Origin of the sequence: Dyadobacter pollutisoli (assembly GCF_026625565.1) — a bacterium.
Lineage (GTDB): Bacteria > Bacteroidota > Bacteroidia > Cytophagales > Spirosomataceae > Dyadobacter > Dyadobacter pollutisoli.
The window spans coordinates 3347446-3405116 of record NZ_CP112998.1 but is presented as its reverse complement, the minus strand read 5'-3'; the positions used below and the strand labels follow the sequence as shown (position 1 = coordinate 3405116).

The following is a 57671-nucleotide window of genomic DNA, read 5'->3' as shown; positions in this document are numbered from 1 at the left end:
AAGTGGCCCGTCAACTGAAAATCCTTTATGATGGCTATCAGGTCGTCCAGAAATATTTCGTCAAAATGAACGATAGCGACACGGGTTTGCTCTGATGATACGGTGTGGATCGAATGAGGGAGCCCGCTGCCTACGAGGAATATATCCCCGGCCGTGCTTTGCTCGACATGCCCGCCAACCAGTATGGATGTTTGCCCCGCCAGGACGCATATCAGCTCGACCTGGGAATGCGAATGGCTGAAATGACCCGACGGATCATAGCCATCAAAAAAACGAATGGCGCCGGTTTTAAAGTTTCCGGAGTCAGATCCTGGATGGGCATGTAAGGTAATCATAGTAGTTTATTCCTATTATTTTCTACTATAATACACAATATTAGAGACATTATGAACGAAATATTGGAGGAAAACCCATAATTTGATAAGATTCCACAAGACCTTGATAAAAAGGGGAAGACCGGTGCAGTGAATAACCTCTACCTTGACATTGCAATAGTGCTGATGTTTTACACACCGCTTTCAAACATTTCAATGCTGGTACTGAATCCTAACGAAAAGAGTAATATTCCAACCGCCGCGAGTTGGCATGACGTGTTGATTTCCAAAAAGATAGCCCTGGGTTTTGATGGCTACATCGACTCTATTGTGAAGGTCGTCAAAAAACAGAATGAGGATGGGTCACAGCAGTTTTTTGAGGACATCACTGATTTTGGGAATTACATTGTGAAAAAAGCCAACCGGAATTTTTCACTGGAACTCAAACAGGAGCTGCTGAAAGTCGGGGGTAATATGCCTATCACGGCCAATGCATTTGCCAAACTGGGTTGCAAGGTGGACTGCGTCGGAGCGCTCGGCCTTCCGGATATCCACCACATTTTTCAGCAAATGTCGCCCAACTGCACTTTGTATAGTTATGCAGAGCCCGGTATGAGCACGGCGATCGAATTCGACAACAGTAAAATGATGATGGCCGAATCTACGCAAATCAACAGCGCCGATTGGTCTTACATCAGGGACACGATCGGGCTGGACCAGTTGAAATCTGTCTTCTGTGGAAAGGACCTGGTGGGATTGCTTAACTGGAGTGAAGTGGCGCATTCAACAGGGATATGGGCTGGCCTGCTCGAAGAGGTCCTGCCATTTACGCGGAACGGGGTCCAAAAACCAATCGGACTTTTCGATTTGTCGGATTGTTCCAAAAAGACGCGCAGCCAGTTGCTGGAAGCGTTGGAGCTGTTGAACGGATTTTCGCGCTACTGGAATGTGGTGTTGAGCCTGAACAGGAATGAATCGACCTTAGTATATGAAGCACTGATGGGGAATACGAAGGAATCGCCGGCAATCGGGGAGACCGCTGCCGCGATTCATAATGCGCTCGGCATCAGCAAGGTAGTGGTACATCACCCGGCAGAAGCGTGTTGTTACGACGCGGACGGGCTAACCTGGTGCAGCACACCGCAATTATCCAATCCCAAATTGCTAACTGGGGCAGGGGACAATTTCAACACTGGTTTTTGTGCCGCTATGCTCCTGGAAATGAACACGGCCGAGGCGTTGGCAATGGGGCACAGGCTCACCACGCATTATATCGCGCATGGTGAGAGCCCGCAATTTACAAATCTGTTTTAGCAGCAATATCAGTAACGGGTAAGCCTACTCCTTCTTTTAAGCGATTGATATACCAATCGACAAACTTGACCACATCCAATTCTGAGGGAGCGTAGGGGCCCGGCTGATAATGAGAGGACTGTATTCCACTGAAATTGTTTTCGCACAATTCCCAATCCTGTTCACCGGTGACCTTCCAGAACTCGGTCAGCCTGTCAAGGTCATAGTCATGGCCTTCAACGGCGTTTTCGTCCACCAGCCACGAAAGATCGACCGTACAGCTGGACGCGCTTAAAGGCGTAATGCGCATCGTCCACACATAGTCGCTGACGGCATCAATCCAGAAATTGGGGTAACATACCAATCCCAGCACGCCGGCGTCATAATCCTGGTGATCGCCCATCGGTAAGGATACCGGTTTGCCGTCCAGGCTGTAACTTTCCACTTGGTCGCGGAGGGGATACCTGACAGCAAAATGGAACGAGTTATCCTTAAATTCAATTCCTTTGGTTTCCAGGCCTTTTGCCGACCATTCGATCTGCTTTTCCTGCTGATAAACGTCAGCGGATTCTTTTAGGTTTGCACCGATGACTGCTTTACAGTATTCGGGGTGGGCAGCTCCGCAATGGTAGCATTCCCGGAAGTTCTCAGTGATCAACTTCCAGTTTGTCTTCAAAACATACCTTTTCTTGGCAGCTACTTTGGCCTTTTGGAGCTTGTAAGGCCGCAGGTAAGGGCCAAATTCCCGGACAACCTGGTCAAAATCGGGAGGGCTTTCAGCAAGTGAAATGAAGATCAGTCCTTCAACCGTCCTGATATGTACCGGATGCAGGCCAAATGTGGACTTGTCAAAATCTTCCGGCATGTGCCTGGCTTTAAACAAGGAGCCGTCTTTATTGTAGACCCATTGATGATAAGGACACATCAGCTTGGGCGCCGACCCGGATTCCTTCGTACAAATTAGTGATCCCCTGTGGCGGCAGGTATTATAATGGGCCACGATCCCGTGGTTATCGTCCCTGAGAATGATGATGGAATCGGGATGGACCTTATATGTGAAATAGTCGCCGGGTTTAGGAATGTCGGCCGCAACACCGGCAAAAAGCCAGTATTTACGCCATATATGCTTGATATCCATTTCGAAAACCTCTTCATCGGTATAAAATGCCTGCGCCAGGCTATATCCTGATTCATGGTTTTCAAGTAGCGAGCGGGTATCCATGGAGCTTTGATTTTGTTGAAAGAAACGGGTACAATGGTAGCCGGAACGAGCCGATCCGAACTGCCATGTAAACTTAGCAAGTCCTGCGAAGGGATCATCTCCACAAAGTTTCCCGATATCTACAGTATTTTCTTAGAATTTTGTCTTTTTTTTCAATGCGCTTGTTGGGGAAAGGTAAGAGTGCAATTTTTGGCTCAATCAATTATAATCATCCAAGACCCAAGGAAGTATTTAACATGGAAAATCAGAATGAGATCTCTCGTAAGGAGTTTATCCGTCAGGTAGGTATTATCGGCGCTATTTCTTCACTATGGCCTTCCGGGCTGATGGCAGAAGGATCAGCGGGAAAAAAGGTCCGTGTCGGTGTGATCGGCTGCGGCAGTGTTTCAACGCAGTATCTTCCTCATTTGAGCAAATCCCCTTTTGTAACCCTGGTTGCTACCTGCGATATCATTGAGGAAAGGGCCAAGGCAGCGGCTGAGAAATATTCGATTGCCAACTACTATACTTCCATCGAGAAGATGATTGCAGGGACAGAGTTCGACCTGATGGTGAACCTGACCAATATGCAGGAACACGGACGGCTCAATAAGATAGGATTGGAAAATGGCAGAAATGTTTGGAGCGAGAAGCCGATGGCCAATAGCTATGCGGAGGGAACGGCGCTGCTCGCCCTTGCCCAAAAGAAACAATTGAAGATCTGGGGCGCGCCAGCCGTTATACTGAGCCCGCAGTTCGCCTTTATGTCAAAAGCGATACAGGAGGGTAAACTCGGCAAGGTTTCGGCTGCACATGGACATTATGGTCATCAGGGACCACATTGGTCAGCTTTTTTTTACGAGAAACTGGGAGGGAGTATGCCCGACCTGGCGGTCTACAATATGGCTACGCTGACGGGGCTACTCGGGCCGGTTAAGTCCATTGTGGCTATGCTCAATATCATTACCCCGACAAGGAAAGTCGACAACCGTCCCAATCCGATTACGGTGGAGGCAGAGGATAACAGCATGGTACTGATGGAGCATGCCAGCGGCGCTCTTTCGCATGTCCAAAGTGGTTTCAACTATTTTGATCCTCATGGCCACGAAGGCAGCGGACAGGATAAACCTACCGTTTCAATTTGGGGTACCAAAGGGAATATGCAGCTGATCGGATACGACTGGGCGCCGGCGGGTGTGGATATGGCCACCGAAGGTCATGAAAAGACGGAACGTTTTGCGACTGAAACAGGCTCGTTCGTGTGGCAGCAGGGAGCAAGCTATATTTCCGAGACGATGTCTAATGGGGTAGATCCTGTTATCACAACGCTTCATTCTCTGCATGTGCTGGAAATTATTGAGGCAGCCAGAAAATCGCAGCAGACCGGCACAAGGGTTCAGTTAAAGTCGACCTTTAAATGGCCATTGCTTTAATGTTAATACATTGCCGAAGCCTGCTTTACCCCGAGAATAAATGAAAATAACTGTCTTTGATGACCACCAGGCACTGTCGTTTCAGGTCGCCCAGATGATGGTAGCGCAAATAAAAAACAAGCCGGATTCGGTTATATGCCTGGCGTCGGGGGAAACCCCGTTTCTGGCCTATCATTTACTGCCGACGCTGCTCTTGGACGAGGGCGTCGATCACCAGCAATTTACATTGATCGGCCTGGATGAGTGGGTAAACATTCCCTCTCAGAATACAGGAAGTTGCAGCTATTTTCTTCATACAACTCTCATTGGGCCGCTCAAACTTTCATTGAGTCAATTCAAATTGTTCGATGGAATGGCTCCGGACTTGCAGACAGAATGCGACTCGATGGACGAATTTATAAGTAAGCGCGGCGGGATCGATCTTATGGTGGTGGGCATCGGGATGAACGGGCACATTGGTTTCAACGAACCTGGTGTCTCTACCGAACTTTACGCACATGTTATCGACCTGGACGATACCACCCAGACTGTGGGGCAGAAGTATTTTGCGGATAAAACTACCCTCGGGCAAGGCATTACACTGGGTTTGAAACATCTGCAAGAGGCAAATGCAGCTATACTGATGGCTTCCGGGGATCGTAAGGCGCATATTATGAAAGCAACGCTGGAAGGACCGATAGATCCCTTGATACCATCGACGATTATAAGGAACCATCCGAACGGATTGGTGATGCTCGACCAGAAAGCGGCCTCACTCTTAACTCCGAACGAATGATGGCCTGGACAGGTCTTTCTGTGGCCAACCAGCTTCGGCTTTTGTATTTACTGGTTATATGCTGCACAGCCGCCTGGTTGCCCGTATTTGCCGATGACCTGAAATCCAGGGGCTTTTCGGGAATGGAAATCGCCATGATCATTAACATTACCCCGGTTACCATGTTTGCCATTCAGCCGATCTACGGGTTTATGGCCGACCGCATTGGTTTTCGGAAATGTATGCTGGTCTCCACCTTGCTGGCGGCGGTTTCCTTCCTGGCTTACCTCAAATGGGACTCCTTCACCGCAATGGTGTTGATTACCATTTGCATGTCAGTTTTTTACAACGGGATCCAGCCGACGCTGGATAGCCTCACACTGGAGCTGACGGAAACCTCTGCCTCTTTCAACTATGGCTCGATCCGTGCCGCGGGAGCAGTCGGTTGGGCGGCAACGGGTATTGTCACAGGATACTTTATTGATCAGGTTGATACGCGCGTAATCTATTTTTTTTCGGCAGGGAGTTTGGCGGTTGCATTCCTGGTCTCACTATGGCTACCCCATTCCATAAGCGGCGCTCCTGAGACCAATGCTTCGATCTTTAAAAGTATCCGGTATTTGTCGGACAAAAAATTGCTTTTCTTTTTACTGATCGTTGTTGCCGTATCGGCTTCTGTGACGACCATCTGGAATTTTTACTCTATTTACATGAAAGAGAACGGGGCGTCGGCTTCCCTGGTAGGAGTAGGCTTGTCGTTACAGGGGCTGTTTGAAATACCGTTTTTCTTTTACTCTGTCAGTATCCTCAAAAGGCTGGGCATAAAATGGACACTTTTGGTCTGCATTGGCGCCTCGGCTTTGCGGATGCTGTTGTACAGTATCGTGGACGTCCCGGAATGGGCCATTGGAATCGATGTCCTGCACGGCCTGTCCTGGTCGCTTTTCTGGGTGGTTTGTGTTGAATACACTAACCTGCTCGTGAAAGCTGAGCTACGGGCGACAGGCCAGTCGTTGCTGTATGCTGCTTACTTTGGTATCGGGGCGGTTTTAGGTAATTTCTGGACTGGTTATCTGTATGAGGCCCATTTGCGTGTTTCTTCCATCTTTTTCATCAATGCCATTGTAGTCGCCTTGGTTTGCGTGTTTGCTGCGATTTTTATCAAAGAGCCATCCCCCGATCTGGAACCGGCTTAATAAAGCCTAACCAGGTTCTGCTTTCTAAAATTTAGAGGGGTAGTCCCCACGATTTTTTGAAACTGCTGGTAGAAATTGGTGATGTTCTTAAAACCACATTCCAGACTAATTTTATCGACATTATACTGCGTTTCCAGGAGCATCTTCTGGGCCTGCTCGATACGGATCTCGTTCAGAAACTGAATGACCGTTTTGTGGGCCCGCTCTTTGAAATATCGGCAAAATGCCGTGAGGGACATATTGGCAATGTCTGCAACTTCTTCCAGCCGCACTTCATTTTTGTAATTCATGATCAGGTAGTCCAGAACGCTGTCCAGCTTAGCCATATCATGGTGGTCGACCTTCTGGCGGTAATGGGCAGAACACAAGTAACGGTAGTCGGAAGTTTCGGCAAGCTCTTTGAGGACATTCAAAAATGAAACGAGCTGGTCCGGGCCTGATTGCTGGTAAGCTTCCAGGATCATTTCCCCAACCCGCTTGGTAATCTCATAACCAAACTGGATCCCGCGCTGCGCGCGTAGAAACAGTTCCCGCACCGGCCTCATTTCTTCATACAATAATATGTGGTCCAATTCAGTCTCCTTGACAACAATATACATGGCGCCGGCAAGCTGCGTGTTCTTTTGACCAAAATGACCTTCCCCGCTCTTCCAGACATGGGCAAGGTTGGCGCCTACCATCACCAGTTCGTTCGCCTGAAATGCCTCAATGCTGTCGCCGACAAAGCGTGTCCCTGAGCCGCTCGTAAGTAGCATAATCTCGATTTCGGGATGGAAATGCCAGGGGACGATAAAGTAAGGGCGGGATACCTTGACAATATCAAAGGCCTTGCTTTGTGGAAAATGAATCTTGATAAACCAGGGATTCTTCATAGTTGAAAACGGGGCCGACAAGCAGCTTCTAAATACTTCGCCATATTAAAAACAAAATCTGTATAACGGATTTTTTATCCCTAATAAAGATAAAATAAAGAAATAACTGGATAATAATAATAAGACGATGCAGGAGGGTAATAGCGAATTTTAACCTCACAATTGAATGCTGTTTCAAAGCGCTTACAAACCATCCGAGTGAATATGATAAAAAGATACCGATTCAGGTTTTTGTTTCTTTTATTGCTGATGCCCGTCCTGACATTTGCACAACAGCGAATGGTGACCGGCACAGTACTGGACTCCCAGAATAACCAGCCCTTGCCGGGAGTTAATGTGATCAACAAGGGTACGACCAATGGCACTTCCACTGACAATGAGGGACGTTTTAGCATCCAGACTGACGCGAATACAATACTGGTGTTCTCTTATGTTGGTTACGCAAGCAAGGAGGTACTGCCGGGAAACCAGACCCAGCTGAAAGTTTCTCTTGACGCTGACGCCAAGGCACTGTCCGAAATGGTGGTGATCGGCTACGGTACGGTTCAAAAAAAGGACCTAACCGGTGCCGTGTCACAAGTTTCGTCAAAGGATTTTAATGCAGGTATTAATCCTAACCCGTTGCAGGCGATACAGGGGAAAGTGGCGGGTTTGAATATCACCCAGCCATCAGGCGACCCTAACCAATCGCCCACGGTTCGTTTGCGCGGGTACACCTCACTGGCGGGCGGCAGCGAACCATTGTATGTAGTCGACGGCGTGATTGGGATTCCTATTAATAGCATATCACCATCGGATATCGATCGTATCGATGTTTTAAAAGATGCCAGCGCATCTGCTATTTATGGTTCGCGTGCCGCCAATGGGGTGGTGATCATCACAACCAAAAGAGGGCAGACCGGCAAATCGACGCTGACCTTCAATAACTATGTCGGGATGGAAACGATCTCCAAAAGCCTGGACCTGATGAACGGCAATGAATACCGCGAACAGGTACAGCGGATCAAAGGTCCGGGATCGCTGGACGATAACCTCAAATTTCCCAAGGACCAGAGCGGAAACGGCTACAATACGGACTGGATGAAACAAATATCGCGCACGGGCTATACCAAAAGTAGCGAAGTGGCCCTTTCTGGCGGTAGCGACAATTTTTCTTACAGAGGTTCGCTCAACTATGTCGATCGGGAAGGGATTATCAAAAACACTGGTTTTAACCGCGTGACAGGCCGGATCAATGTAGATCAGAAGGCGTTGAACGAGAAGCTGAAAATCCAGTACAACCTGACACTCTCCAAGACGGAGTCCGATCTGGTCAACAATGGAGTGATAAACCGTGCTGTGCTTTTCTTGCCCACATTACCAGTGCGCAATCCCGACGGTACCTATTACGAGGTGGACGGTAGCTTTGATCTGTACAATCCTGTTGCGATGCAGAACAACTTTCAGGACCAAAGTAAAAATCATGTCCTGATCGGGTCAATGAACCTGAACTACGACCTCACCCCGCATTTTAGTTTGGGGGCCAATGGAGCTTATCGCTATGAAAATACTGTGGAGAGCCAGGCTTATAATATGGCCGTCAAGGCATTTAAAGGGCAACTTGGTGAAGCTTCCCGGTCTACGGACCAGCACAACGACAAGCTGCTGGAACTTACCGCGAAGTATAACCGCAACTTTGGCAGTAATAGCAGCTTCAACCTCCTTGGAGGTTATTCCTATCAGGAAGTAGCCAATGACGGTTTTGGGGCGAAAAACAATATAGGTGATCCTTCGCTGGAAGATATCGACCTGTACGGGCTTTACGGATATAATAACCTGGGCCGCTACCAGGGAACACTTATACGAGGCCAAAACAACTATGCAACTTCGTTTGCCAATTCGTATAAACTCATTTCGTTTTTCGGGCGGACTACCTTTAACCTGCTGGATAAGTTCAATGTCACAGCGACATTGCGCCGGGATGGTAGTTCCAAATTCGGGGCTAACAACAAATGGGGACTTTTCCCGTCGATAGCCGGTGGATGGACTGTATCCAACGAGGCGTTCATGGCGGGCAACAAAACATTGAACTACCTGAAACTGAGAGCAGGGTGGGGAAGGACCGGTAACTCAGAAGGTATTAATCCCTATAATTCACTGCTGCTTTACGGCCCGTCCACTAACAATTACTATGATCCCGTTCTCAAAAATTACCTGCCGGGCGTGGATGTAATACAGAACAGCAATCCAGATCTGAAATGGGAGGTGCTCTCGCAGGTAAATCTAGGACTTGATTTTGAGTTGTTTAATGGAAAACTGTCCGGTACGCTGGAAGTGTACGACAAGCGTACCAATGATATGCTCTACAACTATTCAGTTGCGCAGAACGGTGTTGATATTTTTGTTGGGAACATCCTTAAAAACGTAGGTCAGATGTCCAACAAAGGCGTCGAGCTTTCGCTGGGCGGGACGCTTGTTGAGCAGAACAATTTCAGGTGGAGGTCCAATGTGGTCGGCTCTGTTTTTAAAAATAAGATCGTTCGCCTGAGTGATCAGAATTTTGATTCGGGACAAATTTTGTATAACAATTTCGATGGTCGCGGGCTCGGACTTATCACAGCCTCCGAACTGCGGGAAGGCCGCCCGCTGGGTGAGTTTTATGTACCCAAATTTGCCGGATTTGATCAGGACGGAAATATCACTTTCGAGTCGGAAGATGGCGGGCAAACGGCTGATTACAGCAAGGCGAAAAAGTTTGAATCCGGTTTAGGTATCCCAAAAGCAACCGTTTCGTGGACAAACAACCTGGCCTACAAGAACTTTGACCTTTCTTTCCAGCTTCGTGGGGTATTTGGAAATAAGATCCTGAATAACCTGCGCTCAAACCTGACCTTGTCAGGCAGCGTTTTGGAGAACAATATGATCCGCGATATCAGCAGCTTTCCTGCCAATTACAGTACCCCCGCATTATCGGATTACTGGTTGGAAAGCGGAGCATTCGTAAGGCTGGACAACTGGCAGGTAGGCTACAACATTCCCGGTAAAGGATTACTACGGAATGCACGGGTTTATGTTGGCGGAAACAACCTGTTTGTACTCACCAAATATACCGGAGTAGACCCAGAGCTGGCTGTGAACGGGACCATAGCGGTCAATCAGCAGCAGCCTGCCAGCATTGGCGTAGATTCTGGTTACATCTATCCAAAAACCAGATCGTTCCAACTGGGGATAAACCTTTCATTCTGATCAAAATGGCATTTAAGCAAATCAATAATATGAGTAGCGTTAAAAAAATCGGCGCCAGATCAATAGCTGTCTGGACCGCATTGATTTTCATCATGAGTTGTACCAACCTGGATGAAGAAGTTAAGGATCAGGTCGAAAGAGATAAATTCGGTGTGTCACAGGGACAGCTGAACACATTGATAGGACCTCTGTACGGCGGATTGGGTGACTACTGGAACCGGTTCGAGCTCTTGAACTGTGTTACCGACGAGGAACTGGCGCCTACACGTGGGGGCGACTGGGGGGAACCGGAGTGGAGGTTTATGCAAGAACATACCTGGCCGACCAATTTTTATGCATTCGATAATCTTTGGAGCTGGATCTATTCCAACATAGCCAAGATCAACGAGAAGATCACCAACCCAGGGTTCGCATCTCCCGAAGTCCAGGCCGAATTGCGCACGCTTCGGGCATTCTATCACTATCTGGCCTTGGATAATTTTGGTAATGTGATCATCGCCACCACGATTGGGTCCGACAAGTCGGGACAGCGGACGAGGAAAGAGGTTTATGATTTTGTAGAAAAGGAATTGCTGGAATCTTTGCCTAACCTTTCGACAGATGTCCGGTCCAAATATGGTAGAATGTCGAAATATGTGGCACATATGATCCTGGCCAAACTGTACCTGAATGCGCAAGTGTATACCGGCCAGCCTCAATGGGAGAAGGCGATCGAACAATGCAATGCCATCATCGACTCGCAGAAGTTTACCATATCTTCGGATTTTTTGTCAACTTTCAGTGTGAACAATGAAGATGCTCCGGAAATCATTCTGTCTACTCCTTACGACAAGTCTAAACGCACGGGTTTCTATGCGCAGATCGCCGGACTGCATTATCTGCACCAGTTTACCTACGACCTCGGTTCAGCGCCCTGGAATGGCTATTGCACCACAGCGGAATTTTATGACAGCTTTGAAACGGGAGATCAAAGACGCGCCATGTGGCTGACCGGGCAGATTTACAGTTCGAGTGGGGAAGCATTAAAAGACGATGGTGTTCCCGCGATTTTGACAAAAGAAATACCAGCATTTAAAATGGACGCCGGGCCCAAAGCAAGGCTTGCCGGGTACCGGTCGGTTAAATACCAGGTAGAAAAAGGTGCGACCTTTGATATGAGCAACGATTTTGTGATTTACAGGATCTCAGATGTTTACCTGATGCGCGGAGAAGCGAATTTCAGGCTAGGCAAAACGCCAGCAGCCCTCGCCGATATCAATGCGGTCAGGACCAAGCGTGGTGTGGCGGCATTCACTACACTTACCGACGCTAACATCCTTGCCGAAAGAGGCCGGGAGATGGCCTGGGAGCTGCACCGGAGACAAGACCTGATCCGGTTTGACAAATTTACAGCCGCATGGACATTCAAACCGGTAAGCCAGAAGTACCGCGAACTCTACCCGATTCCGATGAACCAGATTGCTCTGAATCCGCTGTTGAAACAAAATTCAGGATATTAGTGATCGGCTGAATGTTTTGTTTCTATATCAGAACTTGCATAAATCCCTGTCTGGCTTATCCTGGCAGGGATTTTTGTGCTATGTAATCAATGATTTCGGTCGGGTATTGCCGAATAGTTCTGCCTTTGCGATATAATGCTGAGGCGCTGTGAAAGACCATAAAAAATTACCGCCAATTTTAATTTGAAGTATAAACATCGTATCGTTTCTTATTAATAATAGTCTTTATTTATAACGTATGCAGGTTTCACATAGCCGCTATTTGCCAATATGAATTTATCGAGAATAATAAAGAGAAAGAGCTCCATAGTATAATTTTTAGGAGAATTTGAATTTCCCATTGCGGCTCAAAGGGGCCTAAACCGATTTATGTATAGAGCCCGAAAAATAAATCATTGCCGATGAGTGAGACTAATCAAGGTCTCTCAAAGTTACTTCGACGTTACCAGCTGGGGAAGTGTACTGAAGAGGACGCACGTGTTGTAGACCAATGGTTTAATGCCATCCATTATGACATAGCTGACAGGCCGTTGGGAGACGATGCGAACCAGATCAAACAACGGATATGGGAAAACATTCAGCTAGCCGACGCTGGTAAAGCAGATACATTCAGTCTTGTGGGAAAATGGTGGACCAGCTGGCGGGTAGCCGGTATTGCGGCCTGCATATTGTTCGTGATTGGATTGGCCTTTTATGAATTTCAATACAAGTCTGTTTTTGATCGAACAGGGATGGTTGGAGAATTGGGAATGAAAGTAATTTCCAACCATGGTTCGCAACCTAAGCAATTTCAACTTGCAGACAAGAGTTTGTTAACGCTTGGCCCGGGAAGTTCGCTCCGCCTGGCAGACGATTTTGGTAAGGCAAAACGTGACGTATATCTTAAAGGGTCAGGTTTTTTCGAAGTCAGCCACAACAAGGATAAACCCTTTGTTGTATACGCCGGTAAAATCGCCTCCCGGGTTGTGGGAACGAGTTTCAGTGTTAGACTTAACGCTGGCAATGTCGAAGTGGAAGTGGTTACAGGCAAGGTCATCGTTGAAAAAACAGGGGCGTCCGGTTCGAATGGGAAAAGTGTGGTACTGGTCCCTAATCAGAAAGTTACCTTCGATCAGGACAAGGATTACTTTATAACGGGGCTTGTGAAAGAGCCCGTTTTAATAGAACGGGGCGAAGAACTTGCTCCTGCAGCCGTATTTAATTTTGATGATGTACCGTTAAGCGATGTTGTCAGCGTGCTGGAAGCTTCCTACGGAATAAAAATTCTCGTCAGAAACGAGCAGATTAAAAGCTGTCCGATCCGGGCAGATCTTGGGCAGCAACCATTATATACAAAGCTTGACATCATTTGTGCAGCCCTTCAAGCGCACTACGATGTAAAGGGCACTACTATTATCATCAGTGGCGGACAATGTAATTAACACATCCATTTCACATCATACATAATATAAGGCTATTCCTAAACCCCTAACAATTTCTAAATCCTTACTTATCCTAAACCTAAATCCATTCCTAAATCTTTGACTATTCCTAAACCAATGTTCCGGTGCTGACCCGGTTTTCAAATCAGTAACTAATTCAGCTTTTGCTGATCCCATGCGCGTCGTTGTTACGCAACGAACAAGAGATTTTTCGCCCATTTTTTAAAAAAAGCGCTAACAAAAGTATGATGAGATATCTAAAAACCATATTAGCTCTTTGGACCATAAAAAGAATGCTTGGTCAGTTCCTAATCGTTGGATTTCTCGTAGGCAATAGTTTTACCAACCGGACCCTCGCCCAGGATCTTTTGCAGCGAAAAGTAACGATCTCCGTTAAGCAGAAGGAAATTAAAGAGGTGCTTTCTGAGCTGGAAGGCAGTATTGGGGTTAAATTTGTATATGGTTCCCGGTCTCAAAGTCATCGGAAGGTTACCCTTGATATTGTCAATAGACCATTGCGGGAGGCTTTGGAGACGCTCTTCAAGCCAGCAAAGATTAGCAGCAAGGTAATTTCCGGCAGAGTTGTTATCAGTATCGAACCATTTGTCCTTGAACCCTCTTCTTTGATCAACCCCGAAAATCAAATTCAGGAGCGTATCGTATCCGGATTGGTCCGTGATGAACAAGGGGAGGCTCTTCCAGGAGTGAGTGTAGTGATCAGGAATACGCAGCGTGGAACGGTTACAGATGTCGAAGGGAAGTATAGCGTTACGGTTCCGGAAGGCTATACCTCCCTGATATTCTCGTTCGTAGGTTACATACTGCAAGAGTTAAGCATTGGCAATCGGTCGGTTGTGGACGTTTCGCTTGAAGCGGACACGAAAGCGCTGGACGAAGTGGTTGTGGTGGGTTATGGTACACAGAAAATTGCGAACGTAACAGGCGCAGTCGCCTCTATTAGCAGCAAGGACGTAAAGGGTATACCCACTTCGAACCTTGTTACGGGTCTTGCCGGAAAGTTACCGGGACTCCGTGTGACCCAGAATTCGAGCGAACCAGGATCTTATAACACGCGGTTTGACATCCGGGGCTTCGGAAGTCCTCTTATCGTAGTCGACGGTTTAGTGATGGATGCGATTAATTTTGCCAGGATCAACCCCAATGACATTGCCGAAATTACTGTACTTAAAGACGCCTCGGCGGCTATTTACGGGGTGAAAGCTGCCAACGGGGTGATTCTGGTGACCACCAAAAAAGGGGAAGTTGGCAAGCCACGGATCAGTTATCTGGGCTATTATCAGATTAATAAAGTTACAAATACGCCACGGCCTTATAATGCATACGAGTTTGCAGTCATCAGTACCGAAAATGAAATCAATACTGGGCGTCCTCCGGGATCGACAACCTTTTCCAGGGAGGATCTCGAAAAATACCGTAATGGCACCAACCCAGGAACAAATTGGTATGGATTGGTAATGCGTGACCGCACACCTATGAAAAATCATACGGTGAGCGTTTCAGGAGGGAGCGAACACATTAAGTATTTTACTTCGCTGGGGTTTTTGGATGAAATGGGGTTATGGAAAAGCGGGGACCTGAACTATAAAAAATATAACGTCAGGTCCAATGTTACCGGCCAGATCACAGATGATCTGGAAGTAGTGGTTAGCATTGACGCGCTTCTTGACAATAAAAACGAACCCGGAGCACCGGCGTATGTTGACGGGGGAATTGGGGGGACGTACTTTTCGCTCTTTATGCAGAACCCCACGGTACCGGTTTACGCCAACAATAACAAAGACTACCTCAGTGACACTTTTGATGGACAACATCCATTGGCAATCACAGACGCAAGCATAGGCGGCTACACCAAGACAAAGAATAAGACGTTCCAGGGAAGTTTTGCATTAAACTATAAACTGCCATGGATTAAAGGTTTGACTGGCAAAGTTTTGTTTGGGGTTTACAATCAGGACCGGCTTTTGAAATCCTGGAAGCCTAAGTTTTTGATGTATACCTACAATAAGGAAGCGGACTCTTATATCAATTCCAGTACAAAGAATAATCCTTCGAACATGTCCGAGGATTATTCCACTTTTCAGAGAATAACCACACAGGGGCAGCTAACTTATAATACGGTTCTGGCTAAAAATCATAGCATTAAAGCCGCGCTTGTGTTCGAAGAAAGACGCGAGCAATCGGATAATGTCTTTGCGAAAAAAGAATTTGATCTGAACGTTGACCAACTTTTTGCAGGTCTGTCCAAGAATGCTGTCGTCAATTCGAACAACATTTTTAAAAATGGTAACCAGAATGTCATCGGAAGGCTCAACTATGATTTCATGGCTAAGTACCTTGTGGAATTTGGCTTTAACTACGGTGGATCGTCGAAATTTCCAAAGGGCAAGCGCTGGGGCTTTTTTCCATACGCTTCTGCGGGCTGGCGGATATCGGATGAAAGCTTTTTTAAGGATCTTGTCCCCGTTGTTTCCAATCTTAAACTACGCGCTTCGTGGGGAGAAATGGGAGATGACGGAGCCTCTTCCTTTCAGTTCCTGACAGGCTATACCTACCCACGGGGTAATTACTTTTTCAATGATGGAATTGTTTCCGGACTTGGCTTTAGAGGTATACCCAACCCCAATATTACCTGGTACACGGTTACTTCCAAAAACATCGGGGTCGACCTGGACGTAAACAACGGGATATTCAATATGTCCCTTGACCTGTTTCAGCGTGACCGGTCCGGCCTGCTGGCGACGAGGGTGCTGACGATCCCGGGAACAGTTGGCGCGAACTTGCCGCAAGAGAATTTGAATAAAGATCTGAGGCGAGGTTTCGAACTGGTACTGGGCCATGCTAAAAGAAGTGGTGATTTCAAATATTCCGTGTCCGGTACGATAACGTATACACGTGGCCGTATGTCCTACATTGAGAGAGTGCCTGACGCGAACTCTTATGTGAATTGGAGAAATAATATGACCGACAGGTGGGATAATCAGACTTGGGGCTATAAATATATAGGCCAGTTCCAGACTCAGGAAGAAATTCTGGGCTCCCCTCTGCAAGATAATCAGGGAAATAAAACGATGAGACCCGGCGATCTTAAATACGAAGACGTAAACAAAGATGGCATCATAGACGATATGGACGTTGTGCCGATTGGCAGGGGGAACATTCCTGATATTAACTTTGGAATTAGCGGATCAGCAAGCTACAAGCAATTTGACGCGAACATTCTTTTTCAGGGTGCATCTAATTTTAACTACAATTTCCAGTCAGGAACGTGGTATATGGGAGGACCTTTACCATGGGCAGGCCGTAATGGGTTAAGTTACTTTACCGACAGATGGCACCATGAGGACGTGTATGACGTCAATAGCCCCTGGGTTGCGGGAAGGTTTCCGTCGACAGGTTATCCGGGATCAAACAGGTGGAACTCAGAATTTTGGCTACAAAGTGCCAAGTACATGCGCTTGAAGAGCCTCGAAATCGGGTACACGATCAAGCCATCTTTGCCGGGAAGAATCGGAGCCGAAAACGTAAGGATTTATATGAGCGCTTTTAACCTCTTCACCTGGACGAAGTTAAAGTATGTTGATCCGGAACGTGGAACTGAGCTCACTTACCCGATTACCAAAAACTACAATTTGGGTGTTAATATAACTTTTTAAGAATTGTATGAAGTCTAGATTTTTACAAACCCTTTTTGCCTTGTTTTTGGGAAGTTTGCTGAACTCCTGCAATGACCAAAGGCTGGACATTAAGCCACTGGATGTGTTGTCAAACGATCAGGTTTTTCAAAGCGAGGCTGCAATCAATGCTTATATGGCCAGCTTGTATGACGCTATGCCGATGGAGGATTTTAATTTCGGCGGCTTTGCTAACAATACAGATGAAGCAGGGATCAGTATGTCGCCTTCCAACAGTGTGAGGGGCGGAACCAATTCACAATGGTGGGGCTATAACAATGTCCGGAATGTGAACAATTTTTTGGCGAACCTGCCTGCTGCCAAAGTTACTGAATCACTGAAAAAGAGCCTTGCAGGAGAAGCCAGATTCATTCGTGCATACTATTATCTTGCAATGGTGAAACGGTACGGCGGCATCCCGGTCATCAAGGAGGTTCAGAATTATACCGGAGATAATGTAGCCGAACTTCAGGTAGCACGGAATACGGAAAAGGAAGTCTACGATTTTATTGCCAGCGACCTGGACGAGGCGGCATCATTGCTTCCTGAAACCAATGTAAAAGGAAGAGTGGGTAAATATGCGGCGCTGGCGCTAAAATCAAGAGCGATGCTCTATGCAGCATCGTCGGCGAAATACGGGAATGTATTGCTTGGCGGTATACTGGGAATTCCATCTGCCGAAGCGAGCAAATACTGGCAGGCTGCTATGGATGCTTCCAAGGCTGTGATTGCTTCAGGCCGGTTCGTGTTGTATGACAAAAATCCCAACAAGCAGGCAAATTTTGAGCAGTTGTTTTTGGACCGCGAGAACCCGGAAGCAATTTTGTCACGTTTCTTTTCCTATCCCGACAAAACCCACAATTACGACCGTAATGTAATCCCTTTTGGTATACGTGGGCCTGACGGATATAGCTCGGGCGTGGGCCCGACGCTGGAACTGGTGGAGCAATACGAATATACCGACGGCACGCCCGGTACACTGAAAACAGGCACGCCCGAAAATCCGGTGTACTATACCAACCCCACCGATTTGTTCAAGAATTTTGACCCCAGAATGCGTGCGACGGTCATTGTCCCTTTTGATGAATGGAAAGGCAATGTTATTGACATACAAGCCGGAATTTACGACCAGGGCAAAAAGTGGGAAAGCGGCGATTATTCGGCGCTGTATAACCTGAGTACGCACCAGCCGGACAATACCAACGGAACTTTACATATTGTAGGTTTGAGCGGTTTTGGGACTGTGGGGTCTGAAAAGTCAGCGTCAGGATTCTATGTGAAGAAATATATGGACCCAAGCCTGGAACGGTCGAGGGTAAGAACACAAGGGTCGTCTCAGCCATGGGTTGAACTGCGATACGCGGAAGTATTGCTCAATTATGCGGAGGCTGCAATTGAACTGGGGCTTACCGACCAGGCCGGAGAAAAAATCAACTTGGTCCGTGCAAGGGCTGGTATACTTCCTCTTAAAAACGAGTCTGTTACGATTGATAAGGTCCGTCATGAAAGGCTTGTTGAACTGGCTTTCGAAAATCACAGATGGTGGGATTACAGAAGATGGAGGTTGTCCGATAAGTTGTTCAACAATACCAAGCCTACTGCTCTAAAACCTTACTACGACGTGGAAAAGAAAGCGTACCGTTTTGAGCGCGCGGTTAGTATTTCCTATAAAACGTTTGGTGTGGAAGTGTATTATGAGCGCATCGATCCGGCGGAGCTTTCCAAAAACCCCAAACTGGTACAAAATCCCAACTACTGACAGTTATTGACCCAATATTATGAGATTCACCAAGATAATCTTCTCATTTCTAACAGTTGCTGTATGCGCTTCCTGTTCCAAAATTGATAACTATGTAGCTCCTGACGGAGGTATTCATGGTGTGCTAACAGACAATCTGACCGGTGAAAATTTTCAGACAGAACAGCCCAACGGCTTCACGGTAAAGCTTTTTGAGAAAGGAGGTAAGGGTAATTCCCCGATTGCCTTTCAAGGCAAGCCGGACGGTACTTTTAAGAATGCCTTTATTTTTAAAAATGACTATAAACTGTTGGTAACGGAAGGAGCCTTCTTTCCTCTCGATACAGTCAATGTGAGTGTCGATGCGAATTCTGAAAGCAACTTTAAGGTTACGCCCTTTTTAGCCATTGTGAATCCGTCCGTCAAGGCTGAGGTGGGCAAAGTCGTCGTAAAATATCAATTGAAAAGAGAGATAGCAGCCGATAAGATCATTGAGCGAAAGGTGTTGGTTTCACGGGTGCCGACTGTTAACAACTCAGTCTTTGATTTCAAATCGCAGGCTGACCTCACAGCGGTGACCGATGCGGTTATCCTGGCTTCGGATTATTCAGACACCGTGTCTGGGCTAGCCTCGGGACAAACCTATTACGTAAGAGTAGCTGCCAGGACAAACAATGCATTGAAAAAGTACAACTACAGCAAAGTCTTCGCGGTTAAAATCCCCTAACCGCCGGCCATGAAAAATAACTGAATAAATAGTCCAATCACTCATTGCGGTTGCCTGCTCAGGCGACCGCAATCAAATCGATGAAAAATGGTTACGTCATTACCCAGCAGGCTGGTCGTTATCTGTACAGGATTACTCATTGTTGCATTTGCGGCATGTAAGCCAGCACATAAAGCGAGGGATAAACAAGACAACAGGGCGAAATTCGGGGACAACGTCCGCACCACGGAATTCCGTACTCCCGCTGAGGAAAAGGCGGGATTTACTTTACCCGAAGGTTTTGAGATTACATTGTTTGCTTCCGAGCCCGATATCACAAAACCGATCAACATGGAATTTGATGACCGGGGAAGATTATGGGTGACCCAATCCTCGGAATATCCTTTGCCCGCTGCGCCAGGTAAGGGGTCGGACAAGATTACTATCCTGGAAGATACGGACAACGATGGTAAGGCGGACCGTTTCACTCCTTTTAACACTAAATTGAACATCCCGATTGGCGTTCTGCCTGTTAATGATGGGGCATTTGCTTACAGCATCCCAAACCTAACACATTACAAAGACACTGATGGCGATGGCCGGTCTGATGAGGAGAAATTTGTGCTCGGTCCGTTTGGTCACCGCGATACCCATGGAATGGTAAGCAACCTGATCCGTGGGTTTGACGGCTGGATTTACGCTTGTCATGGCTTTACCAACACATCCAATGTGGCTGGTTCTGACGGCGATACAATTAAAATGACATCAGGTAATACATTCCGGTTCCGTCCCGATGGAAGCCGTGTGGAACAAACAACCTTTGGCCGGGTAAACCCATTTGGGAATGCCTACGATGAGATGGGTAATCTGTATTCGGTAGACTGTCATTCCAAACCGATCTATCAGCTGATCACAGGAGCAGAATATCCTCATTTTGGTAAAAAGGTGCCTGCTATCGGATTTGCCCCTGAAATGATGAGTTACGAACTCGGTTCGACAGCGATATCGGGCCTGGTTTATTATACGGGCCTGCAATTTCCGGAAGAATACCGTCATAGTTTTTTCAATGGAGATGTGGTAACCTGCCAGATCAACCGCAACACGGTTTCCTATAAAGGGTCAACGCCTGTTTCAAAAAGAGAACCGGATTTTCTGAGCAGCGATGACCCGTGGTTCAGGCCGGTGGATATAAAGGTCGGTCCTGACGGCGCATTGTATATAGCTGATTTTTACAACCGTATCATTGGGCACTATGAAGTGGCGCTGAATCATCCCGGACGAGACAGGGTGAGTGGAAGGATATGGAAAATTACTTATAAAGGCAGCAAGCCGCATGAAAATATCCCGGTTAAGGACTGGTCCAAGGCGACAATTAAGGAGCTCCTTATCGGACTGGGGCATCCACAGCTCAATATGCGGATGAAAATTGCCGACCGGCTGACCGACGCATGGAAAGGCGAAGCCATTGAACCTGTAAAACAATTGATGGCGAGCACCAACCTGGATCCTAAAATATACATACAAGGTTTGTGGATCTTAAAACGCCTCAATGCTCTGACCGACAATACACTTACTATCGCTCTGACGAGCAAGGATCCCGCTATTCAGGTTCATGCGATGCGGATCCTGATGGAGGATCACGCGCTGTCACCGCAGTATCGCCAGATTGCAAAAGACGCCATTGCCAGCAGTGACCCTAACATCCGGCGAGTGGCGGCTACACTATTAGGCTCGTTTCCGGACGTGTCAGATCTGGAAAGTCTGATAACTTTATACGAGAAGACTGACGCGGAAGATTCCCATTTGCGATACACCGCCTTGTTGGCTATCAGAAATTCGCTGCGCGATAAAAATGTAATGAAGCAAGTGGCAGGGAGAAACTGGACCAATAGGCAGACAGCGATTTTGGCAAGAACAATGCTGGATGTGTCATCTCCCGAATCAGCAAATTTTATTTTAAGTCAATTGGAAAGCAACCGGTTAGGTGTGGAAGGGTTGCCGGAATATGTTGGATACGCAAGCAGGTTTGTATCGACCAGCAAGCTGGATGCCTTAATCCCCATTATTAAGGCTAAAATTGGAAAGGATAACGCGGTCCAGTTTGCGGCCTACGATGCGATCATCTCCGGAATCGCCCAAAGCGGAGGCAAAATGGGTCCGGTAATGAAGGAGTGGGGTGCGGATCTGGCAGAACGCAATCTAACGGGCATCAGTGAAAAAACGGAAGCATGGAAAATCACCGTGCTTGACAAAACTACCGATGCAGGTAGCTGGCAAATTGCCAATAAACTCGCTAAGCCTGGCCAAAACCCGGTTCCAATGCTCGTTGGATCACGCAGTGGGACATCACAGATTGCATCGGCGCCCTTTGAACTGCCGCTGTCGATTACGCTTAATGTGTTTGATAATGATGTGTTTAACAGTGATTCGAAAACCGGGACGTCCAGGAATAGTGTCCGTGTGAAATTGGCGTCCAATGATAAGGTCATTTCTGAATTCAGGTTCAGGGAGAAAAAAATAGCCGGAAATGAAGACATCATTAAGCAGGCAGTTTTCGATTTGAAAAAGTACAAAGGCCAGCAGGGCTACATTGAAATAACGGATAGCTCCAAGACAGCCTCAGTCGGTATTGGGCAGCCTGCTTTGATGAAAGTACAACTGTTGTTAGCCGACCCTGAGAAAATCACCGGCCAGCGTGTCCAGGCGGCGCAGATTGCCGGCAAACTTAAGTTGAAGAAACTGGAACCCGAACTCAGGAGTTTGCTGAGCGCCAAATGGGTCAACAGCAAGGTCAGGTCTGCGGCAGCTGAGGCATTGATGGAGATTGGTCCCGGAGACAATTCGTGGGCGCTCGTCAAAGTACTTGCCGACCGCAATGAGCCATCGGCTTTCCGTCAAAAAATCGTGGCGACTTTGGGTCAATCACCGTCGGAACCGGTTTACAGCCAGTTCGAAAAAGAACTATCAGGTGCCGCGAGGCCGTTGCAGGTGGCGCTTGCGTCAGCGCTTAGTAATGATGAAGGGGGGATCAGCCACTTGTTAAATGCATTGAAACAAGACCAGGTTGGAGCCGACATACTTGCTGAAACATCAGTGAGCGAGAAACTGACGGCAAAAGCCAGCGTGGCGCAACAAAAGCAACTGGCGGAAATCAGTTCGAACGGAGCCGCTGAACGTGCGGAACGACTTAGCCTGATACAAAACCGATTAAATGGCCTCGACCTGGCAAAAGCGTCCACGAATGCCGGAAAAGAGGTTTTTGTAAATAATTGTAGCATGTGTCATCAGATTCGCGGCAATGGTGGCCTGGTCGGTCCGCAATTGGACGGTATCGGTAATTGGGGACAAAAAGCATTGACCGAGAAAATATTGGATCCCAACCGAAGCATTTCCGAGGCGTTCAGATCGTATAACATTGTCCTGAAAAATGGACAGTCGCTCACGGGCTTGTTCAGGAGGACCGAAGGAGAGGTTATCGTGTTCGCAAATCCGGATGGGAAAGAATTCTCAGTGGCAAAGGCGGACATGAAAGAATATAAGGCATCCAAATACACACTTATGCCTGACCAGTTCAGATATACGATTCCGGAAAAGGAATTCTATTCCCTGGTAACCTATCTGCTGACTGTAAAATAAGAAAGACAATGAAATTCGGTATAAACACATTTCTATTCACCTCGCCGTTCAAAACCAAAGACATATCCCTTTTTTCGAAATTGAAAAAGTGGGGGTTTGACTCTGTGGAAATAGCTCCGGAGGATGTTTCCCACATTGACCCATTCGTGGTTAAGCAGGCTTTGGATGATAAAGATCTGACTTGTAACCCCATTTGCGCGGCGCTAGGCCTTGGTCGTGATCTTCGTGGCTCATTGCAGGATCAGGAATTTTCCATGAAATATTTGATGGATGTCATAACAGTTGACGGCTATATAGCCAATTTTATTTATTACTATGCTTGTATGGTGCTTAGTAGTTCCGTTTTCACTAAAGGACGGATCAGATGAATACTAACAGGATACTATTAAATATACTTGGGTGTCTGAGTTTGATGTGTTTTTATTTCTTCCTGGCCTCCGTATTTGAATTGTTATGGAGGAAGCGCCGCAAGCAATAAAATTCTATGCGAGATTTCTAAGCCTCCAAATAGGCCTTTCTGATAGGATCAAAGTATTGTAAACATTAAAGTTCTAACCTGCTCATGCTCCGCTTATTTCTCTTACTTTCAATTGCCTTTTTCACTATTTCGCCCACAATAGGTCAGATACCATCCTCGGAAAATCTAATCGTGATTGTTCTGGATGGCATGCGCTGGCAGGAAGTGTTTGCCGGGGCCGACTCCACCTTAATAGATAACCCCTCATTCACCAGAAATAAGAAGCGGGTACGAAGCCGGTTTTGGGACGAAGATCCTAAAATCAGAAGGGAAAAGTTATTTCCATTCTTTTGGAAGACCATTGCACATTCGGGCCAGTTGTACGGCAACCGGTGGCTGCAAAGCAATGTGAATGTACACAATCCTTATCAGCTCACCTACCCTGGTTTTAGTGAAATGCTGACGGGATATGTGAACCCGGAAATTACCTCCAACCAACTCGTTATCAATAAATCAAACAATGTCCTGGAGATGATCAACAGGGAAAAGGGCTTTGAGGGCAAAGTGGCGCTTTTTGCCACTTCCGACCTGTTCCCATTTTTGATGGATAAAAAAAATAGCAAGGTGTATGTGAATGCCGACAGCGATTCTTTACTCCCTGACTCACCGGAATCCAGACTTCTCAATGAAATGCAGCGCCTAACCGCTAAGCCCACCACTGAGCGGCCCGATCTGTTAACTTATTTTGCTGCCCGTGAATATGTGAAAAACTACAAACCGCGCGTGCTTTATCTTGCACTTGGAGAAACAGACGCCTTCGCGCATAACGGTAATTACGATCAATATCTGGAAACTGCATTAGCAGAGGACAATATGATCAAGAGCTTCTGGACAATGGTTCAATCTATACCTCAATACAAAGACAAAACGACACTCCTGATTACCTGTGATCACGGTCGCGGCGATATGGTCAAGCAGCAATGGACTTCACACGGGCCCGATATCACAGGCTCCGGAGAAATCTGGATCGCCGCGATGGGCCCGTTGACGAAGGGCTATGGCGAAATGAAAGGGCATCCAGGAATTCATCAGGAACAGCTGGCAGCAACAATGGCAGCCGTATTAGGCCTTAGTTACAAACCTGTCACACATGTAGCCGCTTCACCGATCAAGCTCATTTACAGTTCCAAATAGCAGGCATATTACTTTACTTTTAGCACGATGTGGGATAAGTTTTAGCCTAAACCTATACCTCAGGATTTCATTTTTACTTTAACTTCTGTTTTTTAAATATTATCGGCAATGGGGTATTTTGTGATCAAATCTTTTTCGAATGGTGACAAATTCCGTTTCAAATTCGTCTCCGAAATAGATAGCCATGTACTTTTAAGCGCTCCATTTTCAAGTAAAGGTTGCTGTTTGAAGGGTATTGAATCGCTCAAAGAGGTCGCTTCATTTTTTCACTATTATGTGCATAAAGACTTGTCATATGGATATAGCTTTGATATTAAGACGGCAACAGGGCAAGTAATTGCCGTGAACAAGAAAGGATATTTCTCAATGCCTGCACGAGACAGAGCCATCAGGGAACTGCGATCCGAAATAACTGATGCCTGTGTCTATGATCGCAGTTAGATGTAACGCAGCTTGTGGACAGTATTCAACAGCTTGTTATTTTTTAAGCGCCGTAATAATAATTGCCATCGTGGTAGTATGAATGTTTTGTTGAACGGAAAATGCGGATTGACCTGCTGCTTTAATTGTTGAAGTTCTGATGCCAGATAAGCCGCCTTTAACTGCTCATTTTTATGCATGTGCTTTACAGTTATAAAAGCAGGTGTCCCTGATGTCTTGTCAGCATTAAAAGCCGGTGCCTGGAAGATAATGTCGCAGGCCTACCAACTTTGGTTGTGAAATTACCTTTTGTGTTAATATTTCTCCTAAATGTGTTAATTTATCGCCAATTCCTTATAAAAAAATGCATTTTCTTTGTATTATTTAATTTTGTCTCAACATATTTTTATATTAAACAGTATCGTAAAAGATGCAGAAGGATCACAGCAATGCAATCTATGGCATGTTGTAAATTGTTGCTTTAATCTTTTTTTTGTCTGATAATGTACTGAATTTGAGTTATTTTATGTGTTTTAAAGTGCGGAAATGCGACTCATATTGGTCAAATGTCAGACATGCTGAACCCTTTTAAGTATAAGTGAAGTTGATTTTAAACATGTGCCAACCGGATGACCGAGCAGGAGAAAGAATTATGGAAAGCTTTTCAAAATGGCAGTAAAGATGCTTTTGAAGAGATTTTGCGTATTTTTTATCGTCCAATGTTTGACTATGGTTTCAAGTTTCAAAAAGATCATGACCAGCTCAGTGATGATATCCACGATCTGTTCCTGAGTATATGGGACCGGCGGGCATTTTTGACTCCAACCGCTAATTTGAAGCTCTATCTGTTCAGCGCCCTGCGAAATCAGATATTCCGGACAAAGAAAAGATTGCCATTCGTGCAGGAGCTTCCAGGTGAAGATGACGACCACCTTTTCCAGGAGACCGACTACGCCGAAACCAAAATACTCCGCAATGAAGCCACCGACGAGCAGCTTTCCAGAATAAGCTGTGTGATGCTCAAACTGACGAAACGCCAGCAGGAAATCCTTCACTTGCGGTTTTTCGAAAATCTGTCAAATGCTCAGATAGCGGATGTACTAAATATTTCAGAGCCATCTGTCTATAATCTGCTATCAATTTCCCTAAAACTCTTCCGCAACTACTGGAACGTGTATTTCAATATCTTACCATTCTTTTTATTTTTCCATAAACTGCTTATTATTAGCAAGTTGTGGTGAAAATAAAATTTTATCATAAAATAGTTCATATTTTTTGATGAGATAATAGCACCATTCATACCATATATATGCAGGGTTACTGCTAATTGTGCTTAGGTATGGATAAATATAATAATTATCATATTGACTTTTTTCTCGCCGATGATGGATTTGTAGAATGGGTGCATTCGGGAAAACCCATTGAAGGAACGCGCTGGGAAGCTTTGCTTCACTCTGATCCCAATATCCGGCCTGAATTCGAACAGGCGAGAGCATTGGTCATGGAGTGGAAAGGTCTGCCGTCGCAACTATCGGATCAAAAACTTTCTCATGGTATCCAAAGGATCATGACCAGCGTGAATGAGCGGGATGAGGTCCGTGTTCCTCTTCATGACGCCTATCGCATATGGTTTAAAATTGCTGCCATTTTAATCCTGATGATAGGATTGGGCTGGACCGTGATGCGGCAGTTTAATGACAAGAATGCTTACACCTACGAAAAACTTACGCAGCGTACGGAATCGGAATTAGTGGAAATTTTGAATGACCTTAACGGTGATCATGAAATTACGCTTCCCGATGGAAGTAAGATAATGCTGTCCAAAGGCAGCCGTGTGAGCTATTCTAAGCACTTATTGACTGATTCTACCAGGAATGTGTTTTTAAAAGGTGATGGTTTTTTTAGTGTTGTTAAAGATGAAAAACATCCATTTCTGGTTTATACCGACGGACTCGTGACACGGGTAGTGGGCACAAGTTTTAAAATAGCCTCGATCGGATCAGAGGTTTCTGTGGCGGTCAGGTCCGGAAAAGTTGCCGTGTACCGGATGCGGGAATTTGAAAACAACCGGAAGGATGATATTTTGCTGACACCCAATCAGCAGGCTGTTTTTACCACCGAGCAAAATCAGATTTCAAGGAAACTGGTAGAAGATCCGCTGGTTTTGAGAGGGCAGGAGCAAATCCTGAACTTTGACTATGTAGAGTCGCCGGTCTCTAAAATATTTGAGTCACTGGAAAAAGCTTATGGAATAAAAATTATTTATGACGCCGAAACTTTCAGTAGCTGTAACATCACCATCCCGCTCAGGGAAGAACCGTTTTTCACGAAGCTTGACATTATTTGCAAGACAATACAGGCAAAATATAATGTATCAGGTAACGATGTGATTATTTCGGGTAAAGGCTGTAACTAAGATCTTTCACCAAACCAATTTGATATGAATATAAAAATTACCCAATAAAAAAGCCGGCGATGTGTTCAGCATCACCGACTATGTTTTCTCCCCGTGTCACGTCGAAATGAAGCTCTTGTTGCAAAGAGTCAAGGGGAAGGTTTTATCTCTATAATTTCAAAAACCAATGTCAAATTATGAAAAAAAGAATTACCCGGCACAACTGTGTCTATTTAATTATGAAAATCAGCATTCCGTTTGTGTTGATATTGTTGCTGGCAGGGATGACCTATGCGAGGACTGGCCTTGCTCAGGAAATGCTCAACCGTAAAGTTACAATAGAGGCCGAAAGTGCCGAGCTAAAAAGTGTACTGAATCAAATATCAAAGTTAACCAAGGTTCGGTTTTCGTATGTGGTGGGTCTGGTCAATAACCGGAAGGTGAGTATTTCAGTCAAAAATGAAAGACTGGAAGAGGTACTTGAAAAACTACTTACACCGTTGCGTATAAACTATTCCGTTTCCGATGATTTTATCATTTTGAATAAGGAACCCGAACCCGAGCCGCTGATTAAAACCGGTGCGCATGACGCGGATGCTTCTCATTCATTGGAGTACATGGCTGCCGTTACGGAGAAATCCGTTTCCGGGCAGGTTGTTGCTGAAAACGGAGAACAATTACCCGGTGTGAACATTACTATTAAAGGAACGACCACCGGCACCAGTACCGATGCTAATGGCAAGTATTCACTGGTTGTGCCGGTTGATGATGCAGTTTTGATATTCTCATTCGTCGGGTTTGCTTCTCAGCAAATACAGCTAAACGGCAGATCGAAAATAGACGTCACACTGCTGGTCGATAACAAAGCGCTGGAAGAAGTAGTAGTGGTAGGATATGGAGAACAGAAAAAGGCAACCTTAACCGGGGCAGTTTCCACTATCGATTCCAAGGTTTTTCAAGATCGCGGTGTGGTATCAAATCCGCTGGCGGCATTGCAGGGGCAAGTGCCGGGCGTGATTGTTACCCGCAGCTCGGCCGCACCGGGACAGGAGGGCTGGAATTTCCAAATCAGGGGTGCAGCTTCTTCCAACGGCTCCGAGCCGCTGATCATCGTGGACGGGATTCCGCTGGTCAATTCAACCGCATTGAACTCGATTAACCCGCAGGACATTGACAATATATCTTTTTTGAAAGACGCCTCGGCTGCTATTTACGGTGCGCGCGCGGCTGGCGGTGTGGTATTGATCACTACCAAAAGGGCTAAATCCGGGAAAGCCACGATTCAATACAATGGCTCGGTATCGCAGAAAAGGATGGGCTTGCGTCCCTCTTTTTTGAATAGTGACCAGTACGGTAAATATTTGTTGGAAGCCATTTCAAATGCTTCCACCGGCGGTGTACCGGATGAAAACTGGATCTGGACGAAGTACGCCAGGGCCTGGATCAACAGACCAGCCAGCGGATATATTGACAAAAATACGCCAGAATACATTGCAGGCGGCGAGACGATCGGTTTTACTGACGTTAAAGATTATACGTTTTTCGACACCAATCCGATTGATCTTTTATGGGGCAATGGCAGGGCGGTATCCAACCAACACGATCTGAGCCTGGCTGCCCGCACTGAAAACCTGGGCTACCGGTTGTCTTTTGGGTATCTCAATGACGGCAGTATGCTGAAATGGGGTGAGAATTCCAGCAAGCGCTACAATACCCGTCTGGCTTTTGACTATACCTTTTCGCCCCGGTTTAAATTGGAAACCAATATCTCTTTGGAGAAAAATGACGTGGTCGTTCCGAGCCGGCAAGGGGAAATCAACTTCGGTTCTCAGCCAGGATTTCCGGTGGCTACCGTCAATGGTAAGCCGTACGCCTGGGGCACGCAGCCAGCCCGCAACTGGCTGCTGGAATTGGGCGGAGAAAATAAAACCATGAACAACCGGGTTTTTGTGAACACCAAGTTGCAATTCAATATCGCCAAAGATTTGAACCTGGTCGCACAGGCAGGTTACAACTGGGCCGGGACTGATGGCCAGAACCAGTACAAATACATTTCGGAGATCTATAATTATACCGAAAGCTATCAATACCAGGCTAATCCATCCCAGGCTCAATCCTGGTACGAACGTTCTTTGAGAAAAGATACTTATTTCAATACCAATGCTTTTTTGGAGTATAAGAAAATATTAAACAACAGTCATACTATCAATGTGTTAGCCGGTGGTAACTACGAGCGGGATGAATTCAATTACTTTTCGACGCGAAGCGGGTACCTGGCCAGTAATGATGTCCCTGCATTAGGCCTGAGCCTGGGCGACAATACGACCCGCTCGAACCTCGAAGTGCGCAACCATTGGGCGATCGCTTCCGCATTTGGCCGTTTCAATTACTCCTACAAGGACAAATACCTGTTCGAAGCCAATGCCCGGTATGATGGTTCTTCCAAATTTGATGCAGCTAACCGGTGGAAATTCTACTCAGGTATTTCAGCAGGATGGCGGATATCGCAGGAAAATTTCATTAAAGACATTCGTCTGGTGGACGAATTGAAACTTCGCGGGTCTATTGGCACGGTAGGGAACCAAACGGGGATCGGGCTTTATGATTACATCCAGCTGACGAACCTGAGTAATGCAGGCGCAATTTTGGGAGGCTACACTTCACGGTCTGTTACCGCCGCACCTTCGGATACACTGGTAAGCCTGAACCGGACATGGGAAACGATCCGCAACTCCAATATCGGTATCGACTTTGCCGTATTCAGACATCGGCTGACAGGTAGTTTCGATTATTTCTGGAAACAAAACAAAAACATGCTGCTGCCACAGACCTATGCTGCTGTACTGGGTGCCGTAGCTCCCACTGCTAACATTGGCCGACTGAAAGTTTGGGGCTGGGAAATGTCATTGGGTTGGAGAGATAAAGTCGGAAATGTTACCTACCATATCAACGGTACACTTACCGATAATAGTAACAAGCTGGTGAATTATGGCGGAAACAACATTGTTTCGGCGGGCAAAAACAAAATCGAAGGGTATGCTCTGGATTCCTACTTCGGATTGAAATACAACGGCCGTATCCAGACAGATGACGAGGCATCCGCTTATGCTGGTTTGGTACCGGGAAGCAGTATCGCCAACATGCCGGGTGCTACGCAAATGATTAAAGGGATCAACATGTACCAGGACATTAATGGCGACGGCAAACTGACCAATGCCGGTGCTAATCAACACCTGCTTGGGAAAAAAGACGCAAATGGTAAAGAGATAGGAGATGGCGACATTGTTTATTTGGGTAGGAGCGATCCCAGGTACGTGTTTGCCTTCAATATGGGTGTTGACTGGAAAGGCTTTGATTTTTCTGCTGTTTTTCAAGGGGTTGGTCAAAGAAATATCTACCGACGCTCCGATTGGAGTACACCATTTGGTACGATCTGGCAGGGACATGCAGACTGGTGGGTAGGAAAAACCTGGACACCCGAGAACCCGAACGCTGAATTACCCATTTTAACCACCGCTACCAATAAAGGATTTGGCAGCTATGCCGGCTACAATTATCAGATTTCCAACTGGTCGATGCAAAACGGTGCCTATGTTCGGTTAAAGAATATTGTGCTAGGTTATTCACTTCCTCAGACCATTACGAGAAGGGCGAAAATCGAAAAACTGCGTGTCTATTTTTCTGGCAGCGACCTCTGGGAATATACCAAAGTGATGGATAAATGGGACCCGGAACAAACTGACAGTGTAGGCGGCGGGGCGCAGCGCTATCCATTCTACCGCCTGATGACCTTTGGTGTAAACGTTACATTTTAATCCGACAACATTGAAAAATATGAAAAAGCAATTATATAACTGCCTGATCATCACAATCGTAACTGCGGTATGCACCCTGGTGCCTTCCGGTTGCAAGGATTCCCTGGATCTGCAACCCCAGGACCGGGTATCGGATGTTTCTTTTTGGCAAGAAGCCACGGAGTTTAAACTGGCTGCAAACAAGTTTTACGATTATCTGCGCTCATTCAACAACGCAAATGGAGACGGACACACCGGGTCCGATCTGGGTGCCGATAGAGGTACTTTTGCAAGAGGTACCAATACCATTGTGTCCAATGATGCCAATTACAATGACGCTTATAAATGGATACACAATATCAATTACATGCTGGAAAAGGCGAAAGACTTCAAAAGTCCTGATCAGATCAAAACCTATGTGGCGGAGGCAAAATTTTTTCGGGCATATGTTTATTTTGATAAACTGCTTACCTCTTATGGCGGGGTGATCCTGATCAAAGATGTGCTGACCACCGGGTCTGCAGAGTTGAAAGCCGTTCGCAGTACCCGCGATGAAACCATTGATTTTATCATTCAGGACTTAGAAGAAGCCATTGCGAATCTGCCCCTGGAAAGCGAGATCGCTGCTTCCGATAAAGGACGGATAAGCAAAGGCGCTGCGCAGGCTTTTCTGGGCAGGGTCAGTTTGTACGAAGGTACGTGGTTAAAATCAAGGAGTTTGAATGCAACCCGGGCCAATGCTTTACTGGATAAGGCCATTAGCAATAATAATGCGGTGATTACCAGTAATCTGTATTCCTTATTTAAACCACAGGCTTTGGGCGATTCAGCGTTGAAGTATTTGTTTATTCTGGAAAATCAAAGATCAAACCCAGCCAATATTACCAAGTCTGCTAATCAGGAATATATACTTGCGGTTCGCTATGAATCCAACAACCTGCTCAGGACAATCCCCAATCAGATTTCTTTCGGAGCATTAGGGGCGGATATGAGCCGGGTAATGGCGGATATGTATTTGTCCAGTGATGGTTTGCCCATCGATAAAACCAAAATGCCTTTCAGCCGCACCGCGCTGAAATCTGAATTTGCGAACCGCGACAACCGGATGCGTTATTTTATGATGGTGCCGGGCTATCGCTACTGGCAAAATGCCACAAACTGGCATATCAACTGGGATTGGAGCGCTACCGATTTAAAGAACGCCCGTCTCCCGCACGACCCGTGGAGCAATGATATATCCGGTTACAGCAACCAGCAGTGGGCTGCGGAAAGGCAGGTACCCAATTCCCAGGAAGGCTACGACTACCCCGTCATTCGTTTGGCCGAGGTATATCTCAACTATGCGGAAGCGTTGTACGAGCGGAATGGAAACATCAGTGACGAGGATCTGGACAAGTCCCTAAATATGGTCCGCAGCCGGGTAAATGCCTCTATGCCTAAGCTTAGCAATGCTTTTGTAGTTGCCAACGGGTTAAAAATGCTGGAAGAAATACGCCGCGAAAGAGCGGTGGAATTGCAGGGCGACGGTTTGCGGATGGATGATCTCAAACGCTGGCATATCGCGCACGTTGAATTAGCCAAACCGGTGTTAGGAGTTCGTTGGGCGGGTACAGAGTATGCCACGAAATACACGACTAACCCTCCTGCATTAACTGCCGACGGTGACGTTATTGCCGATCCTGCGAATGAAAGAAAATTCACGGAGAAGAATTATCTGATCCCCCTGCCAACCAATCAATTGCAGCTTAATCCCAATTTGGTCCAAAACCCGGGCTGGGAGTAACCCTCACCACCATTCATCAATTTATCCTGTACAGTCATTCCTGAGCGAAAAGTAAAAGTTCAGGAGTGGCTGATCGGGATGCTATTGCCTTTGCATGATCGGAAAAAATCTTTAAAATCTAATTCTATGAATGCTCAACAAGTTTTCAATAATTTTTTTTGCATTACAAAAAGGAGGTCACATACGTTTGTGCCAATATGTATCATACTAATTTGGCTTCTGTCATGCGCCGTGCCGCAAGCGCAGGCACAGACGTTTGTTCACCCGGGTGGCCTACATACCCAGGCCGACCTGGACCGTATGAAAACCAAAGTAACCGCCGGTGAACACCCCTGGATCGACAGCTGGAATAAACTCATTACCGATCCTCAGGCCCAAAACACCTATACCCCGGCCGCGCGGGCCAATATGGGTTCCAGCCGTCAGAGGGCCGATGCTGATGCCCATGCAGCTTATCTCAATGCGCTTCGCTGGTATATTTCCGGTGATAGCACCTATGCCGAGTGTGCAGTAAGGATTTGTAATGCCTGGTCTTCGACGGTGAATCAGGTTCCTACTGGTACTGACATACCCGGCCTGAGCGGTATCCCCATCTTTGATTTTGGTATGGCAGCAGAATTGTTGCGCGTTTATCCCGGGTGGGCAGCGGCAGATTTTGACCGGTTTAAAAACATGATGGTAACTCATTTTTATCCCGTGGCCCATAACTTTCTGGTTAACCATAACGGGAGCTGCATCAGCAATTATTGGTCCAACTGGGACATTGCCAACATTGGCGCTATCCTTACCATGGGCGTACTTTGTGATGATCGGGCAAAATTCGACGAGGCGGTAGACTATTTTAAAAACGGCGCAGGAATGGGAAGCATTATGAATGCTGTTCCTTTTGTGCATCCGGGTAATCTGGGCCAATGGCAGGAAAGTGGCCGCGACCAGGAGCATGCCCAGCTGGCGGTCGGGATGCTTGCTTCCGTATGCGAGGTAGCCTGGAACCAGGGCCTCGACTTGTATAGCTATGATAACAGCCGCCTGTTGGCCGGAGCTGAATATGTGGCACGTACCAATTTGTCGTTACCCGTTCCTTATTCGGCATATAACAATTGCCAGAATGCGAATCAACTTTGGGTTTCTATCAATGGCATGGGCCGTTTGGATGATCGCCCGGTCTGGGAAATGATCTACAACCATTATGTGGTCCGTATGGGTTTAAATGCCCCTAATGTAAAGGCAATGGCCCAACTGATCAGGCCTGAACATGGGAGCGCTGATCATTTTGGGTATGGTACATTGGCGTTTACGCAAAACGCTGCTGCTTCGCCCTATCCTCCTTCGCCCGTTCCTTCTGTTCCCGCGGGCCTGACAGCGACGGCCAGTACCGGTCGGGTATTTTTGAAATGGACAGTTGCAAATGATGCCACAACCCAGGGTTATAACGTGCTGCGTTCCACCGCGAGCGGAGGGCCTTATACTTCCATTGCCTCGTGGACGGATAACACCTATCCGCAATATACAGACGGGAGCGTGGCCAATGGCACAACTTACTATTACACCATATCAGCCAATAATCAGTCGGGTAACAGTGGTAACTCGGCAGAAGCTAGTGCCACGCCGATGGGATCAGGAGCTCTGCCTGACGGATGGGCCAGGCAGGATGTAGGAACGGTTAGTGCAGATGGCAGCGCCAGTTATGCTAATGTCTCTGAAGGTACTTTCGTTGTCAGTGGTTCGGGATCCGGTATCGGCGGCAACTCCGATTCGTTTGGCTATACCTATGGAATAGTGACCGGTGATTTCACGATGACAGCAAGGTTGTCGGCTGTTGGTGGCACATTGAGTAAAACGGGGATTGTGTTTCGTGAATCACTTGCGCCGGATGCGAAGGCCTTGGTGATGAAGCTGGGCGATGCAGGATGGCGACAGGCCGGTTTTGGAACAAGATCTGCAACCGGAGGTTCTATGACATGGGTTGGGGGTAACGATTACACCTGGGTCCCGGCCTGGTTTAGAATACAACGCTCCGGGAATACTTTTACGGCCTATCAGTCTTCCGACGGGGTTACCTGGTTTACGGTCGGTACCAGCACCGTGGCGATGGCCGACTCCTATTATGTCGGACTGGCGTCATGTTCGGGGAGTACCACAGGAGCGCTTGCCAATTCTACATTTGATAATGTGACTATGGCAGGGGGAGGCAGCACTACGCTCGCAGCCCCGGCAGGCCTGACCGCTCAGCCAGGTAATACCCAAGTGCCCCTAAGCTGGAACGCTGTAAGCGGCGCTGCCAGTTATTCTGTAAAGCGTGCAACGGTTAGCGGCGGACCTTATGTAACGGTTGCTACTGGCCTCACTGCCGTGAATTACACTGACACCGGTCTGTCGAATGGGACCACCTATTATTATGTCGTTGTAGCTACGAATTTTGCGGGTGAAAGCCCTAACTCTTTGGAAGTTAATGTTGCGCCGGTACTTTCTCTGGCACCGGTTCCGGTTGGGGTAACGGCTACATCCGTATCTGCCAGCCAGGTTAATTTATCCTGGACGGCAAGCCTGGGCGCCGCTACATATCATGTAAAACGTGCAACAGTAAGCGGTGGACCTTATACTACCATTGCCAGTCCGGCCACTGCTGGTTACAACGATGCTGGATTGACTGCTTCGACGACCTATTATTATGTGATCACAGCCGTCAATGCCATAGGCGAGTCGGCCAACTCAGTACAGGTGAGCGCAGCACCCGGGCAGGTTGCCTATTGGAAGTTTGATGAAACAAGCGGCAGTACTGCGGCCGATTCCTGGAGTGGAAAAACAGGTACGCTGGCCTCAGGAGCAACTTTGGCAGCTGGTAATGTCAGCAATGCGGTGAGCCTGGATGGTACTGCTGCCGGATATGTTACGTTTCCTGCTGGCCTGATGAGCTCAATAAACGATTTTAGCGTCGCAACCTGGGTAAAATTGGATGCATCTGCGAACTGGGCACGTCTTTTTGATTTTGGTTCGGGAACAACAAACTACATGTTTCTGACGCCCAGAAATGGCGCGAACGGAACATTGCGTTACGCGATTCTGGCTGGTTCCGGAGAACAGGTAATCAACAGCAGTTCAGTGATCGCCACCGGCGTATGGACGCACATCGCGGTGACGCAATCCGGTACCGTCGGGATCTTGTATGTAAATGGTGTTGAGGTAGGACGGAACGCCAACCTGACCCTTAAACCTTCCAGCTTAGGAAATACGTCCCAAAACTGGATTGGTAAATCACAGTTCGCCGACCCACTTTTAGCAGGAAAAATAGATGAATTTCAGATTTACAACCGGGCTTTGAGCGCTTCGGAAGTATCCAGTCTGGTGGTTCTATCTACGCGTCCGGCAGCTCCCGCACCGTTGTCGGTTACGGCAGGAAATAACCAGGTCACATTGAATTGGACTGCTTCAACAGGCGCGACCAGTTACAATGTAAAGCGGTCTACTTCGCTGGCCGGCCCATACGCCGTCATTGCCAGCGTAACCACTACCAGCTATATTGATGCTGGGGCGGACAACTGTGTTACCTACTTTTACACTGTATCGGCGGCTAACAATATAGGCGAGGGCGCAAATACTGCTCCCGCAAGCCTTTCATTTGGAAGTAAATTAAGTGGTACCCTTATTGGAACATCAGGCTCATTTGGCAATGTTGCTGCCACTACAAAAGCCGCAGCGATAGACGGTGACCCGGCTACCTTCTTCGACGCTCCACAGGCCAGCGCCTGGGTTGGCTATGATCTCGGGTCCAATGCTCCCCGTGCAATTACACGGGTACGTTACGCGCCACGAAGCGCCTATGCTGTCAGAATGGTAGGTGGTATTTTTCAGGGAGCCAATGCGGCCGATTTTAGCGATGCAGTAGCTTTATTCACGATCAGCACTGCACCCGTGACAGGTGTATTGACGGATCAGATGGTTTCCAATTCTACACCATTCCGTTACGTGCGTTATCTGGCACCCGCCACAGGCTACGGTAATGTCGCAGAGATTGAATTCTGGGGATTGGATGCACAGGTTCCTCAGATCATCAGCGCTACTGCCAGCCAGCAAATCGAATTCGGCACAGCGTTTAATTACACGATTGAAGCCACAAACCGGCCGGATCAATTCAGCGCAACCGGTCTGCCGGACGGTCTGAATGTGAATGCATGCACAGGAATTATCACCGGTACAGCAACAGTCGGCGGGACATTCTCTATTGCCCTTAGCGCCGGTAATGCCTGGGGTGCCGCCAAGGATACTTTGGTGCTGGTTATCAAACAAAATCAAACGATTACGTTTAATGCCTTGACCCAAAAAGTACTTGGCGATGCGGGTTTTGCACTTACAGCCACAGCATCTTCTGCATTGCCCGTAAGTTACACCAGTTCAGATACAACGGTTGCCACCATTGTGAACGCACAGATTTACATAAGGGCAGCAGGCACCTCTACCATTACTGCTTCGCAAGCTGGAAATGGCACATATTCTGCGGCCGGTCCGGTTACGCAGCTTCTGACGGTGCTTCCTTTCAACCTGAAAGTGCAATATCAGAATGCGGACGTCAGCCAGCCTGCCAACAATGTGGTCAAACCCTATATGAAGATCGTTAATGAAGGGCCGGTTGCGGTCGCTTACAACGAGCTGACCGCCCGGTATTGGTTCACTGCTGAGAATTACGCCGTTATCAACACCTGGATTGACTACGCGCAATTGGGCAACAGCAAAGTGAAGATGAAATACGTACCGCTGGATCTGCCGCGTAATGGTGCCTATGGTTATATTGAATACAGTTTTGATGCATCAGCGGGTAACCTTGCGGTGAATGGGAATTCCGGACCGGTCCAGTCAAGGTTTGCTAACGCCGACTGGTCCATACTGAATGAACCGGATGACTATTCATACAATGCAATAGCGACTTATCAGTTGAATGATCACATTACGCTTTATCGCAATGGAATGCTGGTATATGGTACAGAACCAGCCGCGGCTGCACCGGTAGTGGCGCTTAAAGTATTCTCGGCAAATAAAAGCACAGGTGTGAGTGCGAATTCAATCTCTACGTATTTAAAAATAAATAATGAGGGTAATGTGCCTGTGAATTACGCGGATGTAAAAGTTCGTTACTGGTTTACCAAAGAGGGGACTGCCAGCCTCAATTACTTCATAGATTATGCCAAGCTGGGAAATTCGAATGTAAGTGGACAGTTTGTTACGCTTAACCCCATGTTAAATGGGGCAGATACCTATCTTGAATTGGGGATAAATCCGGTGGTCGGAACCTTGTACCCAGCAGGCAGCACTGGCAATATCCAGTACCGCATTGCAAAAACCGACTGGTCTGCTTTTGATCACGCCAATGACTATTCCTACAAAACCGAGGGAGACTTTGTTGAGAACAATCATATTGGAGTCTATTATCAGGGGGTACTCATTTATGGAACGGAGCCTGCTGCTGCCAACGGACGGTTGTCGGCGGAGATCGTCGCTCCGGAATCTACGGCTTTTCAGGTGACAAGTCTTGGGAATCCGGTTACCGATGGTCAGGCAGTTGTGGAGATCCAGGGAGCCAAAGGACAGTCGCTACAAATGACAATGATCGATATGGATGGCCGTGAGTTGATGAAACAGGATTTGGAAATAAAATCAAACCTGGAACGTCACAGCTTTAAATTATATCGCCAGGCATCCGGAACGTACCTGCTTAGGATAGCGGGTAAGGAAAAGGCGGTTACGATAAAATTGATCAAGCAGTGAATTCTGTTGCGTCCAGGCCGTAAGAATAAATTGCAGCGTGACTGGCAGGCAGGGGAACTTGACATGCTTGAATACAATCATCAGCGGATGGTGCATCAAACGGTTTGGTTTCACTTCTTCTTTTTCGAAGACTTTGCCTCACTATTAAATTGCAAGCTTAGATCGATCCAGTAATCAAATTCGGCTCTGGTTTTCAGGGCACCCTGTTCAATGAGTACATATCCTATCATGGGTCGGTTTGTGAAATCCATGGTGCGGCATCCTGGTTTTTCGACGGCTGCTTCGTGAAAGGCCGGGTCGATGCGGCACATCAATTCAGCTTTGATGATCCCTACGCACATTTTGTCGTTGTACATGAATGTCAAACCACCCATCATGGCTTTTTCTTCGATGTTGGGTAGCTCCGAAAGCCGCTCGCGAACACGGTTTGCTAAATTGATGTCGTAAGCCATGATTAAACTAATAGCATCTTTATGAAATTATCAAAGGCATAAAAAAAATGGATCTACCTGAGACCCGTTGCGTCAGGTTGCCGCAATTGCCCGAGAATTGCGCTCCGGATCAAGTCCGGCCGCCGCCACGGGATAAAATGATTCATTTCAGGAATCATCCGGACACTGACTGGCGCATTGACCAGCATTTGCTTTGCAAATGCCGCATTGCCTGGCGGTACAAGGTCGTCAACTTCGCCCTGGATCACGGTAACAGGAATGCGAATGCTTTTCCAAAGTGGCAGCATCTGAGTCAATTCATCTTTGAGCGGGCGAATTTCACGGTTGCTCACATCTAGGTCCACAGGAATAAGGTACCGGATTGGAAATGCGCCGATAATGGGACGAAACCATTCCTTTTTTTCAAGGTCCGGGTCGATGGAACCCGCAACCATAATCAGGCCCCGAACCTGGCCGGGAGAATCCATGGCTACCCTGGCAATGACCGGGCCACCGAGCGAATGTCCAACCAAAATGGCTTTTGGACCTGCTCCGGTAGCTTTAATGATGGCCACGATAGCCTGCGCCTGCTTGTGCATGGAACTTTCTACTTGCCCCAGCCCCGATTTGCCGAAGCCCAGCCGATCAACGGATATCAAATGGGCATGGTTGTAGAGTGTGGAGTCTTTGAAAAAGTCGATAAAAGCCGTCCATGAGCCGGGAGAGCCATGGACAAAAACAACCAGAGGCAAGGAATCTGCCCCGATTGCGGCGTAATGGATGATCCGGTTGCTATCCACCTTAATTGAATGGAACGAGGGCTTGACTGGCGATCCCTGAAAATATTCACTGATCTCCTGATCGGTCTTCCTGAATGGCATGCATTGGGTTAAAAAGAGAAGAGAGAATGTCATCCAAATGATGAACACTCTTCTTGTATGCAATATTTTATGTTGGGTTGATTTAAGGTTCATCTTTCGCTGTTGTTTCCTCTTCTAAAGTCTCAATTTAGATTTCGCTAATCCAATACATGGCTTTTGATAGGGTTTTTTATGAAGGTAACTTATTCCAATGAAGCCGGACAGGGTTCCCGATGAGATTTTTAGTCTTTTTTTTTTAACGACATAAAGGACTCTTTTTTTGATGGATGATGGACGAAATATTGGACCCATTTCTTTCAAACCGGTTTTTTAGATAGAATTGCAATCTCTCCTTTACCAGTATCGGGGATGGTCCACGATCTGGCCCTTTATCACTCGGATGTTCCGTTATGATTTCATTTTACGTAGGTATTTTTAAATTACGTATTAATATTTGGGGCCTCCTAGTTGCGGTTTATTTGCCTAAGATTGATATAAACAAAATATATAGGTTGTTAATCAGATAATTAGCATCATTTATATACATAATCCTCCATAATTTATAACATTTAGAAGAAGTTTGCTAAACTCATTGTGCGTACGTAATTAATTGCTAGATTTGAATTGTATACTTACGTACAACCATAAACTTCTACGCGAATGAAAAGACTTGTTCTCTCTTTTGGTTTCATGTCAGTCTTGTTTGGAGGCGCCGCCCAGGCTGGTGGCTTTTCAGACAAACGGGATGAAAAAGCGGCCCGAAAGGCCAGGTTACTGCGGGAATTTGCCAGTTACGCCGCGCCGGTAGATTCCGTTCCTGTGTCCGGCCAAACTGATGTGGCGGATTTCAAACCTTCCATTCATGTAGGCGCGATTGTACATATGTTCGCTTCCGCAGAGCAGTCGGGCTTCGGTGGTGGAGCAATGGCCGAAGCGAAAGAATGGAACAAAGGGTTTACCCTTTACCGGGCCAGGGTTTTGGTAGGCGGGCAATTGTCCAGAAAAGGGAGCTTTTTTATGGAGACAGACCTTCCTTCGCCCATCGGCGTTCAGCTGGGCAACAATACCAAGAATGTGAAAGTGGCCCCTATCATACTCGACGCCCAGTATGAACATGCTTTTTCCAATGCATTTCAATTGATCGCCGGAATGCAGCTGGTTTCTAATAACCGTAACGGACTGCAGGGTGCCGCAGGATTGATGGCAAACGATTTCACCTATTTTCAATATCCCTATAACCTTTTCGCAAACAGCCCCTTGCAGGGAAACTTCGGTCGGGACCTGGGAGTCAATGCGAGAGGCTTCGTTTTGAAAGACAAATTGGAATACCGGCTTGGCGTTTTTACAGGCAGGAACCTGGATGGCCAGGCACCATTGCGTGTCGTCGGGCGCGTTGCTTATAACTTCCTTGATGCCGAAAAGGATTATTACTATGCCGGTACCAAGCTCGGAAATGGAAATACATTTGCGTGGGGCGCAGGATTCGATGCGCAGGGATCTTACTATAACATTGGTACCGACGTTTTCATAGACAAAAAAGCGGGTAATGCAGGCTCGGTGACACTAAATGCGGCTTTCCAATACATGACAGGTGGTACCAACGTCAACTCGAAGTATTCTTTTGCAGGCCTGATCCCCCGTCAGAATGTTCAGTTTCTCGAATTGGGCTACTATTTCACCAAATCAAAGCTACAACCCTGGGTAAGGTTTGAAAATCAGGATATCTCTGCTAAAAAGGAGCAGGTTGGGTCGGAACTGGTGGCCAATTTTGATAAAACAAAATCCAGTAAGGTTTATGGTGCGGGCCTCAACTACTTTTTCAATGGCAGCAACACGAATCTGCGTTTATCCTACGTAGCCAGGCAGTACAATGTAGCCAATTCGTCGGGCGATTATGCAACCAAATCCTACGGTCAGTTTTGGTTACAGGTTCAGTTTTTCATATTTTGAGGATATACTAGCTAAGTTCGCAGTAAATAATTTTCACTCTGTATCACTATTCAAATTTATACGCATGAAAACATTTAGAATCCACCAATTGGCTCTGGCGCTGCTAGCCGTCATGGGTATCGTTTCAGGTTGTGGAAGTTCGGCTTCGGGAGATAAAAAAGAAGAAGGCGCGGAAACCGTCAAAGTTGGGATATTGCATTCGCTGAGCGGCACAATGGCCATTTCGGAAGTCTCGCTCAAAGATGTAGTGCAGATGGCGATCGAGGAAATCAACGCAAAAGGTGGCGTATTGGGCAAGCAAATCGAGCCGGTGATTGTAGATCCTGCGTCTGACTGGGATTTGTTTGCGGAAAAATCAAAGGAATTATTGCTGGACAAAAAGGTATCCGCAGTGTTTGGCTGCTGGACGTCGGTTTCCAGAAAATCAGTACTGCCGGTTTTTGAAGAGAACAATGGCCTGCTTTTCTATCCGGTGCAATATGAAGGAGAAGAATGTTCGACCAGCGTTATTTATACCGGCGCCACCCCCAATCAGCAATTGATCCCGGCGGCGGAGTACATGATGAGCGAAGAAGGCGGTGGCTACAAGAAATTTTACTTGCTGGGTACGGACTATGTTTTTCCGCGCACCGCCAACAAGATCCTGAAAGCCTTTTTGTTGTCCAAAGGAGTTCCGAAAGAAAGCATTATTGAAGAATATACCCCATTTCATCATCAGGATTACCAGACGATTGTGTCCAAGGTAAAGCAATTTGCGGCAGGTGGCAAGGCCTGCGTGCTTTCGACGATCAATGGCGATTCGAATGTTCCTTTTTATAAAGAATTTGCAAATCAGGGGTTGTCCGCGGCAACCTGCCCGATTATGGCCTTTTCCGTAGCTGAGGATGAACTGCGTGCTACCGATACCGAATTTCTGGTGGGTCATTTGGCAGCCTGGAATTACTTTCAGTCCATGGAATCTGCGGAAAACAAAAAGTTCGTAGACGATTTCAGGGCTTTTTGCAAGAAAAATAATCTGCCGGGCGGCGACAAGCGCGTAACGGATGATCCGATCTGCTGGGCTTACACAGGTGTGTATCTCTGGGCAAAGGCAGCTGAAAAAGCTGGCTCGTTTGAAGTCTCCAAAGTTCGCCCTGCATTGTATGGAATGGAATTCAACTCGCCAGATGGTTTGGTGAAAATGGATACCAAAAACCATCATTTGGCCAAACCGGTAATGATCGGCGAAATTAAGCCCGATGGCCAGTTCGATATAATCTGGAAATCGACGGGCCTCGTTGGTCCCGAACCGTGGTCGAAGCTTACGTCCCCTGACAAGGACTGCGATCACGTAGGTCACGGTGGAACGTATACAGTTGCCCGTAAGTAAATATTGCCCGTTTTTTCATCTAAAACGTGAATGTTATGAAGTACATTGGAAAAATGTTACTGGGGCTTTGCCTGTGCCTTTTGGTCCTGAAAAATGCCTCCGGGCAGTCAGACAGTCTGGGTATTTACGTAGGTAATGTCATCAACCCGCCCAATGATTCGGCCAGGGCTGAGGCACTGCAAAGATTGGTCGCGATGCGTGATCCTAAGACTTTCCCTTTCCTGGGGGCAATCAATGGTAAAAAAATATACCTGTTCCGGGGCAAGTCCGTCACGACGGGAGAGGCAGAGGAAATCGATGGAAAAGAGCTTTTTCCATTGTACTTCCTCTATCCCGAGTACAAGCCGGTGAATGATAAGGCTGGCAAGCAGATGAAAACCAGTACGGCATCATTGGAAAAAGCCAACATCAGCCGCTCCGATAGGTTGTTATTAAATCCGGTTTTACCCTATCTCAACCTGGCCAATCCGGACCCGAAAAAACGCAGCATTGCCTACGGACAGCTATTGAATGCATCTGACTCCACCCGCATAACGATCCTTGCCGGGGCTTTGAACCTGGAACAGGACCAAGACGCGCTCACAGCCGGGAAGGAAGTACTCTATCAGATGAAACTGAACATTGCGGCTTCGGAGCAGGAGGCAAAGGCTTATATGGACAGCCTGGACAATAACTGGGGTGAAAACGTGACCGTGATCCTGAAAGAATATGCGGCTACCGGAAAGGTTGCAGGCGCGCGAGCTTATGCGGCTGAAAAAGTAGCCGGGTTTGAAGTTCTGCAAGGCAGGATAACCAAAGCGCAAAACCTGTTCAGTGGCATAAGCCTGGGCAGCATTCTCATTTTGATTGCCCTGGGACTTGCCATCGTGTACGGCCTGGCCGGTATTATCAATATGGCACATGGCGAGTTCATGATGATCGGGGCTTACTCGACATTCTGCGTCCAATCGCTTTTCATGGAGGTGCTGGGCATCCGTTCCGACTTATTCTATTTTGTGTCGCTGCCTGTGTCCTTTTTAATCGCAGGTGTTTTCGGGCTGATCCTGGAACGTTTGGTTATCAGGCATTTGTATTCCAGGCCGTTGGAGAGCCTTTTGGCTACCTGGGGCGTCAGTCTGATCCTGGTACAACTGGCCAGAAGCATTTTTGGCGACCTTACTGCGGTTAAAGCGCCGTCATTTTTGGCGGGAGGCTGGCAGGTGATGCCGCATTTAATTCTTCCATACAACAGGCTTTTCATCATCGGGCTGACGATTTTGGTGGTATCACTCACTTATCTGATGTTGTACCGCAGCCGGTTGGGGATACGCATCCGGGCTGTTACGCAGAACCGCAGCATGAGCTCCTGTCTGGGCGTGGAAACCAGGAAAGTGGATGCGATCACCTTCTTTCTCGGCTCGGGATTGGCTGGTATGGCCGGTTGCGCGATGACGCTGGTAGGCAATGTTGTTCCGGATATGGGACAAACTTACATTGTCGATTCCTTCCTGGTAGTTGTAACAGGCGGTGTCGGCAAAATCGCCGGGGCTATTGTTTCAGGGCTAGGCATCGGATTCCTTACCAAAGTGCTTGAATCATTCTACGAAGCGGTATACGGAAAAGTACTCATACTTGCTTTGATCATTATTTTCCTGCAATTCAAGCCACGAGGGCTGTTTCCTGACAAAGGCAGGATTGCAGAGGACTAATAAGTTATAACAGCTAATCTTCCTATTACCGTGGAAAAAATCAAAGATTACCGCCTGTATCTGGCCTTTTTGGCGCTGTTCCTGATCCTGTTGCCTGTGGGTAACCTGCTGGGCCTGGTATCCACCAACACGATTTCTCTCTGGGGACGCTACTTCTGCTTTGCCATCGTGGCGATTGGTGTTGACCTCATCTGGGGATATACGGGCATACTGTCCATGTGCCAGGCATTCTTTTTCTGCCTGGGCGGGTATGCGCTGGCCATGCACATCGTATTGAGTGGCGCCGGTGCATCCAATGGAAGTGATCTGCCCGATTTTATGGTATGGAACCAGGTCCAGTCGCTTCCTTTTTTCTGGGTACCTTTTCAATCTTTTGGCCTGGCAATTATTCTGGGCCTACTGATACCCGCCGCTTTTGCTTTCGTTTTTGGCTATTTTATTTTCAGGAGCCGGATCAAAGGGGTATATATGGCCATTATAACACAGGCACTTGCGCTGGCTATGTGGTTGCTTTTTCTTAGAAATGAAACAATGTTGGGAGGTACCAATGGTCTGACCGATTTCAAGAGCCTGCTGGGGTTCAGCCTGTCTGCTGCTAATGTCAAGCTGGGTTTGTACCTGTTGTCCCTCATTTTGCTCTGTTGTTTTTATTATTTGAGTAAAAAACTCGTCAACTCCAAGTTCGGCAAAGTGTTGCAGGCCATACGTGACAGCGAGTCCCGCACCAGCTACACAGCCTACCGCGTACTGGACTACAAACTTGCCATATTCATATTCAGTGCGGTACTGGCGGCGGTTGCCGGAATGCTTTATGCACCCCAGACCGGCATCATCACGCCGGGCAGAATGGACGTGAAAGCTTCTGTCGAAATGGTGATGTGGGTAGCCCTCGGAGGGCGGGGGAAATTAAAAGGTGCTATTCTTGGCGCGCTGACTGTCAACTTCTTATACAGTATCTGCACCAGCCTTTTCCCGGATTCCTGGCTATTTATTCTCGGTTTTCTCTTCGTGATCACAGTACTCTATTTCGACAAAGGTTTCTTTGGTGCAATAGAGGCATTGGGTGAAAAACTAAAACGGAAACCAGTGCCCGGCCGGCCTGTTTCGGAGCACGAATCCGTGCAATCCTGAGCTTTGTAAAAACAAATTACAGATACTACAAAACCGATTTATATGCTACTTACGGTTCGTGATCTTTCAGTTTCTTTCGGTGGTGTTCATGCATTGAACCTGAGCCATTTTAGTTTAGAGGACAAAGAACTCCGTGTGATTATTGGTCCAAACGGTGCCGGGAAGTCAACATTTCTGGATATTTTATGTGGTAAAACAAAACCCAATTCGGGCGAAGTACTCTTCAACGGAACGCCGGTACTTGGTAAAACGGAGGTCGAAATAGCCAATTTAGGAATTGGCAGAAAATTTCAGAAACCGTCTGTTTTTCCAAGTCTGACGGTCTACGAAAATATGCTGCTGGCCTTTAAAATGAAAAAAAGCATTCTGGCTTCGCTCTTTTTCAAACCTACCGAAGAAATTGATACCAGGATACGAGAGGTTGCGGCCAGGGTAGGCCTGGTGAAAGAATTGAAAAAGATAGCCGGTGAGCTTTCGCATGGTCAGAAGCAATGGCTGGAAATTGCGATCGTCGTATTGCAGGATCCCAGGCTAATGCTCATTGACGAACCAGCCGCGGGTATGTCGGATGAAGAAACTGAAAAAACCGGCGAGTTACTCATGCAGCTATCCAAGCAGCACGGTATCATTGTGATCGAACACGATATGAAATTTGTAGAACAGATCGCACAGGACCTGGTTACCGTTTTGGTCCGTGGAAAATTGCTGGTGGAAGGCTCTTTCGGGGAAATCCGCAACGACCAACGTGTGATCGATAGTTACCTCGGACGGGCTAATGTGCAACTTGAAAACTTCTGAAAAATGAGCGAATCTATTTTAAGGATCCATGGACTGAGTTCTGCCTATGGGCAAAGTACCATTTTATGGGGTACAACCCTGGAAGTAAAGCAAGGTACTGTTACTACCATTATGGGCAGAAATGGCGTGGGTAAAACGACGCTCCTGAAAACCATTATGGGCTTGGTAACCCCCAAATCGGGCACGATAGAGTACCGTGGGCAGGACATTACCGCGCTGCCACCGTATCAAAAATCAAGAATGGGGATCGCATATGTTCCCCAGGGACGTGAGATTATTCCTAAACTGACGGTTTATGAAAACCTGAAACTCGGGCTGGAAGCTGTTGGCGACCGAAAAGCCAAAATTCCCGAAGATGAGATTTATACCATGTTCCCCATCCTGAAAGAGTTCAGAAAAAGGCTCGGGGGGAATCTGAGCGGCGGGCAGCAGCAGCAGCTGGCGATTGCCCGGGCATTAACCGGCAGGCCATCGTTATTGCTACTCGATGAGCCCACAGAAGGCATTCAACCCTCCATATCCCAGGAAATCGGGCAGATTTTAAGGAAACTGGCGAAGGAACAAGGTATTTCCGTTTTACTGGTGGAACAAAAGATCGATTTTGCGCGCCCGGTCACGGATTACTTTTATTTTATGAACCGTGGAGTAGTCGTTTCGGAAGGTAGCTCTGACGAAATGAGTATGGAGGAACTGCAAAATCACATTTCGCTATAAAAGGATACCTACGTATATTTACACGAAGGGATTCTGCCGTTGCCGTGCTTTCTGAATCTTTTTCATCTTGAAAATCATGGCTATGCTCAAAAAGGAAACGATTACAGACGAACCGCAGGAGAAAAAAACATTTCTTTATTTTACCTGGCTTTATGTTTCTGCGCTTTTGATCGTAGCGGTGATATCCATTCTGAGCCAGATACTTATCCAGAAATACCTGACAGCCCAGCGGGACGATTCTCACATTATTAATTACGCAGGCCGCCTTCGCACGTATAGTCAGACGCTCAGCAAGACTGCATTGCTGATCGAGTCGGGCAGGGACATTGAATCGAACCAGAAAGAATTTGTCAACACATTGAGGCAATGGCAAAAGGCGCATCAGGCTTTGATAGGGGGCAATTCTTTTCTCAATTTACCTCCTAATAACCGGAAGGAAATTGCGATGATGTATGATATGGTCAAGGAGCCCTATCAGGAAATACTGACCGCCGCCAATGGTATGGAGAAAGCCAAATCGACGGATTCTGCTGCCATTAAGGCTTATGTGAAGAAAATCCTGGAATACGAAAAATCCTATCTGCTCGGAATGGAACTGATTGTGTTTGACTATGACCGGTTTTGGCGGGAGAAAGTACGTACGCTCAAAGAAATCGAATATATCCTGCTTGGCGTGATACTTTTCACCCTGCTGCTCGAAGCAGGGCTTATCTTTTTCCCGCTGTCCGTTAAGATCCGCCAGACGATGGTCGGGCTCATCCAATCGGAAAACAGGGCGAAGAAACTGGCCGAGCAGTTGCAGGAAAGCAGCAAATCCATAGAAAAATCACATAAAGAGCTTCGGGAGACCAACTATGCGCTCGAAAAGGCGACCTACCTGGTGAAAACCGACAGCGAGGGCCGGATCATTTATGCTAATGATAAGTATTGCCATGTGACCAGGTACAATCTTTCGGACTTGCATGGACGGCCTTTGTTTTACAACAATCAGGGTGGAAAAGAAAGCATTATCTATGACCATATCCGAAATCCGCAGCGGAGGACCGATGTGTGGCAGGGCGAAGTTTACGATACCGCTTCCGACGGTGCGGGTTTCTGGCTGGATGTGACAATGATGCCCATCATTGACAATGACGGCAGCCTTTATCAGTACCTGGTAGTTTGTAACGACATTACAAAAAGAAAAAATACGGAGCGGGAACTATGGTTACTGACCGAGGAAAAAATGCGCCGGCAGGAAACGGAGCAGCATATCAGATCTTTTTCGATTATCAACGGTCAGGAGAAAGAGCGGGAGCGGATCGCGGCGGAGATCCACGATGGTATAGGGCAGATGCTGACCAGTTTGCGGATGAAACTCGAACAGGTAGATGACCGGATGGAGCACAAAGACCCCGAAATCCAGCGGGTAAATGAATTGCTTGCCAGTATTATCTTCGAAACCAAGCGGATTTGCGCCGATCTTCTGCCTAGTGTGCTGGAAGATTTCGGCCTTCGCTCGGCGATACGGGAACTGGTGAAAACCTGCCGGGAAACCGCTACTTCCATTACTTTTCACCTGGAAGAAAACATCCAGTTCGAGGCATTTCACCGTGAAGTGGAAATAGGTGTTTTCAGGATTTTGCAGGAGGCACTCAACAATGCCATCAAACATTCAGCGGCTACGATCATCGAAGTACATATCGACAGCGATCCCGAATTTTTGAATATCATTATTCAGGATAATGGAAAAGGCTTTTATTTTGACAACCAGTACATTTATTCACGAGAGAAATTTCCCAAGGCACACGGGTTGCGAGGGATGAAAGAGCGGGCTGATCTGCTCAATGGCGTGTTGAACATTAATTCGGCGCCAGGACAAGGTACTACGGTGCAACTTGAATTGCCGTTTAGCAAAACACAATCATAATTAGAACCAATTATATAGCGATTCTTTGAAATGAAAAAAATAGCCGTCTTTGTAGTCGATGACCATGAAATTTTCCGAAACGGGCTCAAACAACTTATCAATAACGAGCCGGATATGGAGGTGATCGGGGAGGCCTCGACGGGAGAAGAGGCGATTGAAATGTTAGCTCAAACCGTTGTGGATGTGATCATTATGGATATTCGGATGCCCGGTATCGGGGGGCTCGACACAGGTAAATCTGTTTTGAAGAACAACCATAAGGCGAAACTGCTTTTTTTTAGTCTTTTCGATAATCCGGATTATGTCATCACCGCTCTGGATATGGGTGCAAGCGGCTACATTCTCAAAGATACCAGTAACAAAATATTTCTTCACGCGATACGAACCGTCCATAACGGGCAATTTTACTTTATCGGGGATGTTACCGATACCTTGGTACGTAAGTATCATGAGCAGAAAAATGCGTCGGGTAAGGTGCAAGCCAGTCAGCCTTCTGAAATATCGCTTTCAAAACGCGAGCAGCAGATTATCAAGATGATACATCAGGGCGTGACGAATAAGGAAATTGCGGATACGTTGGAAATTAGCATCCGTACCATTGAGGCGCACCGGCTCAATATTTTACGCAAGTTTCAGGTCAATACCATTGAAGAGGCGGTCGAGAATGCGAAAACCGCATTATTATTGGATTGATCATTAAAAAAATTTGGATTGCTTGGAATACTTTTTGATATTTACGTACGTAACAATACCTAAGTATTAAAGCCCATGCATTTATCTCCCCGTGAACAAGAAAAGCTTCTTTTGTTTTTGGCTGGTGAACTAGCCGAAAAGCGTAAGCTACGCGGACTAAAATTAAACTACCCCGAATCGGTGGCCCTGATCAGCAGCCGGTTACAGGAGGCTGCGAGGGACGGGAGATCCGTAGCCGAGCTCATGCATTTCGGATCCACTATTTTAATGCGGGAGGATGTTATGGAAGGTGTTCCGGAAATGATACCGGACATTCAGATAGAGGCTACATTTCCTGATGGTACCAAATTGGTTACAGTTCATTACCCTATCCGCTAATCACAACATTATCATGGTTCCAGGAGAATATTTTCTAGCGGAAGGGGAAATTGTCATTAATGCAGGCAAACCAACCGTCACCGTAACGGTAGTCAATACCGGCGACCGGCCCGTGCAGATCGGCTCCCATTTTCATTTTTTTGAAGTAAACCGGCAGCTGTTGCTCGACCGTGCGAAAGCTTACGGAATGCGATTGAACATTGCCGCCGGTACCGCAGTCAGGTTTGAGCCGGGAGAAGAGAAAGAGGTGTTGCTGGTGGAGATCGGCGGTAAAAGGAAAATAACCGGTTTCAGCAACCTGGTTGATGGTGATCTGGGCGAACAAAAAAGCAATGCATTGGAAAAGGCCCGCGCCGAAAACTTTAAAGATACGGCCCTATGAATGTTTCAGTCAACAAGATACGCTACGCCAATATGTATGGCCCGACAACGGGAGACAAAGTCCGGCTCGGCGATACAGAGATCATCATTGAAATAGAAAAAGACCTGTCGCTCGGTTTCTGGCCAAACTACGGCGAGGAATCGAAATTCGGCGGCGGTAAGACTATCCGGGATGGTATGGCGCAATCTGCCACCGCTACCAGGGCCGAGGGTGTACTGGACCTGGTAATAACCGGGGTGATGATCATTGATCACTGGGGCATTGTAAAAGCCGACATTGGTATCAAGGACGGCAAAATTATAGGGATCGGAAAGGCTGGCAACCCCGATACCACCGACGGCATTTACCAGAATATGGTCATCGGTGCTTCCACAGAAGTACACGGCGGTGCCGGGTTGATCGCCACAGCCGGGGGAATTGACACCCACATTCATTTTATCTGCCCGCAGCAGATCGATCATGCTCTTTTTAGCGGAGTAACGACCATGATCGGAGGCGGTACCGGGCCTGCGGACGGCACAAATGCTACCACGGTGACGCCCGGCGCCTGGAATATTCAGCGGATGCTGGAAGCGGCCGAAGCTTTCCCGATGAACCTGGGATTTCTCGGAAAGGGGAATTGCGCATCGCTGGCACCGCTGGAAGAGCAAATTGAGGCCGGGGTGATCGGGTTAAAAATCCATGAAGACTGGGGTGCAACGCCTGCGGTGATTGATGCCTCGTTGAAAATGGCCGACAAGTACGATATCCAAGTGGCTATTCACACGGATACGCTCAATGAGTCCGGTTTTCTGGAAAGTACGATGGCGGCGATCGGCGGGCGGGTCATTCACACCTACCATACCGAAGGAGCTGGCGGTGGCCACGCGCCGGATATCATCAAAGCCGCCATGTACCCGCATATTTTACCCTCCTCTACTAATCCGACGCGACCATTTACGGTAAACACCATTGATGAGCACCTGGATATGCTCATGGTTTGCCATCATCTCAACAATGCAGTGCCTGAGGACGTAGCCTTCGCCGATTCACGGATCAGGCCGGAAACCATTGCCGCCGAGGATATTCTGCACGATATGGGCGTGTTCAGCATGATGAGTTCGGATTCGCAGGCGATGGGACGGGTGGGTGAGGTCATTATAAGGACCTGGCAAACGGCTGACAAAATGAAAAGGCAGCGCGGAGCATTGGCCGAAGACAAAGACAATGGAAATGACAATTTCAGGGCAAAAAGATATGTGGCCAAATACACGATCAATCCGGCGATTACACACGGGATTTCCGACTATGTGGGTTCGCTGGAAAGCGGAAAACTGGCCGACATTGTGTTATGGAAACCTGCATTTTTTGGGGTAAAACCTGAGCTCATTATCAAAGGAGGCATGATTATAGGCGCCAGAATGGGCGATCCCAATGCTTCCATACCTACTCCGCAGCCTGTAATGTACCGGCATATGTTCGGGGCTTATGGCAAGGCGCTGTACCGTACCTGCGCCACATTTGTATCACAGCTGTCACTGGACCGCAATGTTGTGCAGCAGTATGGTTTACAAAAAATGATTTTACCGGTGAAAAACTGTAGAAATATTTCAAAGAAGGACCTGATCCATAATGATGCTACCCCGACTATTGATGTCAATCCTGAAAACTATCAGGTACATGTCGATGGGGAACACATTACTTGTGAACCGGTTACGACTGTCTCTTTATCTCAACGTTATTTTTTATTTTGATGGCCACACTTGCACATACTATTTTAATGAATGACATATGGTCGTAAAAGAAAAGCTGGGTAACCTCCATGATTTCGAAGTAAACAAACGGCAGATCGACTGGGTTGAAATTGAATGGTTTGAAACCGGCAAAAGAATCCTGCATAAAAAAACGCGGGCAGGAAGGGATATCGTCATGAAGTTTCTGAACGAAACGACCGGTATTTGTCAGGATGATGTTTTATACCTGGACGAATCCTTGCTGATCGTGGCAGACATTCTTGCCTGTGATTGCGTGGTTGTAACACCTACAACCATGTTTGAAACTGCCTCGCTATGCTACGAAATAGGGAATAAGCATACGCCTTTGTTTTATGACGACGGTTCTTTTCTGATACCCTACGAAGCACCGCTGTTCAGGTTGCTGACTGCCCAGGGCTATCAGGTGAGCCTGGAAACCCGGAAATTATTGAATCCTCTGAAAACCACCGTGACACCTCATGCCAATGAAGAGAATACCACCTTGTTTTCAAGGATTATGAAGCTGACGAGCAGCTAGCACGTTTAATCTGATCTGAAATGTCGACACAGTTACTAAATCTGCTGCAATTAAGTGATCCGATGTTGCCGATAGGCGGTTATGCACATTCCTCCGGTTTGGAGACCTATGTTCAGGCTGGCTTGGTGAAAGACCCTGCGACCGCACGAGAGTTCGTAATGCAGATGCTGTCGAAAAACCTGAAATATGGGGATGCGGCTTTTGCTTCACTTGCTTATGAAGTTGCGGCTAAGCATGATCGGGAAGAATTGTTACGTCTGGATGATGAATGTACTGCCCTTAAAATGCCCAGGGAAATTCGTGAAGCCAGCCATAAATTGGGCAACCGTCTGATGAAGGTTTTTCAGCCATTGTTAAAAATGGAGATTACAGAAGTTTATCAGGCGCATATCAAGGAAGGAAAAGCTTTTGGACACTACGCTATCACATATGGATTGTTTGCGTTTGGACTTGGAATTGGCAAGAAAGAAATGCTAACCGGTTTTTTTTACAATGCGTGTGCAGGATTTGTAACCAATATCGTGAAAATGGTTCCTCTTGGCCAGCAGGACGGACAGGAGTTACTATTCTCCCTGCTGCCCGTTTTGGACCAGCTTGCGGAAGACTGTATGCAGCCCGACGGCGACTTGGTTGGCCTTTGCTGTCCCGGTTTCGACATCCGTTCCATTCAACATGAAAGCTTATATTCAAGGCTTTACATGTCCTAATATTCTAACCCCGCATTTAGTAATGCATCAATGATTATGGAAAGAAACTACATTAAGATCGGGGTAGCTGGCCCGGTAGGATCGGGGAAAACAGCCCTGATCGAAAGACTTACCCGACAAATGGCCGAAAATTACAGCGTCGGCGTAATCACCAATGATATTTATACCAAAGAGGATGCTGCTTTTTTGACCCAAAACAGCCTGCTGCCTGCCGACAGGATCATAGGCGTGGAAACGGGCGGTTGCCCGCACACTGCCATACGCGAAGATGCGAGCATGAACCTGGAAGCAGTGGAAGAAATGGCCAGTCGGTTCCCCGAAATTGAGATTGTGTTCATCGAAAGCGGGGGCGATAACCTTTCGGCCACATTCAGCCCCGACCTGGCCGATGTCAGTATTTTTGTAATTGATGTGGCCGAGGGCGATAAAATTCCCAGAAAAGGTGGCCCGGGTATCACCAGAAGTGATTTGCTGGTCATCAACAAGATAGACCTTGCGCCGTATGTACATGCCAACCTGGAAGTAATGGAACAGGATTCAAGGCGAATGAGAAATGGGCGACCGTTTGTTTTTACCAATTTAATGACCTTGCAGGGACTGGACCTGGTGATTGACTGGATCAAAAAGTATGCATTGCTGGAAGAATTGCAAGAGCCGCAACTATTACGATGATCGCCTCGCTGCACATTCAGGTGGCTTCGCGGGGCGAGCGGGCTTATCTGAGGAAGGCTTACTTTTCACCACCATTCAAACTCGCCGATATCACTGAAAATAAGAACGGCAAATTTTTGCACGTCATGCAGATGAGTTCTTCACCGGGAATTTTGGATGGTGACCGGTACCAGGTCAACGTGGAGGTGGGTGACCGCTGCCATTTGCAGCTTCATACGCAGTCTTATCAGAGGCTTTTTAAAATGAAAACCGGCGCCAGCCAGCATATGGAGGTTCATGTAGGAAAGGGGGCCTCTTTCATTTATTTGCCCCATCCCTGTGTCCCACAAGAAGATTCCGATTTTTCGGCTGTCAATAAAATATACCTGTCAACTGGTTCCGTGCTGGTCTGGGGAGAAATTATCACTTGCGGCCGAAAGCTGAATGGAGAGATATTTCGCTTTTCAAGATACCATTCCCGTACCGAGATTTTTTTAGATAACAGGCTTATTATCAAGGAAAATCTAAGGTTGCTACCTGGCTCTGAATGTATGGAAGGTACTGGTATGCTGGAAGGCTTCACACATCAGGCGAGTTTGGTGTATCAGGCCGAATGCAAACCAGCGGATCATCTGCTAGCGGTGGCCTCCGCTTTTCTGGCAACGCAGGAGGATATTATTTTCGGCATCACCTCGGGTGCCGGTACCAGCATTCTATTGAGGATCCTGGGCTTTAAATCGGAACAATTATTTTTTTGTCTAAAAGAGATATCTGATATTTTAACAGAAACCAAGTAACCCATGGAGAGTGAATTACAGGTTTTGCTGGTGGCGACGATCACGGTTGCCTGCCTGCATACTTTCAGCGGCCCGGACCATTATGTGCCTTTTATCGCTTTGGCCAAAGCCAGAAACTGGTCGTTTGTGAAAACTATTTGCTGGACGGTCGTTTGCGGGTGCGGACATGTTTGGAGTTCGGTTCTGCTGGCACTGGGAGGCGCGGCAATTGGCTGGTCATTGAACGAGGTCGAATTTTTTGAAAATATGCGTGGCGGGTTGGCGGGCTGGATGCTTCTGGGTTTTGGAATTTTATACAGTATCTGGGGCATTTTGAATGCATTTCGAAACAAAGCCCACAAGCATTTCGAGCTTGGCGATGAGGGCGAAATGTATGTATTTGAGCACAAGCATGGTGCTGCGGTACAAGTCCGTGAAAAACATAAAGTCACTCCTTGGGTCATGTTCATCATATTTTTGCTGGGGCCGTGCGAGCCCATGATCCCGCTGCTGTATTTCCCCGCCGCCCAGCATTCGGTAGCGGGCATGTGGATGATGATTGGGATTTACACGCTGGTCACTTTGCTTACTATGGTGGTGATGGTCATCCTGGGTTTGCGGGGCGCTTCTTTATTTCAAACCGGTTGGGCGGAAAAGTACATGCACGCCCTGGCTGGCGCTACCATTACCATTTGCGGAGCCGGAATGGTGTTCCTGGGCTGGTAGGCTGAGGGCCGTTTTGTGAAATGGTCAAATATTAAAATTTCAATTAATAAAAGTATAATTTGACAAAAGGCTGTTTTACTACGAAACGTTACGAATAGTATCCACTATCTAAATTTTTCAGCCTATTGGAAAAGTTTACTCCCAATCATGATTCGGAGCTTTCTTCTGAATGGAACATCTGGCATTGTTTCAAACAGGGAAATCACCAGGCTTTCGAGACACTATATAAAGACTACTTCAAAATCCTCAACAACTATGGTTCCCGCCTGACTTCCGACAGTCAGTTACTGGAAGATGCCATTCATGATGTTTTTATCGATCTGTGGAGGCGAAAGGAATACCTGGCTGACGTGGAGAACATCCGGTTTTACCTTTTCAGGGCGCTCAGGAACCGGATTATCAGAAACGGGAAAAATATCTTTGAAAATAAAGAGGACATTGACAAGTTTTTGGATTACCTGGTTTCACTTTCTTATGAAGACCAGTCGATTGACTCTGAGCGGATGCGTGATAAAACGGCGCGCATTCAAAACGCCATCGCCAACCTGTCGGAACGGCAGAGAGAAGTAATCAACCTTCGGTTTTACCATGCGCTGAGTTTGGATGAAATCTCCATTCTGATGGGGCTGTCCAAACAGTGTGTGAGCAACCTTTTATTCAAATCCTATGCCGTTTTGCGCCTAAAATTGAAAGAGCTTTCCATGCTATCTACCCTCACATCTTTGCTGGTAAGTCAATGCTGAGCAGGCAGGCAAGAATTTTTTTTTCAAGAAATATGATAATAGTAGGTTAGTTTCCGAAGATCTGGTACCTATTATGTAGGGCATAAGGTATTCCTCCCTAAAAATGAAAGACGATAATTTTGGTTGTGAGAGTCTTCTGAACGATGATTCCTTTATTAACTGGGTTTTGTATGGCAAAGATTCCTTTGTATGGGAGGAGTTTGTCCTACTGAATCCCGAGCATAAGGATACGATTATCAGAGCGTCCCAGATCATTAAAGAGTTGCATGAGGCAGAAAAAATCACACCTTCTTCGGCAGACGAGAACAAAGTGTGGACGCGCATCACGACGACACTGGAAGCGGAAAGCCAGGAGGTAAATGCATCCGACCCGGCTGAGGGGCGCCCGGCCGAGGGGCGATATCGAAAATATAAACTGGTAGTAAGTGCTGCTTTTTTGGTTTTAATGCTATTTGGCGTTTGGCACTTTTATATTTCAAAAAACCAAATTACCTACCGCGAGCTGGTCACACATGCCGGAAACGTTCAGGAGTTGAAGGAATATATTAATTCCGGTGAATTGCCATTAAAAGTCAAATTGCCCGATGGCAGCGTTGTGACACTGAGCAAGAACAGTAAATTAAGCTACCCCAAACAGTTTGAAAAGCAAAAACGCGTCGTTTTGATGAGCGGGGATGCTTTTTTTGAGGTTACCAAGGATCCTTTCCGGCC

General features: G+C 47.0%; 41 protein-coding genes (2 of these 41 only partly in view). 36 read left to right on the top strand and 5 right to left on the bottom strand.

Annotated elements, in window-relative coordinates:
* On the bottom strand, positions 1-335 hold the 5' portion of the coding sequence (locus ON006_RS13865; protein WP_244820391.1) for an AraC family transcriptional regulator. 547 nt of this gene lie to the left of the window's left edge; 335 of the gene's 882 nt are visible here — the first part of the coding sequence; it begins with the start codon at positions 333-335; its stop codon lies beyond the left edge, outside the window.
* Between the two features lie 129 nt (positions 336-464).
* Here ON006_RS13865 and ON006_RS13860 point away from each other — a divergent pair, with 129 nt between their 5' ends.
* Complete coding sequence (locus ON006_RS13860; protein WP_244820390.1) at positions 465-1628, top strand: carbohydrate kinase family protein; 1164 nt, start codon at positions 465-467, stop codon at positions 1626-1628.
* Here ON006_RS13860 and ON006_RS13855 read toward each other — a convergent pair.
* Entirely contained in the window at positions 1612-2829 is a 1218-nt protein-coding gene (locus tag ON006_RS13855; protein WP_244820389.1) for an aromatic ring-hydroxylating oxygenase subunit alpha, read from the bottom strand. The genes ON006_RS13860 and ON006_RS13855 overlap by 17 nt on opposite strands.
* Before the next feature lie 236 nt (positions 2830-3065).
* On the opposite strand from ON006_RS13855, the gene ON006_RS13850 reads away from it, so the two are divergent.
* The 3 genes from ON006_RS13850 to ON006_RS13840 are packed head-to-tail and all read left to right on the top strand — an operon-like array spanning position 3066 to position 6191.
* Positions 3066-4241 (top strand): Gfo/Idh/MocA family protein, encoded by a 1176-nt coding sequence (locus tag ON006_RS13850; RefSeq protein WP_244820388.1) that lies wholly within the window; start codon positions 3066-3068, stop codon positions 4239-4241.
* A 40-nt stretch (positions 4242-4281) separates the two neighbouring features.
* Positions 4282-5016, top strand: coding sequence for a 6-phosphogluconolactonase (locus ON006_RS13845; protein WP_244820387.1), 735 nt, complete (start codon positions 4282-4284; stop codon positions 5014-5016).
* Positions 5013-6191 carry an MFS transporter gene (locus ON006_RS13840; RefSeq protein ID WP_244820386.1) on the top strand — a complete coding sequence of 393 codons (1179 nt, stop codon included), beginning with the start codon at positions 5013-5015 and terminating at the stop codon, positions 6189-6191. The genes ON006_RS13845 and ON006_RS13840 overlap by 4 nt, the downstream gene beginning before the upstream one ends.
* Here ON006_RS13840 and ON006_RS13835 read toward each other — a convergent pair.
* Positions 6188-7063 (bottom strand): AraC family transcriptional regulator, encoded by an 876-nt coding sequence (locus ON006_RS13835; protein WP_244820385.1) that lies wholly within the window; start codon positions 7061-7063, stop codon positions 6188-6190. The genes ON006_RS13840 and ON006_RS13835 overlap by 4 nt on opposite strands.
* Before the next feature lie 204 nt (positions 7064-7267).
* On the opposite strand from ON006_RS13835, the gene ON006_RS13830 reads away from it, so the two are divergent.
* From ON006_RS13830 to ON006_RS13765, 14 genes are all read left to right on the top strand, one after another.
* Positions 7268-10288 carry a SusC/RagA family TonB-linked outer membrane protein gene (locus tag ON006_RS13830; protein ID WP_244820384.1) on the top strand — a complete coding sequence of 1007 codons (3021 nt, stop codon included), beginning with the start codon at positions 7268-7270 and terminating at the stop codon, positions 10286-10288.
* A 5-nt stretch (positions 10289-10293) separates the two neighbouring features.
* Positions 10294-11787 (top strand): RagB/SusD family nutrient uptake outer membrane protein, encoded by a 1494-nt coding sequence (locus tag ON006_RS13825; RefSeq protein ID WP_267609986.1) that lies wholly within the window; start codon positions 10294-10296, stop codon positions 11785-11787.
* 401 nt (positions 11788-12188) lie between these two features.
* Positions 12189-13208: a FecR family protein gene (locus tag ON006_RS13820; protein ID WP_244820382.1), complete on the top strand. Its 1020-nt coding sequence runs from the start codon at positions 12189-12191 to the stop codon at positions 13206-13208.
* A 245-nt stretch (positions 13209-13453) separates the two neighbouring features.
* A complete protein-coding gene (locus ON006_RS13815) occupies positions 13454-16882 on the top strand; it encodes a SusC/RagA family TonB-linked outer membrane protein (RefSeq protein WP_244820381.1) in 3429 nt (1142 codons plus the stop codon).
* A gap of 7 nt (positions 16883-16889) precedes the next feature.
* Entirely contained in the window at positions 16890-18659 is a 1770-nt protein-coding gene (locus ON006_RS13810) for a RagB/SusD family nutrient uptake outer membrane protein (protein WP_244820380.1), read from the top strand.
* A 19-nt stretch (positions 18660-18678) separates the two neighbouring features.
* Entirely contained in the window at positions 18679-19365 is a 687-nt protein-coding gene (locus ON006_RS13805; protein WP_244820379.1) for a DUF3823 domain-containing protein, read from the top strand.
* Between the two features lie 87 nt (positions 19366-19452).
* The gene (locus ON006_RS13800) at positions 19453-22980 is read left to right on the top strand and encodes a PVC-type heme-binding CxxCH protein (protein WP_244820378.1); all 3528 of its coding nucleotides are present in this window, start codon (positions 19453-19455) and stop codon (positions 22978-22980) included.
* An 8-nt stretch (positions 22981-22988) separates the two neighbouring features.
* Positions 22989-23348 carry an IolE/MocC family protein gene (locus ON006_RS13795; protein WP_244820377.1) on the top strand — a complete coding sequence of 120 codons (360 nt, stop codon included), beginning with the start codon at positions 22989-22991 and terminating at the stop codon, positions 23346-23348.
* A 194-nt stretch (positions 23349-23542) separates the two neighbouring features.
* Positions 23543-24631 (top strand): alkaline phosphatase family protein, encoded by a 1089-nt coding sequence (locus tag ON006_RS13790; protein WP_244820376.1) that lies wholly within the window; start codon positions 23543-23545, stop codon positions 24629-24631.
* A 1049-nt stretch (positions 24632-25680) separates the two neighbouring features.
* Complete coding sequence (locus ON006_RS13785) at positions 25681-26292, top strand: RNA polymerase sigma factor (protein ID WP_244820375.1); 612 nt, start codon at positions 25681-25683, stop codon at positions 26290-26292.
* A 98-nt stretch (positions 26293-26390) separates the two neighbouring features.
* Complete coding sequence (locus ON006_RS13780; RefSeq protein ID WP_244820374.1) at positions 26391-27467, top strand: FecR family protein; 1077 nt, start codon at positions 26391-26393, stop codon at positions 27465-27467.
* 218 nt (positions 27468-27685) lie between these two features.
* The gene (locus ON006_RS13775; RefSeq protein WP_267609985.1) at positions 27686-31261 is read left to right on the top strand and encodes a TonB-dependent receptor; all 3576 of its coding nucleotides are present in this window, start codon (positions 27686-27688) and stop codon (positions 31259-31261) included.
* Positions 31262-31280: 19 nt separating this feature from the next.
* The gene (locus ON006_RS13770) at positions 31281-33023 is read left to right on the top strand and encodes a RagB/SusD family nutrient uptake outer membrane protein (protein WP_244820372.1); all 1743 of its coding nucleotides are present in this window, start codon (positions 31281-31283) and stop codon (positions 33021-33023) included.
* A gap of 300 nt (positions 33024-33323) precedes the next feature.
* Entirely contained in the window at positions 33324-38783 is a 5460-nt protein-coding gene (locus ON006_RS13765; RefSeq protein ID WP_244820371.1) for a cellulose binding domain-containing protein, read from the top strand.
* Between the two features lie 110 nt (positions 38784-38893).
* On the opposite strand, the gene ON006_RS13760 is transcribed toward ON006_RS13765, so the two are convergent.
* Both ON006_RS13760 and ON006_RS13755 read right to left on the bottom strand, forming a co-directional pair.
* Entirely contained in the window at positions 38894-39235 is a 342-nt protein-coding gene (locus tag ON006_RS13760) for a TfoX/Sxy family protein (RefSeq protein WP_244820370.1), read from the bottom strand.
* A 53-nt stretch (positions 39236-39288) separates the two neighbouring features.
* Positions 39289-40095 carry an alpha/beta fold hydrolase gene (locus ON006_RS13755; protein ID WP_244820369.1) on the bottom strand — a complete coding sequence of 269 codons (807 nt, stop codon included), beginning with the start codon at positions 40093-40095 and terminating at the stop codon, positions 39289-39291.
* A gap of 639 nt (positions 40096-40734) precedes the next feature.
* Between ON006_RS13755 and ON006_RS13750 the strand changes: the two genes are divergently transcribed.
* The 18 genes from ON006_RS13750 to ON006_RS13665 form a co-directional block, all read left to right on the top strand.
* Complete coding sequence (locus ON006_RS13750) at positions 40735-42024, top strand: hypothetical protein (protein WP_244820368.1); 1290 nt, start codon at positions 40735-40737, stop codon at positions 42022-42024.
* 64 nt (positions 42025-42088) lie between these two features.
* Positions 42089-43393, top strand: a complete 1305-nt coding sequence (gene urtA, locus ON006_RS13745) for an urea ABC transporter substrate-binding protein (protein WP_244820367.1) — start codon at positions 42089-42091, stop codon at positions 43391-43393.
* Between the two features lie 35 nt (positions 43394-43428).
* Positions 43429-45081 carry an urea ABC transporter permease subunit UrtB gene (gene urtB / locus ON006_RS13740; protein ID WP_244820366.1) on the top strand — a complete coding sequence of 551 codons (1653 nt, stop codon included), beginning with the start codon at positions 43429-43431 and terminating at the stop codon, positions 45079-45081.
* 30 nt (positions 45082-45111) lie between these two features.
* Positions 45112-46212, top strand: coding sequence for an urea ABC transporter permease subunit UrtC (urtC, locus tag ON006_RS13735; RefSeq protein ID WP_244820365.1), 1101 nt, complete (start codon positions 45112-45114; stop codon positions 46210-46212).
* A 42-nt stretch (positions 46213-46254) separates the two neighbouring features.
* Positions 46255-47010 carry an urea ABC transporter ATP-binding protein UrtD gene (gene urtD, locus ON006_RS13730; RefSeq protein ID WP_244820364.1) on the top strand — a complete coding sequence of 252 codons (756 nt, stop codon included), beginning with the start codon at positions 46255-46257 and terminating at the stop codon, positions 47008-47010.
* A 3-nt stretch (positions 47011-47013) separates the two neighbouring features.
* Entirely contained in the window at positions 47014-47724 is a 711-nt protein-coding gene (gene urtE, locus ON006_RS13725) for an urea ABC transporter ATP-binding subunit UrtE (RefSeq protein ID WP_244820363.1), read from the top strand.
* A 76-nt stretch (positions 47725-47800) separates the two neighbouring features.
* Positions 47801-49633 carry a sensor histidine kinase gene (locus tag ON006_RS13720; protein WP_267609984.1) on the top strand — a complete coding sequence of 611 codons (1833 nt, stop codon included), beginning with the start codon at positions 47801-47803 and terminating at the stop codon, positions 49631-49633.
* Between the two features lie 30 nt (positions 49634-49663).
* Positions 49664-50326, top strand: coding sequence for a response regulator transcription factor (locus ON006_RS13715; protein ID WP_244820361.1), 663 nt, complete (start codon positions 49664-49666; stop codon positions 50324-50326).
* 75 nt (positions 50327-50401) lie between these two features.
* Positions 50402-50704 carry an urease subunit gamma gene (gene ureA / locus ON006_RS13710; protein ID WP_244820360.1) on the top strand — a complete coding sequence of 101 codons (303 nt, stop codon included), beginning with the start codon at positions 50402-50404 and terminating at the stop codon, positions 50702-50704.
* A 13-nt stretch (positions 50705-50717) separates the two neighbouring features.
* Positions 50718-51086 (top strand): urease subunit beta, encoded by a 369-nt coding sequence (ureB, locus tag ON006_RS13705; RefSeq protein WP_244820359.1) that lies wholly within the window; start codon positions 50718-50720, stop codon positions 51084-51086.
* Positions 51083-52819 carry an urease subunit alpha gene (ureC, locus tag ON006_RS13700; RefSeq protein ID WP_244820358.1) on the top strand — a complete coding sequence of 579 codons (1737 nt, stop codon included), beginning with the start codon at positions 51083-51085 and terminating at the stop codon, positions 52817-52819. The genes ureB and ureC overlap by 4 nt, the downstream gene beginning before the upstream one ends.
* Positions 52820-52856: 37 nt before the next feature.
* Positions 52857-53357: an urease accessory protein UreE gene (gene ureE / locus ON006_RS13695; protein WP_244820357.1), complete on the top strand. Its 501-nt coding sequence runs from the start codon at positions 52857-52859 to the stop codon at positions 53355-53357.
* 20 nt (positions 53358-53377) lie between these two features.
* The gene (locus tag ON006_RS13690) at positions 53378-54064 is read left to right on the top strand and encodes an urease accessory protein UreF (RefSeq protein WP_244820356.1); all 687 of its coding nucleotides are present in this window, start codon (positions 53378-53380) and stop codon (positions 54062-54064) included.
* Between the two features lie 36 nt (positions 54065-54100).
* Entirely contained in the window at positions 54101-54736 is a 636-nt protein-coding gene (ureG, locus tag ON006_RS13685) for an urease accessory protein UreG (protein WP_279679751.1), read from the top strand.
* Positions 54733-55512 carry an urease accessory protein UreD gene (locus tag ON006_RS13680; RefSeq protein ID WP_244820354.1) on the top strand — a complete coding sequence of 260 codons (780 nt, stop codon included), beginning with the start codon at positions 54733-54735 and terminating at the stop codon, positions 55510-55512. Before ureG ends, ON006_RS13680 begins: the two co-directional genes overlap by 4 nt.
* A gap of 3 nt (positions 55513-55515) precedes the next feature.
* Complete coding sequence (locus tag ON006_RS13675; protein ID WP_244820353.1) at positions 55516-56217, top strand: hypothetical protein; 702 nt, start codon at positions 55516-55518, stop codon at positions 56215-56217.
* A gap of 125 nt (positions 56218-56342) precedes the next feature.
* Entirely contained in the window at positions 56343-56960 is a 618-nt protein-coding gene (locus ON006_RS13670) for an RNA polymerase sigma factor (protein WP_244820352.1), read from the top strand.
* A gap of 103 nt (positions 56961-57063) precedes the next feature.
* Positions 57064-57671, top strand: the 5' portion of a protein-coding gene (locus ON006_RS13665; protein WP_244820351.1) for a FecR family protein. It continues 499 nt past the right edge of the window; the window shows 608 of its 1107 coding nt (coding positions 1-608); it begins with the start codon at positions 57064-57066; its stop codon lies off the right edge, out of view.

Excerpts from the sequence above, each read along its gene's own strand:
- ON006_RS13825 (WP_267609986.1), top strand. The coding sequence starts at position 10,294 with ATGGCATTTAAGCAAATCAATAATATGAGTAGCGTTAAAAAAATCGGC.
- ON006_RS13720 (WP_267609984.1), top strand. The coding sequence starts at position 47,801 with ATGGCTATGCTCAAAAAGGAAACGATTACAGACGAACCGCAGGAGAAA.
- ON006_RS13810 (WP_244820380.1), top strand. The coding sequence starts at position 16,890 with ATGAAGTCTAGATTTTTACAAACCCTTTTTGCCTTGTTTTTGGGAAGT.
- ON006_RS13790 (WP_244820376.1), top strand. The coding sequence starts at position 23,543 with ATGCTCCGCTTATTTCTCTTACTTTCAATTGCCTTTTTCACTATTTCG.
- ON006_RS13760 (WP_244820370.1), bottom strand. The coding sequence starts at position 39,235 with ATGGCTTACGACATCAATTTAGCAAACCGTGTTCGCGAGCGGCTTTCG.
- ON006_RS13775 (WP_267609985.1), top strand. The coding sequence starts at position 27,686 with ATGAAAATCAGCATTCCGTTTGTGTTGATATTGTTGCTGGCAGGGATG.
- ON006_RS13675 (WP_244820353.1), top strand. The coding sequence starts at position 55,516 with ATGGAGAGTGAATTACAGGTTTTGCTGGTGGCGACGATCACGGTTGCC.
- ureC (WP_244820358.1), top strand. The coding sequence starts at position 51,083 with ATGAATGTTTCAGTCAACAAGATACGCTACGCCAATATGTATGGCCCG.
- ON006_RS13765 (WP_244820371.1), top strand. The coding sequence starts at position 33,324 with ATGAAAACCAAAGTAACCGCCGGTGAACACCCCTGGATCGACAGCTGG.
- ureE (WP_244820357.1), top strand. The coding sequence starts at position 52,857 with ATGGTCGTAAAAGAAAAGCTGGGTAACCTCCATGATTTCGAAGTAAAC.
- ON006_RS13855 (WP_244820389.1), bottom strand. The coding sequence starts at position 2,829 with ATGGATACCCGCTCGCTACTTGAAAACCATGAATCAGGATATAGCCTG.
- ON006_RS13785 (WP_244820375.1), top strand. The coding sequence starts at position 25,681 with ATGACCGAGCAGGAGAAAGAATTATGGAAAGCTTTTCAAAATGGCAGT.
- ON006_RS13800 (WP_244820378.1), top strand. The coding sequence starts at position 19,453 with ATGGTTACGTCATTACCCAGCAGGCTGGTCGTTATCTGTACAGGATTA.
- ON006_RS13795 (WP_244820377.1), top strand. The coding sequence starts at position 22,989 with ATGAAATTCGGTATAAACACATTTCTATTCACCTCGCCGTTCAAAACC.
- urtA (WP_244820367.1), top strand. The coding sequence starts at position 42,089 with ATGAAAACATTTAGAATCCACCAATTGGCTCTGGCGCTGCTAGCCGTC.
- ON006_RS13680 (WP_244820354.1), top strand. The coding sequence starts at position 54,733 with ATGATCGCCTCGCTGCACATTCAGGTGGCTTCGCGGGGCGAGCGGGCT.
- ON006_RS13815 (WP_244820381.1), top strand. The coding sequence starts at position 13,454 with ATGATGAGATATCTAAAAACCATATTAGCTCTTTGGACCATAAAAAGA.
- ON006_RS13850 (WP_244820388.1), top strand. The coding sequence starts at position 3,066 with ATGGAAAATCAGAATGAGATCTCTCGTAAGGAGTTTATCCGTCAGGTA.
- ON006_RS13840 (WP_244820386.1), top strand. The coding sequence starts at position 5,013 with ATGATGGCCTGGACAGGTCTTTCTGTGGCCAACCAGCTTCGGCTTTTG.
- ON006_RS13805 (WP_244820379.1), top strand. The coding sequence starts at position 18,679 with ATGAGATTCACCAAGATAATCTTCTCATTTCTAACAGTTGCTGTATGC.
- ON006_RS13750 (WP_244820368.1), top strand. The coding sequence starts at position 40,735 with ATGAAAAGACTTGTTCTCTCTTTTGGTTTCATGTCAGTCTTGTTTGGA.
- ON006_RS13770 (WP_244820372.1), top strand. The coding sequence starts at position 31,281 with ATGAAAAAGCAATTATATAACTGCCTGATCATCACAATCGTAACTGCG.
- ON006_RS13835 (WP_244820385.1), bottom strand. The coding sequence starts at position 7,063 with ATGAAGAATCCCTGGTTTATCAAGATTCATTTTCCACAAAGCAAGGCC.
- ureB (WP_244820359.1), top strand. The coding sequence starts at position 50,718 with ATGGTTCCAGGAGAATATTTTCTAGCGGAAGGGGAAATTGTCATTAAT.
- ureG (WP_279679751.1), top strand. The coding sequence starts at position 54,101 with ATGGAAAGAAACTACATTAAGATCGGGGTAGCTGGCCCGGTAGGATCG.
- ureA (WP_244820360.1), top strand. The coding sequence starts at position 50,402 with ATGCATTTATCTCCCCGTGAACAAGAAAAGCTTCTTTTGTTTTTGGCT.
- ON006_RS13755 (WP_244820369.1), bottom strand. The coding sequence starts at position 40,095 with ATGCCATTCAGGAAGACCGATCAGGAGATCAGTGAATATTTTCAGGGA.
- ON006_RS13845 (WP_244820387.1), top strand. The coding sequence starts at position 4,282 with ATGAAAATAACTGTCTTTGATGACCACCAGGCACTGTCGTTTCAGGTC.
- urtB (WP_244820366.1), top strand. The coding sequence starts at position 43,429 with ATGAAGTACATTGGAAAAATGTTACTGGGGCTTTGCCTGTGCCTTTTG.
- ON006_RS13830 (WP_244820384.1), top strand. The coding sequence starts at position 7,268 with ATGATAAAAAGATACCGATTCAGGTTTTTGTTTCTTTTATTGCTGATG.
- ON006_RS13780 (WP_244820374.1), top strand. The coding sequence starts at position 26,391 with ATGGATAAATATAATAATTATCATATTGACTTTTTTCTCGCCGATGAT.
- ON006_RS13820 (WP_244820382.1), top strand. The coding sequence starts at position 12,189 with ATGAGTGAGACTAATCAAGGTCTCTCAAAGTTACTTCGACGTTACCAG.
- urtE (WP_244820363.1), top strand. The coding sequence starts at position 47,014 with ATGAGCGAATCTATTTTAAGGATCCATGGACTGAGTTCTGCCTATGGG.
- urtD (WP_244820364.1), top strand. The coding sequence starts at position 46,255 with ATGCTACTTACGGTTCGTGATCTTTCAGTTTCTTTCGGTGGTGTTCAT.
- ON006_RS13690 (WP_244820356.1), top strand. The coding sequence starts at position 53,378 with ATGTCGACACAGTTACTAAATCTGCTGCAATTAAGTGATCCGATGTTG.
- ON006_RS13715 (WP_244820361.1), top strand. The coding sequence starts at position 49,664 with ATGAAAAAAATAGCCGTCTTTGTAGTCGATGACCATGAAATTTTCCGA.